This window comes from Falsochrobactrum shanghaiense, from assembly GCF_003149535.1.
GTDB classification, from domain to species: Bacteria; Pseudomonadota; Alphaproteobacteria; order Rhizobiales; family Rhizobiaceae; genus Brucella; species Brucella shanghaiense.
On record NZ_QGDB01000005.1, the window covers coordinates 285487 to 342128 of the forward strand.

Genomic DNA, 56642 nt, shown 5'->3' on the forward strand with positions numbered 1-56642 from the left:
CCGTCAGCGGACGTCTTGGGCGCAGTTTTGGGAGCTTTCGCGGGTGCTTTCGCCGCTGGCTTGCGTGCGGTCTTTGGCTTTGCAGCCGGTTTTTCAGCCTTGGCCTCCGCTCCGCCAGCAGCGTCCAGCGCAACCTTTTCAAAAGCCGGATGGACAATCTTGCCCTGATGGGTGAGCAGCGTCGCCTTTACCAGTTCCTCTTCCGGGTCGAAGCCAAAGCTCTTCGTTTCCTTGTCGACCAGTGTTTCGAGGAAGGCGAACAGATTGCGCGCATAAAGCTGCGATGCCGTTGCGGCGATTCGGCCCGGCACATTGAGATGGCCGACGATCTTCACTCCGCCAATATCGGCGACCTCACCGGCGACAGCCCCTTCGACATTGCCGCCGCGCTCGACCGCAAGATCGACCAGAACCGAACCCGGACGCATGGCCGCAACCATTTCCCTGGTCACGAGGCGCGGCGCAGGACGCCCCGGAATAAGGGCTGTGGTGATGACAATATCCTGCTTGGCGATATGATCGGCCACCAGCGCCGCCTGTTTGGCCTGATATTCCTTCGACATTTCCTTGGCGTAACCGCCTGATGTTTCCGCAGCCTTGAATTCCTCGTCTTCGACCGCGATGAATTTTGCGCCAAGCGAAGCAACCTGTTCCTTTGCAGCAGGCCGCACATCGGTTGCAGTCACGACCGCGCCAAGGCGGCGCGCTGTCGCGATTGCCTGAAGCCCGGCAACGCCGGCTCCCATGACAAAGACCCTTGCTGCTGGCACGGTGCCTGCCGCCGTCATCATCATCGGCAGCGCGCGATCATATTCTTCCGCAGCATCGATAACGGCCTGATAACCGGCGAGATTGGCCTGCGACGATAAAACATCCATCACCTGCGCGCGCGTGATTCGCGGCATGAATTCCATGGTGAAGGCCGATATTCCCGCCTTGGCGAGAGCCGCTACGGCACCGTCATGCCCGTGGGGATCAAGCATGGCGAATAGTGCCGAACCGGATTTGTAGTTTTTGAGTTCCGCATCGGTGGGGCGGCGAACTTTCAGCACGATGTCGGCCGATTTGGCATCGGCTGCCGTGCCTATACGCGCTCCGGCTGCTGAAAACTCGGCATCGATGATGCGCGATTTTTCACCAGCGCTTTTTTCCACCACGACATCAAAACCCAGAGCGATGAATTTCTTCACCGTCTCTGCTGATGCCGCAACGCGGGTCTCGCTGGGATCACTCTCTTTAGGAATGAATATAGTCTGGGCCAACTGGTTTCCCTTTCGTGGCTTGCTCCACCCATGCGGGCGGGTACAATTCAGGATCTCCCCCAAGAGACCCGATTAAAATTTCATATAAATGTCACGCACAAAGCCCCGGCATGATGCGGCAACACCCGCACCCATACCAAGGCATTCCATCAAATCTTACGGAGTATTTCTGACCAGGCCCTTAAAGAACGAACCAGGCAGCAACGCAGACAAGAATGAAGACAATAGTGGCGGAGAAAAACCCGCCTACAAAAAAGCCGAACGCCATGGCAATCATAAGCGCAGCAAGCGCTATCGTGGACCATTTGATCACTATGCTGAAACCGGCATAGGTTTTTTCGTGCTCGGCATAATCCATGGAAGCGCCAAGTTCAGCCGGAGCCGTAGTGTGATGTTCTGCCATTTTAGTTCCACCCATTCAGATCTTTTCCATATTCTTAGACAAAAGATCTTCAACCTTCAATGCGCAAGCGCTCCAGTCCGGCCATTACTGTCCGGCTCTTTGTCGCAGCCCCCCAATCCCGATCAGGCTCCCGCTTTCGTGCTCTAAACGCCAAGTCCTGTATATTTTGCCGTGGGCAGGATCGTCAGCGGGGCCGCACCCTTGTCGATACCACCAAACATTGCTCGCCGCTCATGAGGCTGCGATTTGAAGAAGGGGAAGCGAATCGCCACCGCATCGCGAATATTGCGAATTGGTGCCGCCCCCAGGCCGACCCGGATGCCGTAACCTTCATGCTCACGCGCTTCCGCAATGACATTCGTGCCGAAAATACGCTTATAGAACGCCATATGTTCGGGTTTGACTGAAGCAAGACATTGATCCGCCTCGAAATATTCCGACGCCATGGCCGCAATGCGCAACGTTATATATGGCGTGGCCGGATATTCGCGCAGAAGTTCAGGATCGGCGGCAAAGCGCGTTGGATCAATGAAGCTCATGCCGCTATTGAGCAATGGATCAAGAATATCGGGAAACAGCGCATGGCTCGTTCCCCGCCGATGATCGGGCGTGATGTAATGGATGCGCAGCGTGCTCACCAATTGCCCGTCTATATAGATGCCATAGACGAATGCATGACTGTCACGGTCAATATCATCAATAATGAGCGGCACTTCCGCTTCATGCATGACATTGCGGGTCCGATAGGAACGATAGCGCAACTGGCCGATCGCTTCGAGATCCTCCATATGCACGACGCGGCGATATTCCACCCGATCCAGAAACTGCAACAGCTGTCGCGCAAAATTGGATAATGGCGGCCTCTCATCCGAGACAACTTCATCATTCATTCAATCAATATCCGCACCGGTCAAATCAGCGCGCAGAATAAGGGCCTTTATGGGTGTGTAAAGATATAAGTTTGCAATTTACCGGCTTACCGGCCCTGCGGCCTGCCCCCACATGCCGCAAACGCAGGAAGCTTTATTTAACTTTATGTTTTAGCTGTATAATTCTGCCAAAAAACGCGCCGGAAACTGTTGGCACTTTGCACAGATAAATTGTCGCCTGCTAAAATGAGGTGAAGATCATCCTCAGGCACAGGTAATCCAGCACCGAAAATTCAGCGCGCCGAAAGCTGACACTGATTCCTTTCCTCCCGGAAAGCGGCATTTGTTGAATATTGGCCCGATATTATATGGCTATGGATGGGCATGAGCACGGGCGGCGGGAGAGCCAATCTGCTCCACCGGCATGGGTTTGCCCAACAGGAACCCCTGCACCAGATCGGCCCCTGCCGCGACCCGGATAAGAGCCAGCTGTTCTTCTGTCTCCACCCCTTCCACAGTAACGCCCAGCCCCAGTTCATGCGAGAGCTGCGTAACGCCGCGCAGCAGCATGAGTGATCGACGATCTCTGGTAATGTCCTGCACGAAGGAACGGTCTATCTTGATTTTGGTCAAAGGCAGGCTGTTGAGATAGCTCAGGCTGGAATAACCCGTACCGAAATCATCCAGCGCAATGTTGATTCCCGCGCTCTTGAGCCGTTCCAGCACGAGCGACGTCTGGTAATGGTCGGAGATGATGGCGCTTTCGGTCACTTCCACTTCGAGCCGCCGTGGCTGCAATCCCGATTTCTGAAGCGCATTGGCGATGTCGTGCACAATATCGCTGTTTTTCAGATCGATTGCGGAAAGATTGACGGAAACGCCGATCCGGTCACCCCATGAGTTACAATCCTTGCATGCCCGTTCCAGTACGAAGCGGGTGATCTGGGAGATGACTCCCATTTCTTCGGCCAGCGGAATGAACTCAGCCGGTGAAATCCAGCCAAGCTCGGAATGCTCCCATCGCGCCAGCGCTTCATATGCGATGACCCGAAGCGATTGCGCGCTCACGATCGGCTGGTAAACGACCTTGATTTCCCCATCATCGATAGCCTTTCGCAAATCGGATTTCAGTCTTTGGCGGCTGCGATATTTCGTTTCCATCGCGCTTGCAAAGATCGCCCACTGGGTTCCTTCAACGCTCTTGGCTTCATAAAGCGCCAGATCCGCATTCATATGCATGGCGCCAATATCGCATTTATCAATGGTCTCGACTGCGACACCGGCGCTGATGTCGATATGAACCTGGTCGCCATTGACCTCATAAGCCCCGGTGGCGACAGAAATGATCTGTTCAAGCATCGGCTCTACTTCATCGATGCTATGCAGGTTGAAGGCAAAAGCGACAAACTCGTCGCCTCCGAAACGAGAAACAATATAGCGTCGCGGATCGAGCGAATTCAAACGCTTGGCGAAAGTCTGCAACAGGGCATCGCCGACATTATGGCCCAGCGTATCATTGACGTGCTTGAAATGATTGATGTCGATGACGATCAGGGCCGCCAGCGTCTCCGATTGCTGATGGATTCGGATCGAGCGAACCATGGTTTCGAAATAATTTCGATTTGGCAGCCCCGTCAAACCGTCGAAGCGCGCCATATGCTGGATACGGGCCTCTGCCTCGACCCGCTGAGTCACGTCTTCGAACATCACAACCGCGCCCGACTCGGCAGTCCGGTTGCCGATACATTCGATATAGCGGTCATCACCGAGCTGAAAAATATCGCGCGCCTTGTCTCCGTTCAGCAGATCCTGCATTCGCGCACGGATATTATTGAGATCATTATGCGGAAACACGCCGTTCCTGACACAATAGCGCAGCAGGACTTCCAGCCTGCGACCTCTTAGTCGCGTATTCTCATCTGCATTCAGCAGCGTCCTTACCTTGTTGTTGACGACAGCGATGCGCTGTTCGGCGTCGAACATCAGCAGGCCCTGCGGCATATTGTTGAGCGCCGCATCGAACCGGCCCGCGACCACCGAGAGCCGCCGCTCACCCATCACCGCCGCAAACAGAAAATCCCGCAGGCCATTGGCCATCTGGATATTCGACAGGAAATAGGGAACGATCAGCAGGCCGATAACGATGTGAAACGGCGTTCCAGCCAGAAGAAGCCCTGCCAGCACGGGGATAAATGTGCAGCATGACATCAGCACAACCGCTTTGGCCGACGCATAATTGCGACCGACAATCGAAACGACCGATGCGAGCAGAATGGTCAGGCTTACAAGTTCGGCGAAGGAATCGCGCAGCACATAGATTGAGAAAAAACACAGCAGTCCGAGCGCGGCGCAGACGCCGGAGGCACCGATAAGATAGCGTATTTCCCATCTGTCCAGTTGCGCATGCGACAGCGACCCGTATTTTACCTGGTCGAAGCGGTACATGTCATAAAAACGGCCCAGCGCAAGAGCGATGAAGCCTGCGGCGAAGACCAGAAAACGCGCATCGGCTGTCTTTGCATAGATGACGACGCAAGCGACGACATGTGCCAGCAAGCCAAACCATAATGTGGTGCGATTGCCGTAAAGCGCACGCAAGAATGATAGCCGCACATCTGCGGGCATCTCTGGTTTAAGGCCTCGCCACATATCGGTACTTGTACCCCTCTCTATGGGGGATAATGCCACTAATGATTTAAAAATACCTTTCGCAAGATTAAACCACAAGCTGTTATATTGATCATCGCAAGATATATCGAACTCAATTTCAAGAGTTTATAATTACCGGATCGCCCAAAGGAAATTATCGACATAAAGCCGCAAGACCGTCAGTGATGGATACTATGCTGATTTGCCGTTATAAAATATTGCAACATAGGGTTGTGCATTTGGCGGCAAAAAACGCAGCCACAAGACAGTCGAAAGATCATCCGCTTCCGTAGAACCGGCAGAGTATCCATTCACAGGCGGTGGCCGCCATCGATCGTGATGACCGTTCCCGTCATATAGCGGCTCGCATCGGAAGCGAGCATGAGTATGGCGCCGTCCAGATCCTGCATTTCGCCGAGCCGCCGCATCGGATTGGATCCCTTGATATATCCGCCAGCCGGCCCGCCAAGCTGGATTTCATTGATTCGGGTCGGAAACCAGCCCGGTGCGATCGCATTCACACGAATATTATGCCCCGCCCATTCAAGGGCCAGCGCCTTCGTCATCTGCGCGATGCACGCCTTGGACATGGCATAGGCTGCAGTTCCCTTTTGCGGGCGATCGGCAAGAATGCTGGTGGTGTTTACGATCGTTCCCGCCTGCCCCCGCTTGATCATGCGCCGCGCGACTTCCTGCGCGGTGAAGAAAGCGCCCGCGACATTCACGCTGAAAATATGCGCGAACATATCCGGCGTCGTTTCCAAAGCCCGCGCCATATGAGCGACGCCGGCATTATTGAATAGCGCAGTGATCGGCCCCATACGCTGTTCTGCCTCGTCGAAGGCCTGCACTATTTCTTCGGCTTTGGTGACATCGGCAATGATCTCCATCACCTCCCCGCCCGATGGACAAAGGCTGTCACTTTCATTGCTGCGCGAAATGGAGACGACATGCGCGCCCTGGCTTGCCAGCACGCGCACCATATGTAACCCCAATCCCGAAGATCCCCCCGTCACCGCAATGACCTTGCCAGCGACAGAGAAGAGCTGATCATCCGTCATGAAACCTCCCGGCTGCGACCCTCATACAGCTTTACCGGACAGAATCACAATCTGGCGTCCGCAAACAATTCAAGATTGCGACAATACACAGATACTGTCGATAAGGGATAGGGCGGCTTTGAAAGCAAAGCGCGCTCGCAACCCCGCTATTATTTTTTCAGATTTGCCATACTACCGGGATGATACGTAAAATCGATTCCGATTTTCGAGCCGATGCGATAAAACAGCCATCATCCAACGGATCGAAGGCGTCAATGTCGAACAAATCTCGCCCCCTTATCGCTGTTTCCACCGATGTGAAACCGTTTGAAAACTACATCTGGCATGCAGCACCCGAACAATATCTGGCCGCTGCCCTCGACGTGGCGCAAGTCATACCGCTGCTGGTGCCCGGCATGGGGGGCAAAATGGACCCGGAAACGATTCTGGGCGGCGTTGACGGCCTTCTCGTCACAGGATCGAAATCAAACGTCAATCCGGCGCTTTACGGTGTGACGCCTGATGCAGCCTTTGAACCTTACGACGATGCGCGTGATGCAACGTCGATACCTCTGATCCGCGCGGCTGTTGATAGGGGCGTGCCGGTTCTGGCCATCTGCCGCGGCATTCAGGAACTCAACGTCGCTTTGGGGGGCACGCTCGCTACCGAAATTCAGGAACTGGAAGGACGGCAGGATCATCGTGCGCCGCAATCCGAAAGCCAGGACGAGCGCTTCGGCCTCCAGCACAAGATCACGATTGCACCCGGCTCCTGTCTGGCTGAAATACTCCAGTCCGCCACCATTGATGTGAACTCCGTCCATCGTCAGGCCATTGACCGTCTGGCCCCCGGCCTTGCGGTCGAGGCCACCGCCGAAGACGGCACGATTGAGGCCGTTTCCGTCAGGAATGCCAAAGGCTTCGTCGTCGGCGTGCAATGGCATCCGGAATATTGGGTCCGCACGGATGCGCCCTCACGGATGATTTTCAAGGCCTTTGGCGAGGCGGTACGCGCGCACAAGGCCACGCGCACGGCCTGACTGGCGCCCCCTACTTCGATGTGACGTGAGCCGTTTCCGGCACCGGCGTCAGCGCCTTGCCCGTGTCGAACCAGGAAATCAGGTTGTCGATGACGAGATCGGCCATGGCCTGACGCGTTTTATGCGAGGCCGATGCGATATGTGGCAGCAGGACCGTATTGGGCGCGTCCAGCAATGCCTGCGAGACATGCGGCTCATCGGCAAAAACGTCGAGGCCCGCAGCCGCTATGGTGCCGTTCTCAAGGGCTTCGGCCAGCGCCGTCTCATCCACCAGCGTGCCACGGCCGACATTGATGAGAACACCATCCGGGCCGAGCGCCTTGAGCACTTGCGCATTGACCGCATTTGCTGTTTCTGCACCGCCCGGCGCCACCAGAATAAGTGTGTCGACTGCTGCCGCGAGCTCAGGCAGGCTCGGATAATATTCATAGCTGACATCTGCAACCTTGCGGCGATTGTGATAGGCAATCGGCAGGCCGAAGGCTTCAATGCGGCGTGCGACTGCCTTGCCGATGCGGCCAAGACCGAAAATGCCGACTTTGCGGTCACGCAGCGACAGTTTTGAAAGCGGATAAGCCCCTTCTTTTGCCCATCGCCCTTCACGCAGATAAAGCTGAGACTGCGATAATTCGCGCACCGTATCGATCAGCAATCCGATCGCGGTATCGGCGACCTCCTCGGTCAGCACGTCCGGCGTATTGGTGATCATGATATTATTTGCGCTTGCATGTTTCACATCGACCGCATCATAGCCCACACCGAAATTGCCCACGATTTCCAGATTGGGGAGTGCATCGATCAGACCGGCATTGACTTCCCACATGCTGGCGATGCCCTTTACATCCGCCGCCCAGCCCGCTTCGACCAGAGCAGCATCGCCGCGCTCTATGGTCCTGACCCTGAATTCGCGCGAAAGCCGCTGCAGGGCATAATCATTGAAACGACCAAGCACCAGAATGGTAGCATCGCGTTGTGTCATGGCAGTTGTCCTCATTGCACCAGGTTTCGAAGAACGGGCCGAAACCTGGCTTCATCGGTGGGTAATCAGAATTTGGGTTTTGACGTCGATTGCCGGATATGCAGTTCGGGCCTGATCAGCTCCTGTGCCGGAGAAACTTCGACACCGTTCAACTGGTCGAGAAGGGCGCGAGCCGCACGCCGTCCGACTTCCCGCTGCCCGTTCCAGACCGTGGTCAATGCTGGCGTCGCAATCGCCGCCTCTTCAAGATCGTCATAGCCGGTAACAGAAATATCCTCGCCCGGCACCAGACCGGCGCGCGCGATACCGTTCATCAGGCCGATTGCCGTCAGGTCGTTCCAGCAAACGGCAGCCGTCGGCTTGTCCTTGAGGGCCAGAAACTGTGGAGCCACTTCAAATCCGCCCTGCTTGGTGCGCGGGCCGGGAATACGCCATTCCGGCTTGACCTCAAGCCCGGCCTTGTCCATCGCCTGAACATAACCGCGATAACGGTCGCGCCCGGTGGAGGTCTGATCGGTGCCGCCGATCATGGCGATCCGCGTATGGCCAAGCGAGATCAGATGATTGGTGGCAAGCCCTATTCCATAGGCGTCATCCCCGCGGAAGACCGGCGCATTCACGCCCTTGACGCGGCGCGCGATCAGCACCATCGGCAGGCCATTATCCTGTGCAAGCTGAATATCTTCGAGCGGAGTGCCGATGGCTGGCGACATGATGACGCCATCAGCCCCAAGCTGCAAAAGCGTATCCATGAAGGTGCGCTGCTTTTCAAGCTGGTCATAATGGTTGGAAAGAATGAAAGTCTGGCGCGAGCGGTCCAGCTCCGTCTCGATCGATTTGAGAATTTCAGCAAAAAACGGGTTCATGATGTCGTGCACGACGACGCCGACAATGCCGGAGCGCGATGTGCGCAGGCTCGCCGCCCTGCGATTATAGATATAACCGATCGTGCGGGCGTGTTCCTTGATCTTTTCGCGGGTCTGGTCGGCAACGAGAGGACTGTCGCGCAGTGCCAGCGAAACGGTGGCTGTCGAAACACCAAGCGCATCCGCGATCGTCGAAAGCTTGATTTTCTGAGCCAATTCGCCTCCCTCGATATTCATGCACGGCAGGTTCGGAATGGCAGCGAACTGACGCGCCTCGATACCCTCCAGCCTCGCAGATGGTTATGCCATTGCAATCAATGAATTGAAAGTTTTTTCAGCGCGTTCATGCGATCAGGCGTTATTCCGCTTCGTCATCCTCTGCAGCGTCCCTGTCGAACTCCTCGACAATGCGTGAAGCAGCCCCGCGCGCTATCAGGTTGCCTTCCATGCGTTCGAGCATTTTCAGGAAAGCCTTGCGCTCTTTTTTATCAAGCCCCTTCAGCATGTCCTTTTCCGTCCGGCGGATGGATTTCTCGATGATCCTGATCGCTTCGATCCCCATTTGCGTCAGATGGACATGCGACTGACGCTGATCCGTTTCCGAGGCCCGCTTGACGACAAAGCCCTGACTTTGCAGCCGCGCTATGGTCTTGGTTATGGTGGGCGGACGCACGCCAAGGCGCTGCGCCAGAACACCGGGCGGAAGGCCGTCCTCCGCCGCAAGCTGCAGCATTACCGCATCCTGTCCGGCATAAAGGCCCAGTTCCAGCAACCGTGTCGCTAATACAGTTCGTGTTAGTCGCGAAACGGATTGCAGCCGATAGAGTACAACTGTCTTATTATCCTTGCTCATTACCACCTCGCCATTCCCGTTCGAGCAATATAGCAGATGATAGGTTAAAATACTGACGGACTTATGAAACCGCAGGGACTGGTTGCTGTCGCAGCTAATGATGTTAGGGTCAGGGCCTGCAAATTTGATTGAATTGGCGTGAGGACTGGTCTCAGGCTTACCCAAAATTGCCCGCTTGGAGGAAAACATGCCCCATCCGCACGATCAGAACCACGACATGATTGTGGTCCTTCCCCTTGGTGCCCACGAGCAGCATGGTCCGCACCTGCCCTTCGAAACCGACACGATCATTGCCGAAGGCATCGTGGCGCGCGTCAGTGACGCTTTGCCCGACAATCTCAACGTCAACTTTCTTCCCACCCAGCCGGTCGGCTATTCCATCGAGCATATGGATAGCGAAGGTACGCGCAGCCTCGCATTCTCCGAAGCCGTCAACCAGTGGATCGGGATCGGTGAAAACCTGCATGCAGGCGGTATCCGCAAGCTCGTCATGCTCAATGCCCATGGCGGCAATGCCCCGCTTATGACCATCGTCGCAACCGAATTGCGCACGCGCCTCAACATGCTGGCGGTCGCGACAAGCTGGACGCGCTTCGGGGTGCCGGATGGATTGATCGCTCCGGAAGAAAAAGCGCTCGACATTCATGGCGGCTTTATCGAAACCTCCGTGATGCTGGCTTTGCGGCCCGATCTGGTCGACATGTCGAAGGCGGCTGACTTCTCCAATGCGCAAGCAGACTTTGCAAGGCAATTCAAATATCTGCGCGCTTACGGTCCGCATGCCTTCGGCTGGAAGATGCATGATCTCAACAATCAGGGCGTCGCTGGCAATGCCGCTGCCGCCACCGCGCAGGCCGGTGAAAAATTGCTGGCCCATGCGGTCGCAGGCTTCATGGACCTTCTTGATGACGTCGACCGCTTCGATCCCGCGCGCTTCTCGTCAGAAACCCTCGCAAGACCGTGAACGCATCGATGTAATATTATAGCATTGCATATAGCATTCCCCCCTGCCTTCCCTTATATGCAATGCTTGATCAAGGGCATTTCCAGCAAAATGGTCAAACGGTTTTGCGATAGGATAATGCATGGAATAAACAGATAGGGCAGCTTCGCTGATTCCGTCAGCAATGAAACTGCTTACAAGTCCGAATGCCATGCTTGCGCCCTGGCATTTCCGGGATAGAAACTTCAAGAGGCATTGCACCATGAGCCAGGCTGAAGCCCAAACCGAAGCGACAGCGACCACAGAAACTGGCCGCATTCCCGTAACCGTTCTGACCGGCTATCTCGGTGCCGGGAAAACGACCCTTCTCAACCGTATCCTGACCGAAAACCACGGCAAGCGTTATGCCGTCATCGTCAACGAGTTCGGTGAGATCGGCATCGACAACGACCTGATTGTCGAATCGGACGAAGAAATCTACGAAATGAACAATGGCTGCATCTGTTGCACCGTTCGCGGAGATCTTATTCGCGTCGTTGAAGGGCTGATGCGCCGCCCGGGCCGCTTCGACGCCATCGTCGTGGAAACCACCGGCCTTGCCGATCCCGTACCCGTGGCGCAGACCTTTTTCATGGATGACGATGTGCGCGCCAAGACCGGCCTCGACGCGGTTGTGGCTCTCGTCGATGCCAAGCATCTGCCGCTCCGCCTCAAGGACAGCCGCGAGGCCGAAGACCAGATCGCCTTCGCCGATGTCGTGCTGATCAACAAGGTCGACCTCGTCACCCCGGAAGAACTCGCGGCCATCGAGGCAACCGTTCGCGCCATCAATCCTCACGCCATCATCCATCGCACCGAACGTGCTGCAATCCCGCTTGATCGCGTTCTGGATCGCGGTGCTTTCGATCTTTCGCGCGCACTGGAAAATGATCCGCATTTCCTCGATCATGACCACCCTGATCATGTTTGCGGCCCCGATTGCGATCATGATCACGATCACCACCACGATCATCATGCGCATGATCATCATCACGACCATGACCATGTCTGCGGGCCCGATTGCGACCACGACCATGGACATCACCATTACCACGATCATGCCTCGCCGATTCACGACGTGACGGTGACATCCATCTCCTTGCGCGCGGGCGAAATCGACCCGGCCAGGTTCTTCCCATGGATTCAGAATATCACGCAGACCGAGGGTCCGAATATTCTGCGCCTGAAGGGCATCATCGCCTTCAAGGACGATCCCGACCGCTACGTGGTGCAGGGCGTGCATATGATTATCGAAGGCGACCATCAGCGTGCGTGGAAACCGGAAGAAAAGCGCGAAAGCCGCCTTGTCTTCATCGGGCGTGAACTCGACGCCGCAGCCCTCCGGGCCGGTTTTGAAAACTGCCAAGCAAAATAAACTGGATAACAATGCCGACCATTGCCCCGCTCGACCTCGACGGTCATTGTATTTATGCGCGTTTTATCAATGGCCTGCCATTTTTTGCGCAGGCCGATGGCTCCATTCATCGGCTTGACAACGGCCACCAGTCCTCGACGGCCCATGACGGGCTTTTGAGCGCGACGCTGACAGTCGATGGCACAGCGCTTGTGACCGGCGGCGAAGACGGCCGGATTTGCCGCACCGCTGCTGATGGCACGGTAACGGAACTGGCGAATATTCCGCGCAAATGGATGACTGCGGTTGCAAGCGGTCCGGGGGGAAGCGTTGGTTTTGCCGCCGGGCGCAGCGCATGGGTTCGTTCATCCGACGGCACGGTGCGGGAATTCGCACAGGAACGCAGCGTGGAAGGCATTGCTTTTGCACCGAAAGGCCAGCGCCTTGCCATCGCACGCTATAACGGCGCGACGCTGATCTGGACCGGCACCCAGGCCAAACCCGTCGAGCTTGAATGGAAAGGTGCCCATATCGGCGTCATTTTCTCACCCGATGGCCGCTTTCTCATCACTTCGATGCAGGAAAATGCCCTGCATGGCTGGCGTCTGGAAGACAACCGCCATATGCGCATGACCGGCTATCCGGCCAAGGTGAAAGACTGGTCATGGAGCGCCAAGGCCAAATGGCTTGCAACTTCCGGCGCGCCAGCGGCAATCGTCTGGCCATTTTCGGGCAAGGATGGCCCGATGGGCAAGGCTCCGCTGGAACTGGGCCTGCGCGGCGACAGCATGGTCACTGCGGTGGCCTGCCATCCTTCCGATGATATTGCCGCCATTGGTTATAATGACGGCATGATCCTTCTGGTGCGCTTTGCCGATCAGAAGGAAGTGCTGCTGCGCCGTCCGGGCAAGGGTGCCATTTCCAGCATGGGCTGGGACGATCAGGGCAGCCGGCTTGTTTTCGGCTCGGAGGCGGGCGATTGCGGCGTCGTGGATATTACGAGTTAAGGGAGAGCAAGGCTGCTCCCTTGACCCGCTCCGCTGCTGGTTTTCATTCTGCTTTCATCGAAACGGCGGGCGCACCGTCCGGGCCAAGGGACGCGACCCATTCGCCGATGGCTGCAACATCGTTGTCGCCCACCATATGGTCAGCCTGAATCGTGCGTGCATCGACTTTCGCGCCGCTGGAGCGCAGCACTGCCGACAAGGCCGGAGCGAAGGGCGAATAGAGCTTGTCTTCCTCCCCGGTAAGCGTCAGCACACGGGTCTTGCCCAGATTGGCGGTCGGCGTGTTGTCCAGCACCGGCATGGAACGCATCAGCACGGCCCGCTTCACCAGATCAGGATGCAGAAGCATCGCCGCTGCCAGAAGATTGGCACCGTTGGAATAGCCCACGAAAATCGCATGCGAAAGGTCGAGATCTTTTTCTTCGGCCAGCCTCGTCAGGGAGGTTACAAAAGCATTGGCTTCGAGCCTGACATCCTTCTGATCGAATTTAACCGGCGTAATGCGCTTGTACCAACGCGTGCCGCCATCCTGCATGACGCGCCCGCGAATACCCAGCAGCGTGGCGCGCGGCCAGACTTTGGAAGCAAGCGGCACCAGACTGGTTTCATTGCCGCCAGAACCGTGCAGCAGAATTACCAACTCGTTGGACGCATTTTCCGGCGTATAGAAGCGATAGATAAATCGCTTGCTGCGTGAAAAATTCTGCGCCGCCGTCGGCTCTGTTTCCATTGTCTTGTCGCGCATCGTTACGCCCTCTCCCAGTTTGGGAGCACCGGTTTCATTTTTCAGGCCCGCGCCTGCGGACCTGCCCGCCCCGGCATTAGCCATGAGTTGCCCTTCCGCAAGAACCGGGCTTGTGGTTGCTGCAAGCGCCATCGCGATGGCCGCTATAAAGGTCTTCTTTACCATAAGTTCAACACTGCCAGTGAGATGTTAACGAAGGGTTTGAAGGCAGCTCCACCCGGGCATTTTTCAGCCCCTGCCAGCTTTACGATTGCCGCTATTAATCGGCGAGGTTTAGCCAAATTATGACGAAAACACGAAAAATTAAATCATGTTACAAATGTGTGATAATTGACACATCATCAACAAGCCGTGAACAGGACGCAAAACACGGATATTCCATGCTTTCGACGTCTTCCCATGGAATATGCTAAAATCCGGCAGATGATCTTAACAAGCGAGAATGGCCATGATGCGTTTCAAACCAGATCGGCTCTCATCGTCGAATCTTGCCTATAGCGCCGTGACACCGAAGAATATTTATCTCAGGCGGCGTGAATTCATGCTTGGGCTTGGCGCACTCATCGGCACAGGCATTTCGTCCCGTGCGTTTGCAGAACCGCTCAAAGCGGCTCCTTCACCTTACAAGACCGATGAAGAGCTAACCCCGCAAAAAGCGGTGACGACTTATAATAATTTCTATGAATTCGGCACCGACAAGGGCGACCCTTCCGCCAATTCCGGCGATTTCAAACCCCTGCCATGGCGGCTGACGATCGACGGGCTGGTGAAAGAACCCAGGGAATTCGACATTGCCGACCTCATTGCCCGTATGCCTTTGGAGGAGCGCATCTATCGCATGCGCTGCGTGGAGGCATGGTCCATGGTGATACCATGGATCGGCTTTCCCCTGGCCAGCCTGCTTGCGCAGGTCGAGCCGCTCGGCTCGGCAAAATATGTTGCATTTACCGGCATTGTCTGCCCGGAAGAGATGCCGGGGCAAAGGGGGCTTTTTCAGGTGCTCGACTGGCCCTATGTCGAGGGGCTGCGCCTTGATGAAGCCATGCATCCGCTCACCATCCTCTCCGTCGGGCTTTATGGTGAAACCTTGCTCAATGCCAATGGCGCCCCCATCCGGCTGGTCGTCCCGTGGAAATATGGCTTCAAGGGCATCAAATCGATTACGAAAATAAGCTTTGTCGAAAAGCAGCCGCCCACCTCATGGCAGCGGCAGGCAGCAAATGAATATGGCTTTTACGCCAATGTGAACCCGGAAGTAGATCATCCGCGCTGGAGCCAGGCCACGGAGCGGCGCATCGGCGAGGATAGTTTCTTCAGTTCCGGCCGCCGCCCCACCCTTCCCTTCAACGGTTATGCCGATGAAGTCGCTTCGCTCTATGCCGGCATGGATTTGAGGGTCAATTATTGACATGACCGCAACAGTCGCTACGCAGCGCAAACAAGCCCGCCCATGGGCGTGGAAAGTCTGGGCACTTTATGCGCTCGGCTTCGTACCGGCCTGCTGGGCATTTTATCAGGGTGCGACCGGCGGGCTGGGCGCCGACCCGGTAAAAAGCTTCGAACATATATTGGGCCTGTGGGCTCTGCGCTTTCTGATCCTGACCTTGCTGGTCACGCCCATTCGTGATCTGACCGGCATCAGCCTGCTGCGCTATCGCCGCGCACTCGGCCTGCTGGCCTTCTACTATGCACTCATGCATTTTTCAGCCTATATGGTGCTGGATCAGGCGCTCAATATCCCCGCCATCCTTGCCGATATTACCCGCCGCCCCTTCATTACCATCGGCATGGCAAGTTTCGCTTTACTGATACCGCTCGCCCTGACCTCGAACAATTACTCCATCCGCAAGCTCGGACGCCGCTGGAACCGGTTGCACAAGCTGGTCTATATCGCGATCGCGGGTGGCGCAGTCCATTTCCTTCTGTCTGTGAAAAGCTGGCCCGCAGAGCCGGTCATCTACGCCGCTATCGTCGCAGCGCTGCTCGCCTGGCGACTTCTGCGTCTGCTTTTGAACGCCCGAAAGACTGCTCGGCAAACCTCCCGTTAATATTTCTGCGGGCAAAACTTCAAGAAACTTTAATTCAGCGCCTTTAAAGCATGTCGCCCGAAAGTGGGAACCGGTTTCGGGATAACGACATGCGTTAAAACAACAACTGAAAGCGTGAGGAGCGAATCTGAAAGATCGCGACACGCTTTAGCTCTGCATATCGCCCAGCAGGCATATTATTGCACGGCAAATCATGTCAGTATCACCGCATTTCCCGCATATGAAGCGGCCACCGGTAAATACGGAATGTCTATGTCTTCTATTTTGAAATCGAAATCTGTTCGTTTCTTGGGGAAATTCCTCTTCATATTATTCGTTATAATATTTGCCCTTTGGGCCAGTTTCGCGATGTGGTTCCAACTGCCTTTTGGCGAAGCTGTGCGCGGTTCGGTCATCGTTGTTTGGCTGGCAATAGCCGGATGGGTGATTCTTGGCGAACGAAACAAGCGCTGCGGACGAAAGAGATTCCTTTTTCTGTTGCTGGTCTGTGTGATCATCGGCTGGTGGTCGACGATCCGCCCTTCGCTCGGTCGCATCTGGGCGCCGGAAGTGGCCCGTACCGTTCAGGGCACCGTCGATGGCGATATGGTGACACTTTTCAATGTGCGCGATTTCGACTGGCAAACCGTCGATGACTACACGCCAGACTGGAAAGAAGAGACCTATGATCTGAGCAAAATCACCACGGTCGATACATTTCTTTCCTACTGGGCCGGACCTGCCATCGCCCATACGCTTTTATCCTTCGGCTTCGAGGATGGACGCCATGTTGTTTTTTCGGGAGAAATCCGCAAGGAACACCATGAGGTCTATTCCTCCATTGGCGGTTTTTTCCGCGAATTCGAACTGGCAATGATTGCTGCCGAAGAAAGCGACATCATTTATCTGCGCACCAATGTGCGCAAGGAAGATGTCTATCGCTACCCGATAAAACTGCCGCCACAGCAGGCAAAAGAACTCTTTCTTTCTTATGTCGCAATGGGCAACCAACTGGCGGCTAAACCCAAATTCTACAATACGCTGACGGCCAATTGCACGACGATCATTTTTCATATGGCCCGCCTGCTCGACCCTTCATTCCCCTTCGATTACCGCGTTCTGCTTTCCGGCTATCTGCCCGGCTATCTCTATGATCATGGCTGGCTGGAAAATGGTGGCACGCTTGAAGAGCTGCGTGAACGCGCTTCCATCGACGCCCGGGCGCAGGCAGGTGGGCGGGAAGGCTATTCCCAGCGCATCCGTCAATAAAAAACCCCGGCGCACAGGCCGGGGTTTCACGCAAAATCAGCCTGCCGCCGATCAGTCGATTGCAGCGATGACGATGACTTCGACCTTGTAGTCCGGCGTTGCGAGCTTGGCTTCGCCTGTAGCGCGCGCAGGCGTGTTGGCAGGATCGACCCATGCATCCCAGACGGCGTTCATTTCGGCAAAGTCATTCATATCGGCGAGCCAGATCGTGGCCTGCAAGATCCTGGACTTGTCGGAACCCGAAGCCACAAGCAGGCGCTCGACTTCTGCCAGTGCGGCCTTGGTCTGCTCGGCCACGCTGACGCCAGCCTTTCCGACCTGTCCGGCGAGATAGACAGTATTGCCATGGATTACCGCCTGGCTCATGCGCGGACCGACTTCTATACGGCGAATGCTCATTGTGAACTCCTCTCAAAATGCAGCGTGGATAAATCGCTGCGCAAACAATGCGCATTCTTATGAAAGGCTCCGCCTGCTTTTGCAATGGCCGCTGCCTCATATTCACCCATATCAGCGGCATTGACTCTTCCCGGACCTCCACCTATAAGCCGCACCACGTTCGTTTATTGCGGCGGCGGATGGGTATCTGTCCGCAATCTGCAAATTGCATGACGGACCAGCTCCTGTTCAATAGACAGAACCAAGAAGGACCGCACACCGCGGTATTAAATAAATGAAGCGCACATATCAGCCATCCAAAATCGTTCGCAAGCGTCGCCACGGTTTCCGTGCACGCATGGCAACCACCGGCGGTCGCAAGGTTCTTGCCGCTCGTCGTGCACGCGGCCGCAAGCGGCTTTCCGCTTGATTTTCCCGCGCGTCATGCGCGGTGAGCAAAAAGTGATGCAGAAAAAACAAATACTCCGCCTTCGCAAGAGAGCGGAGTTTTTGGCTGTAAGGAATGGTGAAAAACGACGCGGCCCGCTGTTTCTTCTGGAGGTCCGGCAACGGCCCGAAGAAGAATCGCAACTGGCCAAAATTGGCGAAAAGCCACGCGTGGGCTTCACCGTCACTAAAAAAAATGGCAATGCAGTGATACGAAATCGTATCCGCCGCAGATTGAAAGAAGCGGTTCGCTGCCACGCAGGGCGTGACATGGCGTCATCGACCGACTATGTGATCGTGGCGCGCGAACAGGCACTCACTGCGCCCTTTACGCAACTCGCCGAAGAGATTTCCCGACGCATCAGCGGGAAAGACAAGCGGCGGGGCGAAAGGAAACGCCAAACGGAAAGACCGGAATCAGGACCCGTCAATGGAAAATAATCGCAACTTCTTCATCACCATTGCCCTGTCCATCCTCATATTGACGCTGTGGCAAGTATTCTATCTGGGTCCGAAAACCGAAGCCCAGCGCGAGCAGGCACGCATCGAGGAACAGCAGAGCCAGTCGACAGCCGCACAAACCGGCACGCAAGGCGACACGCCGCAATTGCCCGCCGCATCCGGCTCCATTCCGGGGCAGAGCGATAGCGTCCCTGCCGGCGGCACGCTTACACGCGAAGCGGCAGCCGCACAGTCGCAGCGAATTCAGATCGACACGCCATCGCTGCGCGGCTCGATCAATCTGACCGGCGCGCGCTTCGATGATCTTTACCTCAAGAAATATCACGAAACCGTCGATGATAGTTCGCCGAATATTGAACTTCTCGCACCCTCGTCGCTTAGGCAGGGCTATTTCGTTGAACTCGGCTTTACCGGCAACGATACCACCGGAGAAGTTCCTGGTCCCAATACCGTCTGGACGGTCGAAGGCAATGACAGGCTCACCCCCTCGACCCCGGTTACACTGACCTTCACCAATGATCGCGGCATTACGTTCAAGCGCATTATTGCGGTCGATGACGCTTATATGTTCACGGTCGATGATACGATCACCAATAATGCAGACGTGCCGGTTTCGCTTGCTTCTTATGGCCGCGTGACGCGCTTCAACCAGCCCGAACATGCCAGCGCCACCTATGTTCTGCATGAAGGCCTGATTGGCGTCATGGGTCAGGACGGCTTGCAGGAAATCAAATATTCCAAGGTTGAGGACGACAAGGATATTTCCTTCAAGGACGTGACGGGCGGCTGGCTCGGCATCACCGATAAATATTGGGCAGCAACGCTTATTCCACCACAAAATGAGCAATTCACCGCCCGGTTCTCACATTTTACCAATGAACGTCCGCGCTATCAGTCGGATTTCCTCAGCGCCCCCATTACGGTCGCCCCCGGACAGGACCAGTCCCTGCAAAATCACGTCTTTGCGGGCGCGAAAGTCGTATCCGACATCAAGAACTACGAAGAGAAGCTTGGTATCAAGAATTTTGAACTGCTGATCGACTGGGGCTGGTTCTACTTCATCACCAAGCCGATGTTCTACCTCATCGACTGGATCTACAAATTCTCCGGCAATTTCGGCGTGGCCATTCTGGTCGTCACCGTCCTGCTCAAGGGCCTCTTCTTCCCGCTCGCCAACAAGTCCTACAAGTCCATGGCGCGTATGAAGCTTGTGCAGCCCAAGATGACGGAAATCCGCGAGAAATATGCCGATGACAAGATGAAGCAGCAGCAGGCCATGATGGAGCTGTACAAGCAGGAAAAGATCAATCCGCTTGCAGGCTGCTGGCCCGTTCTGGTGCAGATTCCGGTCTTCTTCGCGCTCTACAAGGTCCTCTATGTCACCATCGAAATGCGCCACGCGCCTTTCTTTGGCTGGATTCATGACCTTGCAGCACCCGATCCGACCTCGATCTTCAACCTGTTCGGCCTGCTTCCCTTTGCCGTTCCGGCATTCCTGATGATTGGCGTCTGGCCGCTCATCATGGGTATCACCATGTTCCTGCAAATGCGCATGAACCCGACCCCGCCGGACCCGACGCAGGCGATGATCTTCACCTGGATGCCCATCATCTTCACCTTCATGCTGGCTTCGTTCCCGGCTGGTCTGGTGATCTACTGGGCATGGAACAATACGCTCTCGATCCTCCAGCAAGGCTTCATCATGAAGCGTCAGGGGGTCAAGATCGAACTTTGGGACAATCTGAGGGATCTGTTCAGACGAAAACCCAAAGAAGCCAAAAAATAAACAAAAAGACCCTGCCCAAGTTGCTACTTCGGCAGGTTTTTTTTAGAACTTTCAGTGCACGCGGTTGACAATGCCCCGCTTAACATTGATGCGTCATTGCAGCGACAAGACCGATACCGACAGGAACAGCACATTGAGCGAGCAGGACGAAAAACAGGCAGCACATGCCGCTTTGATCGAAGAGGGACGGCTGCTTTTTGCAAAATCGTGGATTTTCATCCGCGGCGTGCCCTCGATGAAATTCCTGCCGCCCGAAGGCCCGGTGGAGATCGCCTTTGCCGGTCGCTCCAATGTGGGCAAATCCTCGCTGATCAACGCGCTCGTCGGCAAAAAGGGCCTTGCCCGCACATCCAACACGCCCGGTCGTACGCAGGAACTCAATTATTTCGTCCCCGATGGCTATTCGGGGGAGAAGGGCGATCTGCCACCGCTGGCCCTTGTCGATATGCCCGGTTATGGTTTCGCCGAAGCCCCAAAAGCCCAGGTCGATGCGTGGACGCGGCTGGTTTTTGATTATCTGCGCGGCCGCACCACACTCAAGCGCGTTTACGTGCTGATTGATTCCCGCCACGGCATCAAGAAGAACGATGCCGAGGTTCTGGACCTTCTCGACAAGGCGGCGGTTTCCTATCAGATCGTGCTCACCAAGATCGACAAGATCAAGGCTGCGGGCGTTCCGCGCTTGATGGAAGATACAAAAAAGCTGATCGCAAAACGCCCCGCAGCCTTCCCCCAGCTTATTGCAACCTCTTCGGAAAAGCTTGAGGGCCTTGACGAATTGCGGGCAGCCATTGCACTTGTCGCCAAAGAATAGTTACCCTGCAAATACAGTTTCGCAACGCGCGAGCTGCTCTGATGAACCCTGCCCTATGCCCTGTCGCCAGCCATGGAGCCTGCGATGACCAATCTTGATAACCCCGAAATGCAAGCCCGCCTTCTCTCTGCGGCCCTGCCCTACATGCAGCGCTACGAGAACAAGAATGTCGTCGTGAAATATGGCGGCCATGCCATGGGCAACCCCGAACTGGGCAAGGCTTTTGCGCGCGACATCGCGCTGCTCAAGCAATCAGGTATCAACCCGATCGTCGTTCATGGCGGCGGGCCGCAGATTCAGGCCATGCTGACCAAGCTCGGTATCGAATCACGCTTCGAAGGCGGTCTGCGCGTTACCGACGAGAAGACGGTCGAAGTGGTGGAAATGGTTCTGGCTGGCTCCATCAACAAAGAGATCGTCGCCCTCATCAACGCGGAAGGCGAATGGGCCATCGGCCTGTGCGGCAAGGACGGCAATCTGGTCTTTGCCCGCAAGGCCCACAAGACCATTATTGATCCCGATTCCAGCATCGAGAAAGTGCTGGATCTGGGCTTTGTCGGTGAACCTGCCGAAGTGGACCGCACATTGCTCGACCTGCTGGCGCGTTCAGAAATGATCCCCGTGATTGCGCCGGTCGCGCCGGGCCGCGACGGACATACCTATAATATCAATGCCGATACTTTTGCAGGCGCGATTGCAGGGGCGCTGGCCGCAACCCGCCTTCTCTTCCTCACCGACGTACCGGGTGTGCTCGACAAGGATAAAAACCTCATCAAGGAACTGTCCGTCGCCGATGCGCAGGCGCTTATCAGGGATGGCACGATTTCCGGCGGCATGATCCCGAAAGTCGAAACCTGCATCGATGCGATCCGGCGCGGCGTCGAGGGTGTTGTCATCCTCAATGGCAAGACCCCGCATTCCGTCTTGCTTGAACTTTTCACCGAACATGGTGCCGGCACACTAATTGTGCCGTAAGATATAAAATTACGCTTATCGTAACTATCGCCGCCTCCGGGCGGCTTTTTCCTGCCTCGCCTTCTTCCCTCCTTTATGGCATAAGGGCTTATGACTGAAAAACCTGATGCACCGGCCTTTACCCATGTCACCGACTGGGTGTTCGATCTCGACAATACGCTTTACCCACACGCTACCGATCTGTTTTCGCAGATCGATGTGCGTATGACCAATTATGTGGAGACCTTGCTCAAGCTGCCGCGCGAGGAAGCGCGCAAGGTGCAGAAGCAATTCTATCTTGAATATGGCACGACATTGAAGGGCCTGATGGAGTGCTATAAGATCGATCCCGACGATTTTCTGCAAAAAGTCCATGACATCGATTACACATGGCTGAAGCCTGATCCGGCACTGGGCGAAGCGATCAGGGCGTTGCCGGGCCGTAGATTCATCTTCACCAATGGCGACCGGGGCCACGCTGAACGCGCCGCGCGCCAATTGGGCATTCTCGATAATTTCGACGATATTTTCGATATTGTCGCAGCCGGCCTCACCCCCAAGCCCGAGCGTGCCACCTATGACCGCTTCCTCAACGCATTCGGCGTTGACGCAACCAGGGCCGCCATGTTCGAGGATCTGGCACGCAATCTGGTTGTCCCCAAGACGCTGGGCATGAAGACCGTATTGGTCGTGCCGAACAATTTTGAGCCAACTTTTTCCGAAATATGGGAAAGCGATCCGGAATTCACCGATCAGGTGGATTACGTGACGGATAGTCTTACCCATTTTCTGGAAAAAATTATTGCAGCAAGATAGACAATTTACCGGCCTTGAAAAACGCATCGATAAGGCGGCGCACCGCCTTATCGGCTATCTGCCTGCGGCTTTCTAAAGCGTGTCGTTATCCCGAAACCGGTTCCCACTTTCGGGCGACATGCTTTAAAGCTTATAGAAGCGCTTGATCTCCGCCCACGCCTCTTCGGCTGTCTCGACGAAGGTCAGAAGCTCAATATCGGTTGGCGAAATCGTGCCTTGTTCTGCAAGGAATTCAATATTGATAGCCTTGCTCCAGAACTCCTTACCAAACAGGATCAGCGGCATGCGTTCCATGCGATCCGTCTGGATGAGCGTCATGGCTTCAAAAAGCTCGTCCATCGTGCCAAACCCGCCCGGAAAGACGCACAGAGCCTTGGCGCGCATGAGAAAATGCATCTTGCGCAAAGCGAAATAGTGAAAATTAAAGCACAAATCCGGCGTGACATATTCATTGGGTGCCTGTTCATGCGGCAATACGATATTGAGGCCGATAGTGGGCGCGCCGACATCGGCAGCACCGCGATTGCCCGCCTCCATCACGCCCGGACCGCCGCCCGTCACGATGATGAATTCGCGATAATAGGTGGTAGCGGAATATTCCGAGCAGATGCGGGCAAACCGGCGCGCTTCTTCATAATAGCGTGCATTGGCTTCGAGATTCTTTTTCTGCACTTCATTCTTCGCAGCCCAGGCTTCGCCGCCCGGTTCGGGAATGCGCGCGCCGCCAAACATCACCACGGTCGAACGAATGCCGCGATCGGCAAGGATCAATTCCGGCTTGAGCAGCTCAAGCTGCAAACGCACCGCGCGCAAATCGCGTCGCGTCATGAAGTCGTCATCGATAAAGGCAAGACGATAGGCGGGAGCCTCCGTCTGGGGCGTCTGCGGCACAGTTTTGGCCTGTTTGACAGCTTCCTCGGAATGCGGGAAAGGCGTCCAGCCAGACTTCTCCATCGGATTCATGCTCTATTCTGCTCCTTAAAACAAAAGGTTGGAGCGCCATTCTGATTCAATCGAAACGCGCTCTGATCGTCATCCATCTTTGCTTTAGCACGAATTGGGGCGTTATAATCTTAATCTGCATCGAATTCATCCATGCATCGAGGCAGCATCCGCATTGACCCTCACAGTGCCTTCGCTTAATCACTTCCCTGACCGCTGCCCCGGCAAGGCGGCAGCTTTTACCCGCCATTTCATGGAGACTGTTATATGACCCGGCCAGACTTCGCCTCTCTTGAAAAGACCATCGACAAGGCCTTTGACGAGCGCGATGGCATCAACACAGCCACCCGCGGCGAAATCCGCGATGCTGTGGAGCAATCGCTGCTTTTGCTTGATCGCGGTGAGGCCCGTGTTGCAGAAAAACAGTCGGACGGCAACTGGCACGTCAACCAATGGCTCAAAAAAGCCGTCCTGCTCTCCTTCCGCCTGAACCCCATGGAAGTCATCAAGGGCGGCCCCGGCCAGTCCTCGTGGTGGGACAAGGTGCCGTCGAAATTCGATGGCTGGACCGCCAATGAGTTCGAAAAAGCTGGCTTCCGCGCCGTCCCCAACTGCGTCGTGCGCCATTCGGCCTATATCGCTCCCAATGCCATCCTGATGCCGTCCTTCGTCAATCTCGGCGCTTATGTCGATGAAGGCACCATGGTCGATACCTGGGCCACCGTCGGCTCATGCGCGCAAATCGGCAAGAATGTGCACCTTTCCGGCGGCGTCGGCATCGGCGGCGTTCTGGAGCCGATGCAGGCCGGTCCGACGATCATCGAAGATAATTGCTTCATCGGCGCACGTTCGGAAGTCGTCGAAGGCTGCATCGTTCGGGAAGGCGCGGTGCTCGGCATGGGCGTCTTCATCGGCAAGTCGACCAGGATCGTCGACCGTTCGACCGGTGAAATCTTTTATGGTGAAGTGCCCGCCTATTCAGTCGTGGTCGCAGGCACCATGCCCGGCAAGCCCTTGCCGAATGGCGAACCCGGCCCGAGCCTTTATTGCGCCGTGATCGTCAAGCGCGTCGACGAAAAAACCCGTTCCAAGACTTCGATCAACGAATTGCTGCGCGACTGACGCGAAATCATTATTACACGAATAAAAAAGGCGAAGCCCGAAAGCTTCGCCTTTTGTTTTTAGCCGTTCTACAGAAATTATTTCTGGTAGCTCGATGGCGAAGCATCGCCGAAACGATGAGCGGAGCCATCGCTGTAGCTTTCCTGGCTGATCGAAGCAGGCGCGGTATAATCGACGCCCTGCGACGCAACCGGAGTGCGGTCGTTTGCATAAAGATTGTCAGGTTCGCCAACATATGGATTTTCAGCAAAAGCGGCACCGGCACTCAGGGCAACGGCTGCGGCAGCAAGAACAAACTTCTTCATTGTATATTCCTTTCTACATCCCCTTTGGATGGCAGCTGGGCTGATCTCCGGGGTCCCGGGACAGCAAGCCGCCATCCTCCGGGGAGATTACGTTCAAAAGCCTTGGGGCTTTTCAGAGGTGAGGAAAACTTCGGGAGAACGTCCCGACGATTTTACCTGAATGCCGGCTCTTCCAATCTGGGATGTGAGCGGAAGAGCCGATCGTTCAGGCCATTCTTAGTTTTGGTAGCTGGAAGGCGAAGCATCACCAAAACGATTGGCCGATCCATCGGTATAACCAGTATCGATCGAAGCAGGCGCAGTATAATCAACGCCCTGCGAGATCACCGCAGTACGGTCGTTTGCATAAAGATTGTCAGGTTCGCCAACATAAGGATTTTCGGCGAAAGCGGCACCGGCACTCAGGGCAACGGCAGCGGCGGCAAGAACAAACTTTTTCATTTTCTATCTCCTTGAAGTGTGGAGCGACGTTCGATGCGTCGTTCCCATGCACTTCAAATGGGTGACAATGAGCGAAATTTCCAGTCACGAAAAAGTTTCGTCGATCACATGTTTGTGCACCCGATTTTATCAGGACTTATCATTATATAAAAAATAAATAAATAAAAACAATATATTAGTCTATGAACTTTAATTCACAAAACTGATGTATGTCTGTCATGTTCACTATTAGCAAACAGTCTGTGCAGATTTATTGTATCAATATAGCGAACAATAAAGCCCCGTCGACACCATTAATGCACCATTTCCATCTCGCTGCCGGCATGGCTGCGGGTTCACAGCGCAAGCACAATCGTCGTCTTGCTGTCGGAATCTATAGAAAAAACAGGAAAAAAGTGCCGCTCACGCTCCGGTCCAGAGACGAGAGCTGAAAAGACATGGCCGAAATCGATCTGCCCGGTCTCAGTTTCTGGCGACGATCATTGAGCGTCCGGTGATGGCGACCCATTGGCCGGCATGGCTTGGCGACTGCATCTTGATATAGCGATAGGAGGTTTTTCCGACCGGCAATATTTCCTCACGCAGATTATCGAGGATGAGATCGCCCTGATCTGTACGCACGGTCAATACGACATGCGGTTCGCGCCCCTGCACCATCGTAATCAGAAGCTGCGAAGCGCTCATGCCGCGCGCAATCAGTTGCGCGCGCTTCATCAGCACATAATCCTCGCAATCGCCTTTTCCGCCAGCCGGAATAGCCCAGTGATCGCGCTTGCCGTAATTGTCCACATCTGAAACCGGGCGGACACGCCGGTTGACGGAAGCATTGACGCTTTGCAGCACCTGCATGCGCGCCTGCGTCAGCTTCATCGGCGGCTGGGCGCGGTGCGCGCGGCAATCACGCGGATTGCGCTTGCAATAATCCAGATGCCCGTATGGAATGCTCGTCAGCGCGCCCGCCTCGCTCCATTGCGCAGCTTTAGCCGGAACGAGCATGGCTCCGAACAACGCCGTCATGCCTGCTGCGGCACAGACCAGTAAACGCATCGCCTATTCCCATTTCAAGCGTCCCGATGGGACGATTTCCCGTCAATGGACCCGTTTTCCCGGATCTCTTATCAACTGTTTTTTAACTAACGATGACATGGCTCCTCAGGTCAAGGAAATTCGCTCATTCAGAGCAAATCCTTGCCCCTCGCCGCTTGCAGCCACATTTGCATTGCGAAGGAATATTGTTTCATCCTGACGCTTCCCGATCTAGTCTCATGCAACCCGATTCTCAGGATGAAGTCTCGACATCATGCGCCTGCCTGCCGATCCCGTTGAAAACCTTGCCGCCCTCATTCGTTGCCCCTCCGTCACGCCCGCCGAAGGCGAGGCCTTGTCGGTGCTGGAAACCATGTTGCAGCCCATGGGCTTTACCGTCGAGCGACCGCTTTTCAGCGACACCGACACCCCGGACATCGAAAATCTCTATGCCCGCCGATCAGGAAACGGCCCGCATCTGATGTTTGCCGGCCATACCGACGTCGTGCCGCCCGGCGATGAAAAAGACTGGAAACATCCGCCCTTTGCCGCCGCAATCGAAGAGGGCGTCATCTATGGGCGCGGCGCGGTCGACATGAAGGGCGGCATCGCCTGTTTCGTTGCGGCGATGGCGCGCTATCTTGAGAAGCACGAAACACTCAATGGCAGTGTTTCTTTTCTTATTACCGGCGATGAAGAAGGCCCGGCCGTCAACGGCACGATAAAGCTGCTCGAATGGGCCAGCGCCCGCGGGGAAAGCTGGGATGCCTCACTGGTCGGCGAGCCGACCAACCCGGATATGCTTGGCGATATGATGAAAATCGGGCGGCGCGGCTCTCTTTCCGGCACCATCACGGTACATGGTATACAGGGCCACGCAGCCTATCCGCATCTGGCCGAAAACCCCGTGCGCGGCATGGTGGCTCTGGTCGACAGCCTTCTTTATCCGGCTTTCGACGAAGGCACCGAGGATTTTCAGGCGAGCAATCTGGAAGTCACCTCGATCGATGTCGGCAACAAGGCGACCAATGTCATTCCCGCCAAGGCGACCGCCACCTTCAACATTCGCTTCAACGACACATGGACGGTGGAGAGCCTGCAGGCCGAGATCAATTCACGCCTGCAAAAAGCCGCGCGCGACAGCCGCCTGCGACCGGGCCGTGAAACCCCGATCCATTATGATCTGGAATGGCGCGAACAGCCCAGCCATGTCTTCCTCACCCGCGATGAAAAACTCATCAGAACACTGAGCGCATCGATCGAGGCCGTTACCGGCAAGCGCCCGAAGCTTTCCACCTCGGGCGGCACGTCCGATGCGCGCTTCATCAAGGATTACTGCCCGGTCGTTGAATTTGGCCTTGTGGGCCAGACCATGCATATGGTGGACGAGCGCGTCGCAATTGCAGACCTTGAGGGTCTTACGCAAATTTACGAACGTTTTATAACTGATTTCTTCGGGGTCGCTTCATCCGGCACCCTCACGGACAGGTAGAGAGGACCATGCCCAGTCTGGATGATATTTTCAGATATTTCACGGGCGTCTGGAAAATGATGCTTGGCCGTAAGGAAGGGCTGAACTATCTCGATATTTCCGCTGAAGACTTCTGGACATCCTTCACCGCCATCATTGTCGCCCTGCCGCCGCTATTGGGAACGTGGGTCGCCTATGCCGCCGATCTGACCGCCGGGCGCGAAGATGCCGCCTTGCGGCTGGCAATTGTCGTGCGTGCCGGTTTTGTCGATATTGCCGCCTGGCTTCTGCCGCTCGTCATCATCGGCGCCGTCGCCCGCCATATCGGAATTGCCAAGCGCTATGCCGTCTATGTCATTGCGACCAATTGGGGCAGCGCGCTGCTGGCGTGGATTTTCGCACCGATCACCCTGCTGCAACTGTTTTTTCCGGGGCAGTTCGATGTGGCAACGCTCCTCGCCTTTCTCATGTTCGGTGTTTCGGTCGTCCTCAGCTACCGGCTGACATGGGTCGTCCTCCAGCGCCCGCATGCCTATGTCGCGCCGTTTTTTGCCTCCGTCTTCTTCGGATCGCTATTCATCACCGTGCTGTTGCAGCAACTGCTCGGCATCGGCCTTGAAGCCTATCAATAAGGAAAGGCGTAATCGACACCGGTTAGGTAAAGACCGTAAGGCGGCGCGACCTGTCCGCATGCCTTGCGGTCCCGGGCTTCCAGCGCGGCCTGCAAGTCGTCTGCCGTCCAGCGCCCCACACCCACCTCCATCAGACTGCCCGCAAAGGAGCGCACCTGATTGTGCAGGAAGGAACGCGCCGAAACCCGCATCTCGATCATTTCCCCGTCCCGGGTCACATCGAGCCGGTCCAGCGACTTTATCGGGCTTTTCGCCTGACATTGGGTTGCGCGAAACGTCGTGAAATCATGCTCGCCCAAAAGCCGTTGCGCCGCTTCATGCATCGCTTCGTGGTCAAGTCGCTTCTGCACCCACCACGCCCGCTGATAATCGATGGCCAGCGGCGCGCGGCGGTTATGAATACGGTAAAGATAATGCCGGGCACGCGCCGAAAAGCGGGCATCGAATGCGTCCGTGGTCTTTTCGACATTGAGTATGCTGATGCGCTCATTCGCCATGACGAGATGCGCATTCACCGCATCGCGTATCTTGCCCGCGCCCCAGTCCTTTTCCAGATCGACATGGGCTGTCTGCGCCAGAGCATGAACACCCGCATCGGTGCGCCCGGCAGCGCCCAATGTCAGCTCTTCACCGCAAAATTTCTTGAAAGCCTGCTCGATCGCCCCTTGCACACTATGGCTGTTGGCTTGCCGCTGCCAGCCCGCATAAGGTGTGCCATCATACTCGATCGTGAGCTTATAGCGCGGCACCGCCTATAAAACCCTTGTAACCTGCGCGCCACGCAGGAAATCCGATGCAGCCATCGGCTTGCCGCCTGAACGTTGCAGCGTTACCAGCCGCACGGAACCTTCGCCGCAGGCGATGGTCAACCTGTCATCCAGAACCGCACCCGGCTGGCCCGACCCTTCTCCAAGGGTGGAACGCAGCAATTTCACCCGCTCGACGCTGCCATTGATTTCCATCTCGCACCATGCCCCCGGAAAAGGCGACAGGCCGCGAATGGCGTTGTGCACGTCCTTGGCCGGTTTCGACCAGTCTATGCGAGCCTCCGCCTTGTCGATCTTGGCGGCATAGGCCACGCCTTCTTCCGCCTGCGGCTGGAGCGTGAGGCTTTCGCGCTCCAGAGCGCCCAGCGCACGCACCATGAGATCCGCGCCCGTCATGCTCAGCCGGTCATGCAATTCGCCCGCCGTCATATCCGGCGTAATTGCGATTTTCTCTGCCATGGCGACCGGGCCGGTATCCAGCCCTTCGTCCATCTTCATGATCATCATGCCGGTCTCGGCATCGCCCGCCATGATCGCGCGCTGAATGGGAGCGGCCCCGCGCCAGCGCGGCAGAAGCGAGGCATGGCCATTATAACAGCCAAGCCGCGGTGCATCGAGAACGGCTTTGGGCAGCAGCAAGCCGTAAGCCACAACGATCGCCACATCAGCTTCGAGACTGGCGAAAACGTCTTGTTCTTCCGCACCCTTGAGGCTTTTTGGCGTAAAAACCGGAATACCGAATTCCTCCGCCTTCTCATGCACGGGTGATTTTGTCAGTTCCAGTCCGCGTCGGCCCGCCGGACGCGGCGGCTGCGTATAAACCGCCGCCACCTCGTAGCCGTGTCCGATGATTGCCGTGAGGATCGGCACGGAAAACTCTGGCGTTCCCATAAAGACGATGCGCATCACAAAACCTTCTTCGATGCCCGCTGGCTGGCAAGCTTCTTGAATTTCTTGATGACCATATCGCGCTTGAGCCTGGAAATATGATCGATGAAAAGCACGCCGTTGAGATGATCGATCTCATGCTGCAGGCAGGTCGCCATCAGCCCGTCCGCCTCCATCGATTGCGGCTTGCCGTCCAGATCGAAATAATTGATCTTCACACTCGCAGGCCGTTCGACTTCCGCATAATAATCGGGGATCGACAGACAGCCTTCCTCATAGATACGACCTTCATCCGACGAGGCGACAATCTCGGGATTGATGAAGGTATGCGGCGCCTTTTCCTCATCCTCCTTGGCAAGATCAATCACCAGCATGCGGATCGGCTCGCCCACCTGAATGGCGGCAAGGCCGATGCCCGGCGCATCATACATTGTGTCGAACATATCGCCGGCAAATTTGCGCAATTGATCGTCAAAGCGTTCAACAGGTTTGGATAGCTGACGCAGAACGGGATCAGGAAGAATGACAAGCGGTTTTACTGACATGCGCTTCACGTAATCGCTTGCGCATAAATCGTCAATTGTCCTTTATAAAATGTTCCCGTTTTGATCTCATCATTATGTCACGAATCAGTTAAGCTTGCGAAATGGAAAAACAGATACTCATGAACGAACCGCTTTTGCAGCTTGGCGCCACGACATTCTCGCTGGGGGATGTTCTGCTGGGCGCAATCATCGTGGTGGTCGCCTGCCTTGCCCTGTTCCTGATTACAGCGTCCCGCTCCGCACGGCTGCACGCGGTGGCGGAAGCACAGGCCGAAGATCGCGCCCGCGATGCGGAATACCGCATGGCGGAAATCCTGAAAGCGCAAGCCGAGATGCAAGGCCGTATGCATACAATGGCCGAGGTGTTCGGCTCAAGGCAGGCAGAACTCAACCAGTCGATTCGCGAAAGGCTCGACGGGATGACGCACCGCATCGGCCAGACCATGACCGAGCAGACCAAATCCACCCACGAAAATCTCGCCAAATTGCAGGAGCGTCTCGCGGTCATCGACACGGCGCAAAACAATATCCAGTCACTGGCGGGACAGGTGGTGCAGTTGCAGGCGATTCTCGCCAACAAGCAGACGCGCGGCGCTTTCGGCCAATCGCGCATGGAGGCGATCATCGCCGACGGCTTGCCGCAGGGTGCCTACGAATTTCAGGCAACGCTGACCAATGGCACCCGCCCCGACTGCCTCGTGCGCATGCCCAATGATGCCCCCTCGCTGGTGATCGATGCGAAATTCCCGCTCGAAGCATGGAATTCCATGCGTGAAACGGAAGCACCGGAAACCAAGAAGACCGCCATTGCGCAGTTTCGCCGCGACATGGAAGTGCATATCAAGGACGTTTCCGACAAATATCTGATAGCGGGAGAAACGCAGGACACCGCCTTTCTCTTCGTCCCGTCAGAATCGATCTTTGCCGATATTCACGAACATTTCGAAGCGCTGATACAGCGCGCGCATCGCGCCCGCATCGTCATCGTCTCGCCCTCTCTGCTGATGCTGTCCATTCAGGTCATTCAGGCGATCCTGAAAGATGCGCGCATGCGCGAACAGGCGCATGTCATTCAGGGCGAGGTCATACGGCTGATGGAAGATGTCGGGCGTCTTGATGAGCGCGTGCGCAAGCTCCAGACCCATTTTGCGCAGGCCAACAAGGATATTGACGACATTCTGGTGTCTTCAAACAAGGTAACGCGGCGCGGCGCAAAAATCGAAGCGCTGGAATTTGGCCCCACCCCTACTGACGAAGCAACCAATCCACAGGCCAGACAAGCGGGCTCTTCCGCAAGCCAGCTACGTCTGCGCGTGGTGGATGAGGAGTAATAAGATAGAAAGGGACGCCGAAGCGTCCCTTGATCGTTTATGCGGATGATCAATCATCCCCCATCTTGAGCGCCTGAATGAAGGCTTCCTGCGGGATTTCCACCCGGCCGAACTGGCGCATGCGCTTCTTGCCTTCCTTCTGCTTTTCCAGAAGCTTGCGCTTGCGCGACACGTCGCCGCCATAACACTTGGCCGTCACGTCCTTGCGCAAGGCCGAAATCGTCTCACGCGCCACGATACGCCCACCGATTGCCGCCTGAATCGGGATTTTGAACATATGCTGGGGAATAAGCTCCTTCAGCTTTTCGCAAAGCACGCGACCGCGCTTTTCGGCAGCCGAGCGGTGCACCAGCATCGAAAGCGCATCCACCGGCTCTTCATTGACGAGGATCGACATCTTGACCAGATCGCCCTCGCGATATTCCGAAAGATTGTAGTCGAACGAGGCGTAACCCTTGGAAATCGACTTCAGGCGATCATAGAAGTCGAACACCACTTCATTGAGCGGAAGATCATATGTAATCATCGCGCGCGGGCCGACATAGGAGAGGTCCACCTGAACCCCGCGCCGCTCCTGACAAAGCTTCATGATCGCGCCCAGATAATCGTCCGGCGTCATGATGGTCGCCTTGATCCACGGCTCTTCGATGGCCGCGATCTTCACCACGTCCGGCATATCGGCAGGGTTATGCAGTTCTTTTTCAGTGCCGTCCGTCATCTTGAGACGATAGACCACCGAAGGCGCGGTCGTAATGAGATCGAGATTGAACTCGCGCTCCAGACGTTCCTGAATGATTTCAAGATGGAGCAGGCCGAGAAAGCCGCAACGAAAACCAAAGCCCAGTGCTGCCGAAGTTTCCATTTCATAAGAGAACGAAGCGTCATTGAGGCGCAGCTTGCCCATTGCCGCGCGCAGATCTTCAAAATCTGCTGCATCGACCGGGAACAGGCCGCAGAACACCACCGGCTGCGCTGGCTTGAAGCCCGGCAGCATGTTTGTGGTGGGGCGGCGTTCTTCGGTGATCGTATCGCCGACGCGCGTATCCGCCACTTCCTTGATCGAAGCAGTGATGAAACCCAGCTCACCCGGGCCGAGGTCGTCCACCTGCACCATTTTGGGCGTGAAGACGCCGGTGCGTTCGACCGGATATTTCGCGCCCGTCCCCATCATGCGGATGGTCTGGCCTTTTTTGAGCACGCCGTCGATGACGCGCACCAGCACGATGACGCCAAGATAGGAATCGTACCAGCTATCCACCAGCATGGCCTTGAGCGGTGCGGAACGATCGCCTTCCTTCGGCGCAGGCAGCTTATGAACGATTGCTTCCAGAACATCGTCAATGCCCAGTCCCGTCTTGGCGGAAATTTCCACCGCGTCGGACGCATCGATGCCGATCACTTCCTCGACCTGGCTCTTGACGCGTTCGGGCTCTGCGGCGGGCAGATCGATCTTGTTCAGCACGACCACGATTTCGTGGTTGTTGTCGATGGCCTGATAGACATTGGCCAGCGTCTGCGCTTCCACGCCCTGCGAGGCGTCGACAACCAGCAGCGAACCCTCGCAAGCCGCCAGCGAACGTGAGACTTCATAGGCGAAGTCGACGTGGCCGGGCGTGTCGATGAGGTTGAGGATGTAGGTCTCGCCATTCTTCGCCTTGTAATTGAGACGAACGGTCTGCGCCTTGATGGTGATGCCGCGCTCACGCTCAATATCCATCGAGTCGAGGATCTGATCCTTCATCTCGCGCGACTCCAGCCCGCCCGTCATCTGAATGAGGCGGTCGGCCAGCGTCGATTTGCCGTGGTCGATATGGGCAACGATCGAAAAGTTACGAATATGGTCAAGTGGTGTGCTCATACGCGCGATTTACCAGTAAGCAGCCAAAACTCAAATAGCTATTGCACGTTTATCGCTGGAAAAGCAGCAGCTATCATCATCGTGACAACAAGTCCCCTTTGCCTTGCGGTAAAAAGGCAGTAAATCAGCCTCATAAATCGCGTCGCCGCATGGTCGTCAGGACCGCCGGGCGCGCAATCGGGCTTTGACGCAGGAGTTAAGAATGCAGACCGAACCGAACGAAGTTCACAACAGACCGAAACTGGTCACTGTTTTCGGCGGCTCTGGCTTTGTCGGGCGCGCGGCCGTAGCCAGCCTCACCAAACGCGGCTATCGTGTGCGCGTCGCCGTGCGCAAACCGGAAATCGCCTATTACATGCAACCTCTGGGCGATGTGGGCCAGATTCAGCTCGTGCAGGCCAATGTCCGCCATCGCGGCTCCGTCGATCGCGCCGTCATGGGAGCAGATCACGTCATCAATCTGGTGGGCATCCTTGCTGAAAGCGGCAAGCAGCGCTTCAACAGCGTGCAGGTGCTGGGCGCAAGGAATATCGCCGAAGCCGCGAAGGCCGCCGGTGTTCCCATGACCCACCTTTCCTCGCTCGCAGCGGACGCAAATTCCCCCTCCGCCTATGCACGCACAAAGGCCGAAGGCGAAAAGGCCGTACGCTCCGTGCTGCCGGATGCCGTCATCCTGCGCCCTTCGATTATCTTTGGCGCTGAAGACCGCTTCTTCAATCGTTTTGCAAATATGGCGCGTTTCTCGCCGTTCCTGCCCCTCATCGGCGGCGGCAAGACCCGGTTGCAGCCGGTCTATGTGGGCGATGTCGCCGAAGCCGCAGCCAAATCCGTGGATGGCGAACTGAAAGCCGGGACCACCTATGAGCTGGGCGGGCCCGATGTGGAGGACTTCCGCCAATTGATGCGCGATATGCTGCGCGTCATCGACCGCAAGCGCAGCTTTGTTTCCTTGCCATGGTGGGTTGCGCGCATTCAGGCATCCATCCTCGGCCTTCTGCCAAAGCCGATGCTCACCAATGATCAGGTGACGCTGCTTAAATTCGACAATGTAGTCTCGGAGGAAGCCACTGCGCAGCAGCGCACATTGCAGGGCATGGGAATTACGCCCAAAACCACCGATGCCATCCTTCCCACCTATCTCTGGCGCTATCGCGTCGCCGGGCAATATACGAAGCCCAAACTGGCATGATAAAAAACTGGCATGATAAAAGGGGCGCAAAGCCCCTTTTATTTTATCTTATCTATCCTTTGCTTTCAGCCCCAGACGAGCAATGCTGCCAGCCCCAGCGCCCCGACAATCAGCCGCCACCAGGCAAAAAGCCTGAAACCATGGCGCGAGACGTAATCGAGCAGGTAGCGCACGACGAACACGCCTGAAACAAATGCCATGATGAAGCCAACTGCGATGAGCGCGCCATCATTGTAGGAAAGCACGCCATGATTTTTATACAGATCATAGGCGAATGCGCCCGCCATGGTCGGCATGGCAAGAAAGAATGAGAACTCGGCGGCGGAACGCTTGTCAGCCCCCATCAGCAAAGCGCCCACGATCGTGGCGCCGGAACGCGAGACCCCCGGAATCATGGCCAGACATTGCACGAAACCAATGGCAAGGCAGATCGGCAGCGGGTAATCCATCACGTCGCGATAGCGCGGCTTGAGATCGAGCTGGTCCACCCACAGGAGAATGAAGCCCCCGAGAATGAGCATGATGCACACCAGTATCGGGGTCTCGAAAAGCACGCTTTTGATGAAACCGTGCGCCATGGCGCCAATGACGGCTGCTGGCAAAAACGCAATCAGGACGCCGGCAACGAACCGGCGTGTGCGCGCATCACGCGGAAAATCGACAAGAAGCGTAATCAGCTTCGTCGAATAGACGGTCAGAATCGCGAGAATGGCCCCAAGCTGGATCAGCACCTCGAAAGTCTTGCCCGTCGATTCAAAGCCCAGAAAATGTCCGATAAGCAGCAAATGGCCTGTAGATGAAACCGGAATGAATTCGGTGAGACCTTCGACAAGGCCAAGAAAAGCAGCTTCCAGAAGATTAAAAATATCCATGTAGTCTATACCTTGGAGAGATGGATATGATGAGAACGAATTGACCTGACCGCCGCGTGGTGTTGAAATGCGAAAACAGCGCGCCCAGCGATTGCTTGTCTCTCGCAGGTATAGCCCTTATAGACTAAACATTGCGTTGAGATGTCGCGAATCGCCCGACAGCAGAAATAGCCTGCTGTCGGCGTTAACGCCAGAAGCCGTCCTCCGCGCATATCAATTAAAGCCTGTCAGTCGAAAGTACCGCGTCGATCATGCTTACGCTTTTTCATCATCCCATGTCCTCGGGTTCGCGCTATGTGCGGCTTATTCTCGGCGAATATGACGTGGAAGCGGAGCTGATCGAGGAACGCCCATGGTCGCGCCGCAAGGAGTTTCTCGCGCTCAATCCCGCAGCCACCCTGCCCGTATTGCTCGCAGAGCGCGACCTGCCGGTTGTCGGGGCGACGGTCATCGCGGAATATCTCGATGAGACCCGCGGCGCGCTCAAGCGCAACCGCCGCCTGTTGCCTGAAAGCCCGATGGAGCGCGCAGAGGTGCGCCGTCTGGTCGACTGGTTTCTGGTCAAGTTTGAAAATGAAGTGACGCGGCATATCGCCCGCGAGCGGGTTTTCAAATTGCAGATGTCGGCAGAATTCGGCGGCAGCGCGCCGGATTCGACCGCCATTCGCGCCGCCCGCACCAATATCCGCCAGCATATGAAATATATCGACTGGCTCGCCGCAACCCGCGACTGGCTGGGCGGCAACCTGCCCAGCTATGCCGATATGGCGGCAGCGGCTTCCCTTTCCGTCCTCGATTATCTCGGTGAGATCGAATGGAGCGAAACCAGGGCCGCGCGCGACTGGTATACGCGCATGAAGTCGCGCCCTGCCTTCCGCCCCCTGCTTTCCGACCGTGTGCGCGGACTAGCCCCGGTAGCCCATTATGGCGATCTCGACTTCTGAAACCAGGCAGGCCCGGCTCAAGCGCTTCCTGACTGAAGAAGCGAAAGCCGTCGGATTTGATGCGGTCGCCTTCACCACGCCCGACAAGATTCCGCAGGCTCCGCAGCGCCTCCGGCAATATATCGCCGAAGGCTGCCACGCCGATATGGCGTGGATGGAAGAGACTGAAGAACGGCGCGCCAATCCAAGCGTGCTTTGGCCGGAAGTCCGCTCCATCATGATGCTCGCCATGAATTATGGCCCCGAAACCGACCCGCTTGCCCTTCTGGAGCGCAAGGACCGCGGTGCCATTTCCGTTTATGCGCGCAATCGCGACTATCACGACATCGTAAAAGGCAAGCTCAAGCATGTGGCGAGCCGCTTCGCCGCCCGCGCCGGACAGGACGTGAAGGTCTTCGTCGATACCGCACCCGTCATGGAAAAACCGCTCGCGCAGGCCGCAGGTCTTGGCTGGCAGGGCAAGCACACCAATCTGGTCAGCCGCGAACATGGTTCCTGGCTGTTTCTCGGGTCAATTTTCACCACGGCGGAAATCCCCCCCGACGAGGCGGATCGCGATCATTGCGGATCGTGCCGCGCATGTCTGGACGCCTGCCCGACGAAAGCCTTTCCCGCCCCCTATCGCATCGATGCGCGCCGCTGCATTTCTTACCTGACCATTGAAAACAAAGGGCCGATCCCGCTTGAATTTCGCAAACCCATCGGCAATCGCATCTATGGTTGCGACGACTGTCTTGCTGTGTGTCCATGGAATAAATTCGCGCAGGCCACCCATGAGATGAAGCTCAAGGCGCGCGATGACCTCAATGCCCCGCGCCTTGCCGATTTCCTGCAACTTGATGATTCTGCCTTTCGCACATTTTTCTCCGGCTCCCCGGTCAAGCGCATCGGGCGTGATCGTTTCCTGCGCAATGTGCTGATTGCCGCTGGAAACTCGCAGGACCTGTCCCTGCTCCCGCAAGTCGAGGCGCTGCTGCGCGACGAGGCGCCTCAAGTGCGCGGCGCGGCAATCTGGGCGTTTCGCCAGCTTGCCGCCCCCGACCATATCGCCGCATTGCAGAAAGAACTGGCTCCCTCGGAGCAGGATGCTACGGTGCAGGCGGAGTGGACCATGGAGGAAATCTGATATGCGCATTTTTCTGCTGGGAGCCGGCTATTCCGCCGCAGCTTTCGCGCGGCTTATGGCTGGCGATGCAGAGCGCATCGATGGCACCACCCGCCATGAAGAGCGTTTCGCCCCATTGCAGCAATCAGGCATCCATCCCTGGCGCTTTGACCGGGAAACCAGCGATCCCGAGCTTGTCGATCAGCTTGCCCGCTCCACCCATGTCGTCATTTCCATTGCACCCGGTGAAAGCGGCGATCCGTCTTTGCCCCTTGTGGAAGAAGCGATGCGCCGTCCCGACAATATAATTCGCTGGCTCGGCTATCTTTCAACCGTTGGCGTCTATGGCGATCATCAGGGCGGATGGGTCGATGAAACCGCGCCTTGCAAGCCAGTTTCGCGCCGCTCTCTGGAGCGCGTCCACGCCGAAGCAGCATGGACTGTCCTCAGTCAGCGTCATGGCGTCCCGCTCTCCATATTGCGCCTGTCGGGCATATATGGCCCCGGCCGCAATGCATTCCTCAAGCTGGAACAGGGCACGGCGCGCCGCATCATCAAGCAAGGGCAGGTTTTCAACCGCATCCACGCAGACGACATCGCCGGGGCGCTGCGCCTTCTTGCAGGCACGACCGCCGATGGCATTTTCAATATTACCGACAATGAGCCTGCGCCGCCCCAGGACGTGATTGCCTGTGCCGCTGAAATAATGGGAATTACCCCGCCCGAAGAAGTCGCCTTTGAAAGCGCGGACATGACTCCGATGGCGCGTTCCTTTTATGGCGAAAACAAGCGCGTTTCCAACCGGCGGATCAAAGATCTGGGCTATGAATTCATCTATCCCGATTATCGCGCGGCCCTGTCCGCCATGTGGCGCGATAAAAACTGGCGCTGATCGCCTGCGAATTGCCGTTTGCGATGCTTTAAACCATAATCGGGACATTGCATGCGAATGATTCGCAAAATTATTATTCCGGAACATTGCCCATGGTTACGATATATCGGTTCAGCCTCCGGCATGGTTTCGCGCTCGCGGCAGCGGTCGCAATAAGCGCGCTATGCGGCAGCATTATATCGACCAGCGCGCAAGACATGCCTGCAAAACAGGCCTTTGGCGCACAAGAGCTTCCCGCTCTGGCCCAAAAACCGCATTCGATAGGCTTTTACTCAAAGGGCTGCATCGCCGGGGCTGTCGCCATCGCCGAAGATGGGCCGAACTGGCAGGTCATGCGCCTTTCGCGCAATCGCCGCTGGGGCCACCCGCACACGATCGCGCTGCTGGAGCGCCTCTCACGCGATGCGGCAAAGGATGGCTGGCCCGGCCTGCTGATCGGCGACATATCGCAGCCGCGCGGCGGACCGATGCTGACAGGCCATGCCTCCCACCAGGTGGGGCTTGATGCCGACATATGGCTGACACCCATGCCCAAAAAGCGCTTGAGCAGTGAAGAGCGTGAAAATGTATCGGCCATATCGATGCTGGCGAAGGATTCACTTTATGTCGATCCCAAAAAATGGACGCCAAGCCGCACCGCCCTGCTAAAACACGCAGCCAGCTACCCGGAAGTCGAGCGTATTTTCGTGCATCCCGGCATTAAAAAACAGCTCTGTGAGACCGTAAAGGGCAATAGGAACTGGCTGGGCAAGGTTAGACCCTATTGGGGACACCACTACCATTTTCATATCCGCCTTTCCTGCCAGCCGGGTTCTGCTAATTGCAAGCCGCAAGCGGCGGTGCCGCCCGGCGACGGTTGCGATCAATCACTGGCATGGTGGTTTACGGACGAACCATGGAAACCGGCAAAGCCATCCAAGAAGCCGTCGGAAAAGCCAAAGACCGTCATGGTTTCCGATCTGCCGAAATCCTGTGCCGCCGTGCTGCATGATCCCTCTCCCGATTCCGTCGCGGAAGTGACATACAGCGCGCGATAAACTATCCTGTATTATCCGAACCCATTTATGAACAATCCGGGCGCCGGAACAAATTGACAAGGTTATCAACCCATGGAAAAACGACTTCGCGTCGCCCTGATCGCTCATGATTTGAAAAAAGATGACATGGTCGCTTTTGCGCAACTGCACGAAGAGGCCTTGTCGCGTTTTGACATCGTGGCAACGGGAACGACAGGCGGGCTTATCCAGCAGGCATGCAAATCGTTGAATGTCCATCGGGTTAAGAGCGGCCCGCTTGGCGGCGATCAGCAGATCGGCGCAATGATTGCGGAAGGAATGATACAGGCATTGATTTTCTTCATCGATCCGCTTTCGCCGCTTCCCCATGACGTGGACGTCAAGGCCCTGACCCGGCTGGGCAGCGTCTACGACATTCCCATGGCGCTCAATCGCGCAACAGCGGAAAGATTGATCAAGGCGCTGGATCGGTAGGCAACAACAAGACTGCCCATGCAGTCTCGGCAACACAGACGAAGCAATAGGAAACAGAATGCAAGCCACGATAGACGCTGAACAAAGTTTCAAATTTCCCGTTCTCGTCGGCGATATTGGCGGAACCAACGCGCGCTTCGCCCTTCTTGTCGATTCCTATGCCGAACCCAAGGAATTCCCCGTCGTCCAGACTTCAGACTACGCCACGATCGATGAAGCGATCCAGAGCGTCGTTCTCGACCATACTTCCATCATGCCGCGCTCTGCGATCCTTGCGGTCGCAGGCCCCGTGGACAGCGATGAAATCGACCTCACCAATTGCAACTGGATCGTTCGTCCGCGTGATATGATCGCAAAGCTTGGCTTCAAGGACGTCACGGTTCTGAACGATTTTGAAGCGCAGGCGCTTGCGGTCGTCTCGATCGACAACGAATATCTGGAGCAGATTGGCGGCAAAAGCGAAGAAATCATCGCAACCCGCGTCGTGCTTGGCCCCGGCACAGGACTTGGCGTAGCTGGTCTGCTGCGCACCCACAAGGCATGGGTTCCCGTTCCCGGTGAAGGCGGTCATATCGACATCGGCCCGCGCAGCGCGCGCGATTATCAGGTCTTCCCCCATATCGAACACATCGAAGGACGTGTATCGGCCGAACAGATTCTTTGCGGACGCGGCTTGCGCAATCTCTATCTCGCCATCTGCACTGCCGATAAGGTGGTCCCCACTCTCGATACGCCTGCCGCCATCACCGATGCAGGCCTTGAAGGCAGCAATGCGCAAGCGGTTGAAACGCTCGACCTCTTCGTCACCTATCTGGGTCGGGTCGCTGGCGATCTGGCGCTGGTTTTCATGGCCCTTGGCGGCGTCTATCTCTCCGGCGGCATTCCCCAGCGCATATTGTCCGCCCTCAAATCGGGTTCTTTCCGCGCAGCATTCGAAGACAAAGCCCCCCATGGCCTTATCATGCGCGACATCCCCATCCATGTGATCACCCATCAACTGGCTGCATTGAGCGGCCTTTCCGCTTTCGCACGCACGCCCTCACGCTTTGAGGTTTCAACGGATGGCCGTCGCTGGCGTATCGGATGAGATAGGGTTATAGAAGCGCTGTAATGAAATCCTTCACAGCCCCAGCTGCCAGATAAAAAGCGCATTTGCCCGTGAGTCTATTCAGGAAGAAAAACAAAAAAATCGATCCGGGCGAAGCCACGCGCGTCATTCGCCGCATGATGTCGGAGAACGTCCGCGATTATAAGAAGAGCTATTTCGTGGCCATCGCGGCCTCGCTCATCGTGGGGGCTTCCAACGGTGCGCTGGCCTATCTGATGAAACCCATGATCGACAAGATCTTCTACGAGCAGAAGATCGGTCTCATCTGGGTCATTTGCGGCGCAATTCTCGGCATCTTCATCCTGCGTGGGCTTTCCAGCTATGTTCAGGCGGTCGAACTGGCCAAGATCGGCAATAATCTGGTCGCGCGCTACCAGAAGCGCATCTTCGACCACCTCATGAAGCTGGGCCTCGATTTTTATAACGATACCCGCTCCGGCCATCTGGCCGCGCAGATCAACCAGAATGTCAACGGCATTCGCGATCTTCTCAATATGACGATTTCTTCGATCGCCCGCGATCTGGTTGCGCTGGTCGGGCTGGTCGGCATGATGTTCTATACCGATCCGGTCATGTCCGCAGTCATCTTCCTGATCGGCCCGCCGCTCATTCTGGCCGTTGCCTATATTTCGCGTCGCATCCGCTCCGTCACCCGCGATCTGGTGCATCTCAATTCCCATCTGCTCGGCGCCATGCAGGAATCGGTGCAGGGCATCGCCATCGTCAAGGCATTCACGATGGAAGATCAATTGCGTTCCAGGATCGATACGCTGATCGTGCAGGCCGAGGGGCGTAGCAACAAGATCGCCCGCGTTTCGGAGCGCACCACCCCCATCGCAGAAATTCTTGCAGGCTTCGCCATAGCCGGTGTGCTGGCTTATAGCGGTTATCGCGCGATCCTCAATCAGGAGCCGCCCGGCGCGATGTTCGCCTTCATCACCGCGCTGCTTCTGGCCTATGATCCGGCGCGCCGTCTTGCGCGCCTGCAGGTCGGCCTTGAACGCGCGCTGGTCAATGCGCGCATGATCTATGAAGTGCTCGACATCGAACCTCAGCAGGAGGATGTTCCCGATGCGGTGAATCTCAAGCCCGGCCCCGGCGAGATTCAATTCAATGACGTCCACTTCTCCTATAGTGAAGGTGCCCCGGTGCTGCACGGCGTCAGCTTTATTGCGAAAGCCGGAAAAACGACAGCCGTGGTCGGCGCATCGGGGGCGGGAAAATCAACGCTCATCAGCCTTATGCAGCGCTTCTACGATACCGAAAAGGGTGACATCCTTTTTGACGGACAGGATATTTCAAAGGTCACGAAACAATCGCTGCGCCATTCCATCGCTTATGTTTCGCAACAACCCTATCTGTTTGAAGGCACCATCGCCGACAATATCCGCTATGGGCGTCCGGACGCCACCGATGCCGAAATCATCGAAGCGGCAAAACTGGCCCATGCGCATGAGTTCATCGTGCAACAGGCTGGCGGCTATGACACGCCGGTGGGCGAAAACGGCGTCACGCTTTCTGGCGGGCAGCGCCAGCGCCTTTCCATCGCCCGCGCCATCGTGCGCAATGCGCCCGTTCTGCTGCTCGACGAGGCGACCTCCGCCCTCGATAATGAATCGGAAAAGCGTGTTCAGCTTGCGCTGGACGAGATCATGCAGGACCGCACGACCATCGTGATTGCCCACCGGCTTTCCACGGTCGTCAATGCCGATCACATCGTCGTCATGGAAGCGGGCCATGTGGTCGAAGAAGGCCGTCACGACGATCTCATCGGCATTCCCAATGGCGTCTATGCCCGCTTTTATCAGTTGCAAAGTGGCAATGGCGAAATCCTTCTTGAAAAGACAGGCACAAAGGAAAACACCAATGGCCAATGAAACCGAAATGGGACTGGTGGTTGTCGGTGCCAGCGGCCGCATGGGACAGGCCCTCATCCGCACCATTCATGGGATGGCGGGTGTTGCGCTTGCAGGCGCCATAGAACGCCCGGATTCTCCTTATCTGGGCAAGGATGCGGGCGAAATTGCCGGTCTTGGCAATCTCGGCATTTCCATCACCGACGATCCCCTGCCCGTTTTCGCAAAGGCGCAAGGCGTGCTTGATTTCACCAGCCCCGCAGCCTCGGTCGGCTACGCCGCATTGGCGGCGCAGGCGCGCATCGTGCATGTGATCGGCACCACGGGCTGCTCCCCTCAAGACGACGAGAAAATCCGCGCCGCCGCCCGCCATGCTACAATCGTCAAATCGGGCAATATGAGCCTTGGCGTCAATCTTTTGTCCGTTCTGGTGCAAAAGGCAGCGCAAGCACTCGATCCGGAAGATTTCGACATCGAGATTCTTGAGATGCATCACAGGCACAAGGTCGATGCACCTTCAGGCACTGCACTCCTGCTGGGCGAAGCGGCAGCAAAAGGCCGCGCAATCAGCCTGGCTGACAAAAGCGTGCGCGTGCGCGACGGCTATACCGGCCCGCGCGAAGAAGCGACGATCGGCTTTGCAACATTGCGCGGTGGCTCGGTCGTCGGCGATCATTCCGTCATTCTCGCCGGCCCCGGCGAGCGCATCACCCTTTCACACAATGCCGAAGACCGCACCATCTTCGCGCGCGGCGCGGTAAAAGCGGCCCTTTGGGCCCATGGAAGGAAACCCGGTCTTTATTCCATGCTCGATGTTCTCGGGCTTAACGACTGATTCTCACCACTATGGAGCATTGAGCATGTCCCGTACCCTCGTCCTGGTCCGTCACGGCCAAAGCGAATGGAACCTGAAGAACCTCTTTACCGGCTGGCGTGATCCGGGCCTCACCGAACAGGGCCATGCGGAAGCGAAAGCTGCCGGGCAGCGCCTCAAGGCCGCTGGCCTCACATTCGACATCGCCTTTACCTCCGTGCTTTCGCGGGCTCAGGTGACATGCGAGCATATTCTTGAGCAACTGGGCCAGTCCGGCCTTGAAACCATCCGCGATCAGGCGCTCAATGAGCGCGATTATGGTGATCTTTCGGGTCTCAACAAGGATGATGCCCGCGCGAAATGGGGCGAGGAACAAGTCCATATCTGGCGCCGCTCCTACGATGTGCCTCCACCGGGCGGCGAAAGCCTCAAAGACACCGGCGCGCGCGTGTGGCCCTATTATCTCCATACGATACAGCCGCATGTGCTGCGTGGCGAGACGGTGCTTGTCGCAGCCCATGGCAACTCGCTTCGCGCTCTCATCATGGCGCTTGACGGCCTGACGCCTGAAGAGATTCTCAAGCAGGAACTCAATACCGGCGTTCCGGTCATCTACAAGCTCAACGCTGATTCGACCATCGCCTCCAAGGAAGTCCTTTCAGCCTGATTTTTTCGGGTGCGGACACCGTTTGGCGTCGCCGCACCCGGCTTTGCTGCGCCTCGTTTTTCTTTCGGTCTGTGAACTGATAAAAAAGCTGGCGAAACACGAAATGACGATTGACAGAGACCGGCGGACCCCTTAGATGGGTCCTCGTCGCCCAGATGGCGGAATTGGTAGACGCACCAGCTTCAGGTGCTGGCGCTCGCAAGGGCGTGGAGGTTCGAGTCCTCTTCTGGGCACCATTTCCCTTCTAAGTCACTACCAAGACTTAGGTTTCCATAAAATACGATAAGATAGGAACGATCAGCCGATGCGGCTTGAATCGATCTTATATGCGTGGCCCGCCAGGCCACGCCGGGGCATTCCAGCAATTCTATTCAGACAGGGACCGCTCTGGTAGAAACCTCCGCTTGTGTCTTCATGCTGTTGACCGGCAAGCGTTGTCCCGTATCGGCGCAGAAGAAATGCAGCTTGTCGGGATTGATTGCCAGATACATGCGCTCACTGATTGGAACATGCGGCGCAAAGGCAACGGTAAGTCGCAGCTCTCCCACCATTCCGTGCACGAGCCGTTGTGCGCCCAGTTCCTCGACGTGATCGAGATGAAAATCCATTGCATCGGCCTCATCCCCGGCCAGTTCTATATCTTCTGCGCGCATGCCCACCGTAACCGGCCCTGCTGGCGGCAGCGCTCCGGGCAGCTTGAGCATCATCTCGCCAAGATGCAGCCGGTTGCCGTCCACGTGGCCTGAAAGCAGGTTCATTGCCGGCGACCCTATGAAGGCTGCGACAAAAGCGGATGCTGGCGCATGATAGACCTCCAGCGGCGTCCCGATCTGCTCAATGCTCCCCTTGTTGAGAACGACCAGTCGCGTCGCCAATGTCATGGCTTCAAGCTGGTCATGCGTCACATAAAGGGAAGTCGTGCCCAGCCGCCTTTGCAGCCGCTTGATTTCCCCGCGCATGGTCACGCGCAATTTGGCGTCGAGATTGGAGAGAGGCTCATCGAAAAGAAAGACCGACGGCTTGCGCACAATCGCGCGCCCCATGGCCACGCGCTGACGCTGGCCGCCGGAAAGCGCCTTCGGTTTGCGGTCAAGGAAGGGTTCGATTTCAAGCATCCGCGCTGCCTCGGCAACACGCTGTTCGATTTCGGCTTTTGGCGTTTTACGGTTTCTCAGCCCATACGCCATATTGTTGTAAACGCTCATATGCGGATAGAGCGCATAATTCTGGAAAACCATGGCTATATCCCGGTCCGCCGGTTCGACCTCGTTGACCAACCGCTCCCCGATACGCACCTCGCCCGACGAAATATCCTCCAGCCCGGCAATCATGCGCAGAAGCGTGGATTTACCGCAGCCGGACGGGCCGACAAGCACGATGAACTCGCCAGCGCGAATATCGAGGGAAACGCCTTTCACCGCCTCGACCCCGCCCGCATAGATCTTTCTGATGTCCTTCAGAACGATACCGGCCATGTTTTCTCCATTCCTGCCCGCGGCTGCTGCGCGGGCATATTTTCTGATCGTTTCAAAAGCGAAATCACGGGGTTTCCAAAGCTTCTTCGACCGGCTTTCTGTCGCGCTCATCAAGCCATCGGGCGGTGGCGTCACTTGCAGTTCCTGCCGCCTCGCTCATCGTCAGTCCGCGCAGAATTGCCGAAATCAGATTGGCCGAAAAATGATCCCCCGCCCCAATCGTGCTTCTGACTGCGACGCGTTTTGCAGGCTGCACCGGATGAATCTGCTGCCCGTCGAAAACAGTAATCGGATTGGGACCATCCGTTATGACAAGATGCCTCAATCTTGGCCCGCACAGCGTGCGGCTTCTGTTCCACAATGTTTGCATATCCAGCCCTGCCAAATCTCCTCTGGACCCGATCATGAGATCGGCTGGCCGAAATACTGCTGAGTCGGATAGAGGAAATTGTGAAGCGACCAACGGAATGGCGTCGAACGCCGCATGAATTGCCGCATCGGGATTGAAGCAATTGATATAGGCCGCTTGCGCGTGAACCTCCCCGCGCAGCGTGAACGGCCTCGCAGGCGCATTACGCGGCGTCAGAATCGTGCGTTCACCCGTAGGCTCAAGCAGTATCTCGGTTAGCTGGGTTTTGCTGTCACGCCACATGACATGCGTCAGGTCGAAGCCGCGTTCAGCCAGTTGTTTCCATGCGGATTGGCCCAATTCATCGTCGCCCAGCGAACCGACCAGCGCAACGTCATGTCCCAGCGCCAGCAATTGCGATCCCGTAAAAAAGCCGCCGCCACCCAGACGGATGGCCCGCTCTCCCCATGGAATGCGCGCCCCTGCCACAAGCGGGCGGTCGATCTGCCAGATACGATCATGATTGAGATGAGCGACGACAAGAATGCGCGACATTTACTTCTCCACTGTACCGGCAGAAAACGCTTCCACGATATATCGCTGCGCCAGCAGGAACATCGCCAGAACCGGCAATATGGAAAGAAGGCTCGTCGCCATAAGCGGTCCCCACGGCGTTTGGGCGCCATCTATATCGGCGAACATGGCAATGCCCGTCGTCAATGTCTTGCGTCCGGTGTCTTCAAGAACAAGTTGCCCCCACAGATAGATATTCCACGCTCCCATGAAGGAGATTACCGAAAGGGCCGCTATGGCAGGCAGCACATTTGGAATGGCAATATCCGTGAACTGTTTCCACATGCCGCAACCGTCGATGCGTGCTGCTTCAAACATTTCGCCCGGCAGGGAAAGAAACGATTGCCTGAAATAGAAGACATAGAAGCCGATATAGGGAATAGATGGGATGATCATGGCCGAATAAGTATCGAACGCCTGAATCTTCACGACCCCGATATAGGTAGGAATGATTGCCAGAACGGTCGGAAATGACATTGTCGCGATCACGACCCAAAAGAAGAACTGCTTGCCGCGAAACTCCATCCGCGCGAATGCGTAACCGGCGGGCAGGCTGATAACGAGCTTGCCCAATGTGATTGCAGTCGAGGTAAGCACCGAATTGAACAGCCACCACCAGATCGGATAACGCTCCGCCGCGCTCTGGAAGTTTGAAAACGTGAATTCTTCCGGCCACAGCCGCAGGGCCTTCTGCACGATCAAATCATTAGGCGTAAATGCCGATGTCAGCATCCACAGCAGTGGAAACAGCGTGATCAGCGACAGCGCGATAAGCAGAAAATGAAGAGTACCGCGCTGCAGGGCGATGCTGAAGGATTGCTTGCTCATTGGTAATGAACCCGCTTTTCGCCAAACCGGAACTGAGCCCATGTTATCGCCAGCACGACGACGATAATGACCATGGCCACCGCGCTGGCCCGCCCAAACTGGAAGAATTGCAGTCCCTGCTGCCACAGGAAATAAAGCAGGTTGGAACTTCGGCCCGCAGGACCGCCATGTGTGAGCACATCGACGACGCCGACAATATCATCGAGCACGGAGAAAATCGTGGTGACGGAAATAAAGAAGGCTGTCGGGGTAATCAGTGGCAGCTCGATGGTGAAGAAGCGCCGCCATGCCCCGGCGCCGTCGAGCCGCGAGGCCTCGCGCAGCGATGATGGCACATTGGCCAGCGCCGCAATCCATAGCAGCATGTTCAGGCCAAAGCTTTTCCAGAAAGTGACCAGACAAACGCACAGCAGCGCCAGGTCCGGGTCCATATGCCAGAGCGAGGTGGGCATGCCGAACCAGGCAAGCACCTCGTTAAACAGTCCATTGACGGGATTGAGCAGCCATGACCAGGCCACCCCGGCCACCGAATAGGCAAGAATGGTTGGAAGGAACAATGCGCCGCGATAAAACCGTTCGAGCCGGGAACCGCGCACGGCATGGATCATAACCGCCAGAACCAGCGGCAATATGATCTGGGCCGGAACGAGAATGATGCAGTAAAGCAGCGTGTTCCATGCCGATAGCCGGAAATCGGCATCGGAAAGAATATCTCTGTAATTATCCAGACCGACGAAACGCACATCTGTCGACAGGAGATTCCAGTCCACTACCGAAAGCGCGAATGACGCGACGATCGGGCCGTAGAGGAATATGACGACGGAAAGAACGGCTGGCCCCACAAACAACCATGGGGCCAGTTTCGCAAATAATGATCGGCGCATTTGTCCTCAGGCGTCCGCGAGGACCGATGCAAGTTCGTCATGCGCGGATTTCAGGCCCGACTTGATGTCGGTTTCCTTGGTCAGCATGCGCGAGACCCACTTGCGCCAGATATTCTGCCCTTCAAGGCCGCGCTTGCCCGGCCAGATGGTTTCGGCGGTCAGGCCGTCCTGCAACTGGCCTGCTGCCGGTTTCATGAAATCATTGATAAGCGGAATATCATGAACGGAAGTGTTGAGGTAGCCGACTTCCGACCAGATCTTCTGGCCTTCCGGCGAAGCGCAGAACTCGAGAAATGCCAGCGAAGCCTTGGCCTGCTCATCGTTGCGCGCATAGACCGCGAGGAAATTGCCGCCGCTGTTCATATTGCGATCCTGTCCGGGAATACCGGGGAAACGGGCGGTGATCGCCTTGGCGCTGCCATAGGGGAAGCTGACGGCGCGCGTGGAGCTGGTCGTGCAGATAGCCAGGGCGCCTGCTTCGAATGCCGCATCCTGCTCCTTGCCACCGACCGGCGTCCACAATCCGTCATGAGCCGGCTGGCAATAAAGCTCCATGCCCTTCGCGGCTTCCTCGCTGTTCAGTGCGAGATTGCCTTCAGGATCGATTATGTAGCCGCCCGCATTCTGGATGAAGGACTGGCTCGTCCATTCATTGTTGGAAAGCGCCAGCGCCGAGCGGTAGGTGGGATGCTTGCCCTTGAGCTTTTCATCGAGCGTGCGGGCGGCGTTGTAAAGCCAGTCCGTATCGGGATAATCTGGCAGGTTCGGATCAAGCCCGGCCTCTTCCCACAAAGCGCTGTTGATGAAGGTGATCGGCGTGGACATGGCCCATGGCAGACCGATGACGGCATTGTCGATCGTGACCAGCGGCATGAGCGAAGGCACGAAATTTGCCATGATGGCCTGTGCCTTTGCCGCATCGATTTCATTGAGATCGCGCGCACCCAGCGTACGGCGGGCGAAATAGCCGAATTTCCAGCCCGTAACCATAATTGCGGGCGGCTTGCCGGCAGCGGTTGCAGCCAGCGCCTTGGTGGTAGCGGTTTCGTAATCGCCATCAAAGCGATTGGTGACGGTCACGCCGGTCTTGAGGGCATTGAATGCATCGACAACTTTCTGAAACGGCTTGTCCGGCCCCCAGATGCTCGAAATTTCAATCTTTGCATCAGCGGAAAAAGCTGACGAAACACCGAAGGCACTCGATGCGGCGACAGCAGCCGAGGCGGTCAGAAAACTGCGCCTGGAAATCTCAACCATGTCCATTTCTCCTATGTCCGAAATGAGCACAAACTAGCGGCGCTCAATGACACGAGAATTGTCCGCTTTGACGGCTTCATGCTGAAATTGCCCGTTTGATGACCGTTTCGTGCGCGCTTTGTCGTAATATTGTGAGATAGCCCTGCTAGATCGCGACCGAACCCAATCATGACAGGCCAGACAATGGTAACCAGACCCATGCGCCCAGCCGAACGGCAGGACCGCATCCGCGATCATCTCATCAGATTTGGCGGTGCATCATGCGTGCAGCTGGCGGAAGTTTTTTCCGTCTCGGAAGAAACCATCCGCCGTGACCTTGCTGCTCTCGAAGAGAGAGGCCAGGCAATGCGCGTTCATGGCGGTGCGCGGGCTCTCACTGCAAAGGGCATGCCGCATATCGATCTGCGTGTCGGGGCCGAGCGCGAAGCGAAAGAGCACATCGCCCGGCTGGCCCACGGCTTGCTGCGACCCGGAATGTCGGTGTTTTTCTCCGGCGGTTCAACCGCCCTCGCCACCGCCTGGGAAGCCCGACACCACCCTCCCATCGTGGCGACCTCGGTGATGGTCGACATCATGATCGTGCTGGCGATGGGCGGGCAGACGGATCTTACGCTTTGCGGCGGGCAGTTCGACCAGCAGGCGCGCGCCTCCTATGGTTTCGAAGCTATGGAGATTGTTTCCCGCCGCGTCTTCGATATAGCTTTCATGGGAGCCAGCGGGTTCGACATCACGCGCGGACTGCTGGGGCCTACCGATCATCACTTGCAAATGGCGCAGGTGGTGCGCCGCCAGTCACGGAAATTCGTCGTCCTCGCAAGTCATACCGCATTGCAACGCAGCGACCAGTTTTCCATTATGCCGATCTCAGGCATTGATCTTATTGTCACGGACCAGCCACCGCCCAGCGCAATCTATGCCATGCTTGAAACAAACGGCGTGGAAATCCTTTATTGATGATCTTCCACATGCCACTATTCAAAAGATAGCGCGCATTGATTATATTCAGCAGATCATTCGACGATCATATGAGGCAGGCAACGGTTGCAGAAGAAAAAAGACATAAGTCCAATTTCCAGGAGAATCCTGACGGCTATCCGCAACCGGCCGGGCTTCCGGCCACCCCATGCCAATGTGATGGAAGGCGACATCGTTATCGCTTCCTATAACGTCCACAAATGCGTCGGCGTCGATAAGCGCTTCGACCCGCAGCGCACCGCCGACGTCATCAGTGAAATCGACGCGGACGTTATTGCCTTGCAGGAAGCGGACAAACGCTTCGGTCAAAGGTCCGGCTTGCTCGACCTCGGCCTGCTGGAACGCCGTCATGGTCTGGTGCCGGTCCCCATCACCGCAACGACACCCTATGGACATGGCTGGCATGGCAATGTGCTGCTGTTTCGCGAGGGCGTCGTGCGCAATGTCCGCCAGCTTGCCCTGCCCGGCATCGAGCCACGCGGCGCGCTGGTGGCCGATCTTCAGTTTCCATCCGGCCCTTTGCGCATCATTGCCGCACATCTGGGGCTGCTCAAGCGCTCGCGGGAGCAACAGGCCGAAAGCATTCTTTCCGTATTGCAGCAGTCCGACACCCTGCCGACGCTGCTGGTTGGCGATCTCAATGAATGGCGCGTGGGCAGATATTCATCACTGGCATCCCTCCTGCCGGTTTTCAATCATACCGCAACGGCGGTGCCCAGCTTCCCTTCGCGCTTCCCCGTGCTGGCGCTTGATCGTGTTCTGGGCATGCCGCACAATCTGGTCACGGGGATAGAGGTTCACAACACGCCGCTGGCGCGTCTGGCGTCCGACCATCTTCCGATCAAGGCCCATCTCGATCTGAAAACGGCAGCCCGCCTTCTCGAAGAATTCAATCCTTCCCTGCTCAACAGCAATTCCACCGGCGTCGATCTTTAAAGCATGTCGCCCGAAAGTGGGAACCGGTTTCGGGATAACGACATGCGTTAAAACAAAAACTTAAAGCGTGAGGAGCGAATCTGAAAGATCGCGACACGCTTTAGGCCAGTTTTATGCTGACGATCAGAGATAAGGCGACCCAAGCCAGATGATCCGGTCGATCAGCCGCTCCAAAAATGGCCGGTTCTTGAGCCGCCCCAGATGGATTTCACGGCTGATTTCAATTGCACGGCCGATGCGCTCCTCGACATCGCGGGCAATCTCATGATCGAGAATTTCAAGATCGACCTCAAAATTGAGCCGCAGGGAGCGCGGGTCCAGATTGGACGAGCCGACATAGCACCAGGCCCCGTCGATCGTTATAAGTTTGGAATGGTTGAATGCCCCCTCCGCGCGCCAGATGCGGCAGCCATCCTTTAAAAGCTGGTCGAACTGCGCCCGCATGGCGCGGTCAACCAGCTTGAGATTGTTGACGCCGGGCACGACAATATCCACCGACACACCGCGCCGCGCTGCCGTCACCAGCGCGCTTATGAGTTCCCGGTCCGGCAAAAAATAGGGAGACATGATGAGGATGTGCTGCTGCGCCACCGAAAAGGCGCCCGTCAGCATGCGGTGATTGGTTTCGACATTCTTGTCCGGCCCCGAGCCGACGACGCGCACCAGCGTTCCGGTTCCCGGAGGAGCCGTCGGCGCTGCGATGGACCACGCCTCCCCTGTCAGCAGCTCACCCGTGGTAAAACGCCAGTCTTCGGAAGCGAGATGGAAGAGATCGGCAACCGCTGGTCCTTCCAGCATGAAATGTGTGTCGATTGCCTCCCCATGGCCGGCAAACTGCCGCGTAAAACCCGCACGAATATTCATGCCGCCGGTAAAAGCCGTTTTGCCATCGACAATCAGAATCTTGCGGTGCGTGCGCAGGTTCGCATAGGGCAAACGCAATCCCATAATGATATTGCCATTGAAGACATCCACCGGGATCTGTTTCTGCCTGAGCAATTTCACGATGCTTGGGATGGAGTAGCGCGCACCCACGGCATCCACCAGCACCCGGACTTCCACGCCGCGCGCAACAGCGGCGCTCAGGGCCTCGACAAATTGCTCACCCACACCATCATGATCAAAAATATAGGTTTCCAGCACGATGCTGCGCTCAGCCTGACTGATTGCGGCAATCATGGCGGCATAGGCATCGTCGCCGCTCGTGAGCATCTTCACGCTGTTTCCACTCGTGAAGTCGTAGCGACTGACTGAATCCCCCAATATTTTCATCGCGCCAAACTGCTGGCCGAACGCGGCGCGCACCAGATCGTTGGTCGTATCGAAATGCGACAGATGATAAAGCGCGATAATGCCGGTATTGGCGCGCTGCTGGCTCAATGTGCTGCGCCTTATGCGATTGACGCCTGCGATCGCATAGACAATGGCGCCGACGATAGGCGAAAGCACGATCACCCCGACCCAGCCAAGAGCGGTGCGCACCTCATCCTTGGTCATCGTCGCATGGATAGCGGCGAGCGCGCCCAGCACGATCGACAGGACAGCCAGGATATGCGGCCAGTAATAAAGAAACTGCTCAATCATAACACTGACTTTAGTTGAAAATCTCTCATTATAGCAAAGAGATATAATAGGCCGGCCCGTTCTCCAACAGGGATTATTGTCCCCATGCCGGCTCTCTTTTGCAAGGCTGGCCAAATAAGCAATCTACTTTATATTGGACAAACCTAAACTAGCTTTGAGGGACTTCCATGGCATCCGCGCACAACCAATCTGACCGTCCTGCCCTGCCCTTCGATCTTTCAAAAAAATGGGGCTGGTTTGTTGCCCTTGGGGTGATGCTTCTCATTCTTGGCGGCATCGCATTGGGCAATCTCGTTCTCGCAACCGTCGTCTCGGTCTACTATGTCGGCCTGCTGATGCTGATTGCGGGCGTCTTCGAGATTATTCATGCCTTCAGCGTCAAGACATGGAGCAGCTTTTTCTTCTGGCTGCTGAGCGGCTTGCTTTATGCCGTTGCTGCTATTGTAACAATCGCAAATCCGCTGCTGGCGGCAGGCGTGCTGACACTGTTACTGGCTGCGGCCCTTCTTGGCTCCGGCCTGTTTCGCATCTGGATGGGCTTCAAGTCCAGACCCGCTGCCGGTTGGGGCTGGATCGTTGCAACGGGCGTCATCACCGCGCTGGCCGGTCTGGTGATCGCCATGAGATGGCCGGTCGACAGCCTGTTCATTCTGGGCCTGTTCCTCGCGGTTGACCTGATTTTTCAGGGCTGGTCCGCGATTGCCTTTGGCCTCGGCGTCAAGCGCCTTTAATGGCAACAGGCTTGCAAGAGCCTATTGATTGAGGCGGTGCCGACCGCGCCGCCTTATCATTTAAACTCGACCTTTTGGCCAAGGGCTGCTAGATGCAGCGCAACATCTTCGCGACGCGCTTTTGCGCAGCGCGTCCCTTTGCCATCACGAGTTTCTTTCATGCCCGCTCAAGACCATCCCGTTTCCAGGCGCCGCACTTTCGCGATCATCGCTCACCCGGACGCCGGCAAGACCACATTGACCGAAAAGCTGCTGCTTTTTGGCGGCGCCATCCAGCTTGCCGGTGAGGTCAAGGCCAAGAAGGATCGTATTCAGACCCGCTCCGACTGGATGAATATTGAGCGCGACCGTGGCATTTCCGTCGTCACATCGGTGATGACGTTCGAATATAAGGACTGCATCTTCAACCTGCTCGACACACCGGGCCATGAAGACTTTGCCGATGACACCTACCGCACCCTGACTGCGGTTGACAGCGCCGTCATGGTCATCGATGCCGCCAAGGGTATCGAACCCCGCACGCTGAAGCTTTTCGAAGTCTGCCGCATGCGCGACATACCCATCGTCACTTTCATCAACAAGATGGACCGTGAAGCGCGCGATCCGCTCGAAATCCTCGATGAGATCGAGGAAAAGCTCGCTCTCGATACCGCGCCTGTCACCTGGCCCATCGGATCGGGAAAAAGCTTTGCCGGAACCTATGATCTTCATAACGCAACGATCCGCCAGAAAGATGCGCAGGAACAGCCCGTTCCTGTGAGCGGGCCGGAAGAGGCCGCAAAGCTTCTTCCCGAAAACGAACGTCAGGCATGGATCGAAAGCGTTGAACTGGCGCGGGGCGTCTGCCGCCCCTTCGATCTGGAATCTTTCCGTGAGGGACATCTGACGCCCGTTTACTTCGGCTCGGCGCTGAAGAATTACGGTGTCCGTGACCTGATCGAAGCCTTTTGCGATTTCGGCCCCTCCCCGCGTGACCAGCAGGCCGATACGCGAATGGTCGGCGCCACGGAAGACAAGATGACCGGCTTCGTCTTCAAGATTCAAGCCAATATGGACCCCAACCATCGCGACCGCATCGCCTTCCTGCGGGTTTGTTCCGGCAAATTGTCACGCGGCATGAAGGCGAAGTTGGTGCGCACCGGCAAGCCGATCAGCCTGTCTGCGCCGCAATTCTTCTTTGCCCGCTCGCGCCAGATCGCCGATGAGGCTTTCGCAGGCGATGTGGTCGGCATACCCAACCACGGAACATTGCGCATTGGCGATACATTGACGGAAGGCGAGGATATTCTGTTCCGCGGTGTGCCCAACTTTGCGCCGGAAATCCTGCGCCGCGTGCGCCTTGACGATGCAATGAAGGCCAAGAAGCTGCGTGAAGCGCTCCAGCAAATGGCCGAAGAAGGTGTCGTTCAGCTCTTCCTGCCCGACGATGGCTCCCCGGCAATCGTCGGCGTTGTCGGCGCGCTTCAGATTGACGTGCTGACCGAGCGCCTGAAGATCGAATATTCGCTGCCGGTCGGCTTTGAAATGTCGCGTTTCTCCATCTGCCGCTGGATTTCTGCGGACGATCCGGCGGAGGTGGAGCGCTTTATCGCAGCACACCGTGCCGATATTGCCCATGATCTCGATAAGGACCCGGTCTTCCTGGCGCAGAATGGCTTCTCGCTCAATTACGAAGCCGAGCGCTGGAAGGCGATCCACTTTGCCGCTGTCAAGGATTATCAGGTCCGCGGCAACCTGTAATTTCACGGTATTGAAACCGGCTGCGGCGCGGACATGTTTCTAC

Annotated in this window: 57 protein-coding genes and 1 tRNA gene (2 of these 58 only partly in view); 32 read left to right on the forward strand and 26 right to left on the reverse strand. The window is 56.6% G+C overall.

Features of this window, described 5'->3' with window-relative positions:
- The 5 genes from DKP76_RS14325 to DKP76_RS14345 all read right to left on the reverse strand — a co-directional run.
- On the reverse strand, positions 1 to 1262 hold the 5' portion of the coding sequence (locus DKP76_RS14325; protein WP_109707472.1) for a Re/Si-specific NAD(P)(+) transhydrogenase subunit alpha. 13 nt of this gene lie to the left of the window's left edge; only the first 1262 of its 1275 coding nucleotides appear in the window; the start codon lies at positions 1260 to 1262; its stop codon lies off the left edge, out of view.
- A 181-nt stretch (positions 1263 to 1443) separates the two neighbouring features.
- Entirely contained in the window at positions 1444 to 1665 is a 222-nt protein-coding gene (locus DKP76_RS14330; RefSeq protein WP_109707473.1) for an aa3-type cytochrome c oxidase subunit IV, read from the reverse strand.
- 143 nt (positions 1666 to 1808) lie between these two features.
- The gene (locus tag DKP76_RS14335; protein WP_109707474.1) at positions 1809 to 2555 is read right to left on the reverse strand and encodes an N-acyl amino acid synthase FeeM domain-containing protein; all 747 of its coding nucleotides are present in this window, start codon (positions 2553 to 2555) and stop codon (positions 1809 to 1811) included.
- A gap of 351 nt (positions 2556 to 2906) precedes the next feature.
- Entirely contained in the window at positions 2907 to 5183 is a 2277-nt protein-coding gene (locus DKP76_RS14340) for a putative bifunctional diguanylate cyclase/phosphodiesterase (RefSeq protein WP_109707475.1), read from the reverse strand.
- A 311-nt stretch (positions 5184 to 5494) separates the two neighbouring features.
- Complete coding sequence (locus DKP76_RS14345; RefSeq protein ID WP_109707476.1) at positions 5495 to 6244, reverse strand: SDR family NAD(P)-dependent oxidoreductase; 750 nt, start codon at positions 6242 to 6244, stop codon at positions 5495 to 5497.
- A 254-nt stretch (positions 6245 to 6498) separates the two neighbouring features.
- On the opposite strand from DKP76_RS14345, the gene DKP76_RS14350 reads away from it, so the two are divergent.
- Positions 6499 to 7263 carry a gamma-glutamyl-gamma-aminobutyrate hydrolase family protein gene (locus tag DKP76_RS14350; protein ID WP_109707477.1) on the forward strand — a complete coding sequence of 255 codons (765 nt, stop codon included), beginning with the start codon at positions 6499 to 6501 and terminating at the stop codon, positions 7261 to 7263.
- A 10-nt stretch (positions 7264 to 7273) separates the two neighbouring features.
- Here DKP76_RS14350 and DKP76_RS14355 read toward each other — a convergent pair whose 3' ends face one another.
- The 3 genes from DKP76_RS14355 to DKP76_RS14365 form a co-directional block, all read right to left on the reverse strand.
- A complete protein-coding gene (locus DKP76_RS14355; RefSeq protein WP_109707478.1) occupies positions 7274 to 8242 on the reverse strand; it encodes a 2-hydroxyacid dehydrogenase in 969 nt (322 codons plus the stop codon).
- 65 nt (positions 8243 to 8307) lie between these two features.
- Positions 8308 to 9324, reverse strand: a complete 1017-nt coding sequence (locus tag DKP76_RS14360) for a LacI family DNA-binding transcriptional regulator (protein WP_109707560.1) — start codon at positions 9322 to 9324, stop codon at positions 8308 to 8310.
- A 142-nt stretch (positions 9325 to 9466) separates the two neighbouring features.
- Positions 9467 to 9961: a MarR family winged helix-turn-helix transcriptional regulator gene (locus DKP76_RS14365; protein ID WP_109707479.1), complete on the reverse strand. Its 495-nt coding sequence runs from the start codon at positions 9959 to 9961 to the stop codon at positions 9467 to 9469.
- 187 nt (positions 9962 to 10148) lie between these two features.
- Between DKP76_RS14365 and DKP76_RS14370 the strand changes: the two genes are divergently transcribed.
- The 3 genes from DKP76_RS14370 (at position 10149) to DKP76_RS14380 (ending at position 13304) form a co-directional block, all read left to right on the forward strand.
- Positions 10149 to 10925, forward strand: a complete 777-nt coding sequence (locus tag DKP76_RS14370; RefSeq protein WP_109707480.1) for a creatininase family protein — start codon at positions 10149 to 10151, stop codon at positions 10923 to 10925.
- A gap of 241 nt (positions 10926 to 11166) precedes the next feature.
- A complete protein-coding gene (locus DKP76_RS14375; protein WP_109707561.1) occupies positions 11167 to 12318 on the forward strand; it encodes a CobW family GTP-binding protein in 1152 nt (383 codons plus the stop codon).
- 11 nt (positions 12319 to 12329) lie between these two features.
- Positions 12330 to 13304, forward strand: a complete 975-nt coding sequence (locus DKP76_RS14380; RefSeq protein ID WP_109707481.1) for a WD40 repeat domain-containing protein — start codon at positions 12330 to 12332, stop codon at positions 13302 to 13304.
- Between the two features lie 43 nt (positions 13305 to 13347).
- Here the strand turns inward: DKP76_RS14380 and DKP76_RS14385 are convergent, their stop codons facing one another.
- Positions 13348 to 14214, reverse strand: a complete 867-nt coding sequence (locus DKP76_RS14385) for an alpha/beta hydrolase (RefSeq protein WP_109707482.1) — start codon at positions 14212 to 14214, stop codon at positions 13348 to 13350.
- Between the two features lie 283 nt (positions 14215 to 14497).
- Here DKP76_RS14385 and msrP point away from each other — a divergent pair, with 283 nt between their 5' ends.
- The 3 genes from msrP (at position 14498) to DKP76_RS14400 (ending at position 17345) form a co-directional block, all read left to right on the forward strand.
- A complete protein-coding gene (gene msrP, locus DKP76_RS14390; protein ID WP_109707562.1) occupies positions 14498 to 15457 on the forward strand; it encodes a protein-methionine-sulfoxide reductase catalytic subunit MsrP in 960 nt (319 codons plus the stop codon).
- A gap of 1 nt (position 15458) precedes the next feature.
- On the forward strand, positions 15459 to 16097 hold the full coding sequence (gene msrQ / locus DKP76_RS14395) for a protein-methionine-sulfoxide reductase heme-binding subunit MsrQ (RefSeq protein ID WP_109707483.1): 639 nt from the start codon (positions 15459 to 15461) through the stop codon (positions 16095 to 16097).
- A gap of 252 nt (positions 16098 to 16349) precedes the next feature.
- Positions 16350 to 17345 carry an Lnb N-terminal periplasmic domain-containing protein gene (locus tag DKP76_RS14400; RefSeq protein WP_199224816.1) on the forward strand — a complete coding sequence of 332 codons (996 nt, stop codon included), beginning with the start codon at positions 16350 to 16352 and terminating at the stop codon, positions 17343 to 17345.
- 51 nt (positions 17346 to 17396) lie between these two features.
- Here DKP76_RS14400 and DKP76_RS14405 read toward each other — a convergent pair whose 3' ends face one another.
- The gene (locus tag DKP76_RS14405; RefSeq protein WP_109707485.1) at positions 17397 to 17744 is read right to left on the reverse strand and encodes a RidA family protein; all 348 of its coding nucleotides are present in this window, start codon (positions 17742 to 17744) and stop codon (positions 17397 to 17399) included.
- A gap of 274 nt (positions 17745 to 18018) precedes the next feature.
- Between DKP76_RS14405 and rpmH the strand changes: the two genes are divergently transcribed.
- The 6 genes from rpmH (at position 18019) to DKP76_RS14435 (ending at position 23002) form a co-directional block, all read left to right on the forward strand.
- The gene (gene rpmH, locus DKP76_RS14410) at positions 18019 to 18153 is read left to right on the forward strand and encodes a 50S ribosomal protein L34 (RefSeq protein WP_109707486.1); all 135 of its coding nucleotides are present in this window, start codon (positions 18019 to 18021) and stop codon (positions 18151 to 18153) included.
- A 35-nt stretch (positions 18154 to 18188) separates the two neighbouring features.
- A complete protein-coding gene (gene rnpA, locus DKP76_RS14415) occupies positions 18189 to 18611 on the forward strand; it encodes a ribonuclease P protein component (protein ID WP_245410246.1) in 423 nt (140 codons plus the stop codon).
- Positions 18601 to 20418: a membrane protein insertase YidC gene (yidC, locus tag DKP76_RS14420; RefSeq protein ID WP_109707487.1), complete on the forward strand. Its 1818-nt coding sequence runs from the start codon at positions 18601 to 18603 to the stop codon at positions 20416 to 20418. Before rnpA ends, yidC begins: the two co-directional genes overlap by 11 nt.
- Before the next feature lie 88 nt (positions 20419 to 20506).
- Positions 20507 to 21232 (forward strand): ribosome biogenesis GTP-binding protein YihA/YsxC, encoded by a 726-nt coding sequence (gene yihA / locus DKP76_RS14425; protein ID WP_425349408.1) that lies wholly within the window; start codon positions 20507 to 20509, stop codon positions 21230 to 21232.
- An 84-nt stretch (positions 21233 to 21316) separates the two neighbouring features.
- On the forward strand, positions 21317 to 22207 hold the full coding sequence (gene argB / locus DKP76_RS14430; protein WP_109707564.1) for an acetylglutamate kinase: 891 nt from the start codon (positions 21317 to 21319) through the stop codon (positions 22205 to 22207).
- Between the two features lie 90 nt (positions 22208 to 22297).
- On the forward strand, positions 22298 to 23002 hold the full coding sequence (locus DKP76_RS14435) for a pyrimidine 5'-nucleotidase (protein WP_109707489.1): 705 nt from the start codon (positions 22298 to 22300) through the stop codon (positions 23000 to 23002).
- Between the two features lie 123 nt (positions 23003 to 23125).
- Here DKP76_RS14435 and DKP76_RS14440 read toward each other — a convergent pair whose 3' ends face one another.
- Positions 23126 to 23965, reverse strand: a complete 840-nt coding sequence (locus DKP76_RS14440) for an LOG family protein (protein WP_109707490.1) — start codon at positions 23963 to 23965, stop codon at positions 23126 to 23128.
- A 246-nt stretch (positions 23966 to 24211) separates the two neighbouring features.
- Here DKP76_RS14440 and dapD point away from each other — a divergent pair, with 246 nt between their 5' ends.
- Positions 24212 to 25066: a 2,3,4,5-tetrahydropyridine-2,6-dicarboxylate N-succinyltransferase gene (gene dapD / locus DKP76_RS14445; protein WP_109707491.1), complete on the forward strand. Its 855-nt coding sequence runs from the start codon at positions 24212 to 24214 to the stop codon at positions 25064 to 25066.
- Positions 25067 to 25143: 77 nt separating this feature from the next.
- Here the strand turns inward: dapD and DKP76_RS14450 are convergent, their stop codons facing one another.
- The 3 genes from DKP76_RS14450 to DKP76_RS14460 form a co-directional block, all read right to left on the reverse strand.
- A complete protein-coding gene (locus tag DKP76_RS14450; protein ID WP_109707492.1) occupies positions 25144 to 25371 on the reverse strand; it encodes a hypothetical protein in 228 nt (75 codons plus the stop codon).
- Positions 25372 to 25587: 216 nt separating this feature from the next.
- Positions 25588 to 25812 (reverse strand): hypothetical protein, encoded by a 225-nt coding sequence (locus DKP76_RS14455; protein WP_109707493.1) that lies wholly within the window; start codon positions 25810 to 25812, stop codon positions 25588 to 25590.
- Positions 25813 to 26274: 462 nt separating this feature from the next.
- A complete protein-coding gene (locus DKP76_RS14460) occupies positions 26275 to 26859 on the reverse strand; it encodes a transglutaminase-like cysteine peptidase (RefSeq protein WP_109707494.1) in 585 nt (194 codons plus the stop codon).
- A gap of 253 nt (positions 26860 to 27112) precedes the next feature.
- On the opposite strand from DKP76_RS14460, the gene dapE reads away from it, so the two are divergent.
- Together dapE and DKP76_RS14470 are read left to right on the forward strand one after the other, a co-directional pair.
- Positions 27113 to 28330, forward strand: coding sequence for a succinyl-diaminopimelate desuccinylase (gene dapE, locus DKP76_RS14465; RefSeq protein WP_109707495.1), 1218 nt, complete (start codon positions 27113 to 27115; stop codon positions 28328 to 28330).
- An 8-nt stretch (positions 28331 to 28338) separates the two neighbouring features.
- Positions 28339 to 28941 carry a hypothetical protein gene (locus DKP76_RS14470; protein ID WP_109707496.1) on the forward strand — a complete coding sequence of 201 codons (603 nt, stop codon included), beginning with the start codon at positions 28339 to 28341 and terminating at the stop codon, positions 28939 to 28941.
- Here DKP76_RS14470 and truA read toward each other — a convergent pair.
- From truA to def, 3 genes are read right to left on the reverse strand one after another with little or no spacing between them, the layout of a single operon-like run.
- Complete coding sequence (truA, locus tag DKP76_RS14475; protein WP_109707497.1) at positions 28935 to 29690, reverse strand: tRNA pseudouridine(38-40) synthase TruA; 756 nt, start codon at positions 29688 to 29690, stop codon at positions 28935 to 28937. The two genes, DKP76_RS14470 and truA, sit on opposite strands and share 7 nt — an antisense overlap.
- Positions 29691 to 29693: 3 nt before the next feature.
- On the reverse strand, positions 29694 to 30614 hold the full coding sequence (gene fmt, locus DKP76_RS14480; protein ID WP_109707498.1) for a methionyl-tRNA formyltransferase: 921 nt from the start codon (positions 30612 to 30614) through the stop codon (positions 29694 to 29696).
- Positions 30614 to 31141 (reverse strand): peptide deformylase, encoded by a 528-nt coding sequence (def, locus tag DKP76_RS14485; protein WP_109707499.1) that lies wholly within the window; start codon positions 31139 to 31141, stop codon positions 30614 to 30616. The genes fmt and def overlap by 1 nt, the downstream gene beginning before the upstream one ends.
- Before the next feature lie 101 nt (positions 31142 to 31242).
- Here def and DKP76_RS14490 point away from each other — a divergent pair, with 101 nt between their 5' ends.
- Positions 31243 to 32472 carry a DNA recombination protein RmuC gene (locus tag DKP76_RS14490; protein WP_109707500.1) on the forward strand — a complete coding sequence of 410 codons (1230 nt, stop codon included), beginning with the start codon at positions 31243 to 31245 and terminating at the stop codon, positions 32470 to 32472.
- 49 nt (positions 32473 to 32521) lie between these two features.
- Here the strand turns inward: DKP76_RS14490 and lepA are convergent, their stop codons facing one another.
- Entirely contained in the window at positions 32522 to 34330 is a 1809-nt protein-coding gene (lepA, locus tag DKP76_RS14495) for a translation elongation factor 4 (protein ID WP_109707501.1), read from the reverse strand.
- A gap of 202 nt (positions 34331 to 34532) precedes the next feature.
- Here lepA and DKP76_RS14500 point away from each other — a divergent pair, with 202 nt between their 5' ends.
- Positions 34533 to 35519 carry a complex I NDUFA9 subunit family protein gene (locus tag DKP76_RS14500; protein WP_109707502.1) on the forward strand — a complete coding sequence of 329 codons (987 nt, stop codon included), beginning with the start codon at positions 34533 to 34535 and terminating at the stop codon, positions 35517 to 35519.
- A 65-nt stretch (positions 35520 to 35584) separates the two neighbouring features.
- Here DKP76_RS14500 and DKP76_RS14505 read toward each other — a convergent pair whose 3' ends face one another.
- The gene (locus DKP76_RS14505) at positions 35585 to 36391 is read right to left on the reverse strand and encodes an undecaprenyl-diphosphate phosphatase (RefSeq protein WP_109707503.1); all 807 of its coding nucleotides are present in this window, start codon (positions 36389 to 36391) and stop codon (positions 35585 to 35587) included.
- Between the two features lie 251 nt (positions 36392 to 36642).
- On the opposite strand from DKP76_RS14505, the gene DKP76_RS14510 reads away from it, so the two are divergent.
- From DKP76_RS14510 to DKP76_RS14555, 10 genes are all read left to right on the forward strand, one after another.
- Entirely contained in the window at positions 36643 to 37335 is a 693-nt protein-coding gene (locus tag DKP76_RS14510; protein WP_109707504.1) for a glutathione S-transferase family protein, read from the forward strand.
- Complete coding sequence (gene queG, locus DKP76_RS14515) at positions 37316 to 38461, forward strand: tRNA epoxyqueuosine(34) reductase QueG (RefSeq protein WP_109707505.1); 1146 nt, start codon at positions 37316 to 37318, stop codon at positions 38459 to 38461. Before DKP76_RS14510 ends, queG begins: the two co-directional genes overlap by 20 nt.
- Before the next feature lies 1 nt (position 38462).
- Positions 38463 to 39332, forward strand: coding sequence for an SDR family oxidoreductase (locus DKP76_RS14520; RefSeq protein ID WP_109707506.1), 870 nt, complete (start codon positions 38463 to 38465; stop codon positions 39330 to 39332).
- Positions 39333 to 39529: 197 nt separating this feature from the next.
- Positions 39530 to 40369: a penicillin-insensitive murein endopeptidase gene (mepA, locus tag DKP76_RS14525; protein WP_245410247.1), complete on the forward strand. Its 840-nt coding sequence runs from the start codon at positions 39530 to 39532 to the stop codon at positions 40367 to 40369.
- A 72-nt stretch (positions 40370 to 40441) separates the two neighbouring features.
- Positions 40442 to 40822 (forward strand): methylglyoxal synthase, encoded by a 381-nt coding sequence (locus tag DKP76_RS14530; protein WP_109707507.1) that lies wholly within the window; start codon positions 40442 to 40444, stop codon positions 40820 to 40822.
- A 58-nt stretch (positions 40823 to 40880) separates the two neighbouring features.
- Positions 40881 to 41909 carry a glucokinase gene (locus DKP76_RS14535; protein WP_109707508.1) on the forward strand — a complete coding sequence of 343 codons (1029 nt, stop codon included), beginning with the start codon at positions 40881 to 40883 and terminating at the stop codon, positions 41907 to 41909.
- 71 nt (positions 41910 to 41980) lie between these two features.
- Entirely contained in the window at positions 41981 to 43807 is a 1827-nt protein-coding gene (locus tag DKP76_RS14540; protein WP_109707566.1) for an ABC transporter ATP-binding protein, read from the forward strand.
- Positions 43797 to 44621, forward strand: a complete 825-nt coding sequence (gene dapB, locus DKP76_RS14545; RefSeq protein WP_109707509.1) for a 4-hydroxy-tetrahydrodipicolinate reductase — start codon at positions 43797 to 43799, stop codon at positions 44619 to 44621. Before DKP76_RS14540 ends, dapB begins: the two co-directional genes overlap by 11 nt.
- Before the next feature lie 25 nt (positions 44622 to 44646).
- Positions 44647 to 45267 (forward strand): 2,3-bisphosphoglycerate-dependent phosphoglycerate mutase, encoded by a 621-nt coding sequence (locus DKP76_RS14550; protein WP_109707510.1) that lies wholly within the window; start codon positions 44647 to 44649, stop codon positions 45265 to 45267.
- 149 nt (positions 45268 to 45416) lie between these two features.
- Positions 45417 to 45503: transfer RNA gene (locus tag DKP76_RS14555), tRNA-Leu, on the forward strand.
- A 135-nt stretch (positions 45504 to 45638) separates the two neighbouring features.
- On the opposite strand, the gene DKP76_RS14560 is transcribed toward DKP76_RS14555, so the two are convergent.
- The 5 genes from DKP76_RS14560 to DKP76_RS14580 form a co-directional block, all read right to left on the reverse strand.
- Positions 45639 to 46742, reverse strand: coding sequence for a sn-glycerol-3-phosphate import ATP-binding protein UgpC (locus DKP76_RS14560; RefSeq protein WP_109707567.1), 1104 nt, complete (start codon positions 46740 to 46742; stop codon positions 45639 to 45641).
- A 64-nt stretch (positions 46743 to 46806) separates the two neighbouring features.
- Positions 46807 to 47646 (reverse strand): PfkB family carbohydrate kinase, encoded by an 840-nt coding sequence (locus DKP76_RS14565; protein ID WP_109707511.1) that lies wholly within the window; start codon positions 47644 to 47646, stop codon positions 46807 to 46809.
- Positions 47647 to 48492 carry a carbohydrate ABC transporter permease gene (locus tag DKP76_RS14570; RefSeq protein ID WP_109707512.1) on the reverse strand — a complete coding sequence of 282 codons (846 nt, stop codon included), beginning with the start codon at positions 48490 to 48492 and terminating at the stop codon, positions 47647 to 47649.
- Positions 48489 to 49376 carry a carbohydrate ABC transporter permease gene (locus DKP76_RS14575; protein ID WP_109707513.1) on the reverse strand — a complete coding sequence of 296 codons (888 nt, stop codon included), beginning with the start codon at positions 49374 to 49376 and terminating at the stop codon, positions 48489 to 48491. The genes DKP76_RS14570 and DKP76_RS14575 overlap by 4 nt, the downstream gene beginning before the upstream one ends.
- Before the next feature lie 6 nt (positions 49377 to 49382).
- Positions 49383 to 50633, reverse strand: coding sequence for an extracellular solute-binding protein (locus DKP76_RS14580; RefSeq protein ID WP_158279449.1), 1251 nt, complete (start codon positions 50631 to 50633; stop codon positions 49383 to 49385).
- 168 nt (positions 50634 to 50801) lie between these two features.
- Here DKP76_RS14580 and DKP76_RS14585 point away from each other — a divergent pair, with 168 nt between their 5' ends.
- Entirely contained in the window at positions 50802 to 51587 is a 786-nt protein-coding gene (locus DKP76_RS14585; protein ID WP_109707515.1) for a DeoR/GlpR family DNA-binding transcription regulator, read from the forward strand.
- 87 nt (positions 51588 to 51674) lie between these two features.
- Entirely contained in the window at positions 51675 to 52544 is an 870-nt protein-coding gene (locus DKP76_RS14590) for an endonuclease/exonuclease/phosphatase family protein (protein ID WP_109707516.1), read from the forward strand.
- Between the two features lie 123 nt (positions 52545 to 52667).
- Here DKP76_RS14590 and cls read toward each other — a convergent pair whose 3' ends face one another.
- A complete protein-coding gene (cls, locus tag DKP76_RS14595; RefSeq protein WP_109707517.1) occupies positions 52668 to 54128 on the reverse strand; it encodes a cardiolipin synthase in 1461 nt (486 codons plus the stop codon).
- Positions 54129 to 54295: 167 nt separating this feature from the next.
- On the opposite strand from cls, the gene DKP76_RS14600 reads away from it, so the two are divergent.
- Complete coding sequence (locus tag DKP76_RS14600; RefSeq protein WP_109707518.1) at positions 54296 to 54859, forward strand: HdeD family acid-resistance protein; 564 nt, start codon at positions 54296 to 54298, stop codon at positions 54857 to 54859.
- Positions 54860 to 55018: 159 nt separating this feature from the next.
- A complete protein-coding gene (locus tag DKP76_RS14605; RefSeq protein WP_109707519.1) occupies positions 55019 to 56599 on the forward strand; it encodes a peptide chain release factor 3 in 1581 nt (526 codons plus the stop codon).
- A gap of 2 nt (positions 56600 to 56601) precedes the next feature.
- Here DKP76_RS14605 and treA read toward each other — a convergent pair whose 3' ends face one another.
- Positions 56602 to 56642: the 3' portion of an alpha,alpha-trehalase TreA gene (gene treA, locus DKP76_RS14610; RefSeq protein WP_109707520.1), read on the reverse strand. Its footprint extends 1648 nt past the window's final position; the window shows 41 of its 1689 coding nt (coding positions 1649–1689); the start codon falls outside the window, past its right edge — the gene reads right to left on this strand; its stop codon occupies positions 56602 to 56604.

Excerpts from the sequence above, each read along its gene's own strand:
- yidC (WP_109707487.1), top strand. The coding sequence starts at position 18,601 with ATGGAAAATAATCGCAACTTCTTCATCACCATTGCCCTGTCCATCCTC.
- DKP76_RS14560 (WP_109707567.1), bottom strand. The coding sequence starts at position 46,742 with ATGGCCGGTATCGTTCTGAAGGACATCAGAAAGATCTATGCGGGCGGG.
- dapD (WP_109707491.1), top strand. The coding sequence starts at position 24,212 with ATGACCCGGCCAGACTTCGCCTCTCTTGAAAAGACCATCGACAAGGCC.
- DKP76_RS14570 (WP_109707512.1), bottom strand. The coding sequence starts at position 48,492 with ATGAGCAAGCAATCCTTCAGCATCGCCCTGCAGCGCGGTACTCTTCAT.
- DKP76_RS14520 (WP_109707506.1), top strand. The coding sequence starts at position 38,463 with ATGCGCATTTTTCTGCTGGGAGCCGGCTATTCCGCCGCAGCTTTCGCG.
- DKP76_RS14505 (WP_109707503.1), bottom strand. The coding sequence starts at position 36,391 with ATGGATATTTTTAATCTTCTGGAAGCTGCTTTTCTTGGCCTTGTCGAA.
- DKP76_RS14330 (WP_109707473.1), bottom strand. The coding sequence starts at position 1,665 with ATGGCAGAACATCACACTACGGCTCCGGCTGAACTTGGCGCTTCCATG.
- lepA (WP_109707501.1), bottom strand. The coding sequence starts at position 34,330 with ATGAGCACACCACTTGACCATATTCGTAACTTTTCGATCGTTGCCCAT.
- DKP76_RS14345 (WP_109707476.1), bottom strand. The coding sequence starts at position 6,244 with ATGACGGATGATCAGCTCTTCTCTGTCGCTGGCAAGGTCATTGCGGTG.
- cls (WP_109707517.1), bottom strand. The coding sequence starts at position 54,128 with ATGATTGAGCAGTTTCTTTATTACTGGCCGCATATCCTGGCTGTCCTG.
- DKP76_RS14490 (WP_109707500.1), top strand. The coding sequence starts at position 31,243 with ATGGAAAAACAGATACTCATGAACGAACCGCTTTTGCAGCTTGGCGCC.
- dapB (WP_109707509.1), top strand. The coding sequence starts at position 43,797 with ATGGCCAATGAAACCGAAATGGGACTGGTGGTTGTCGGTGCCAGCGGC.
- DKP76_RS14440 (WP_109707490.1), bottom strand. The coding sequence starts at position 23,965 with ATGAATCCGATGGAGAAGTCTGGCTGGACGCCTTTCCCGCATTCCGAG.
- DKP76_RS14455 (WP_109707493.1), bottom strand. The coding sequence starts at position 25,812 with ATGAAAAAGTTTGTTCTTGCCGCCGCTGCCGTTGCCCTGAGTGCCGGT.
- DKP76_RS14575 (WP_109707513.1), bottom strand. The coding sequence starts at position 49,376 with ATGCGCCGATCATTATTTGCGAAACTGGCCCCATGGTTGTTTGTGGGG.
- DKP76_RS14535 (WP_109707508.1), top strand. The coding sequence starts at position 40,881 with ATGCAAGCCACGATAGACGCTGAACAAAGTTTCAAATTTCCCGTTCTC.
- DKP76_RS14385 (WP_109707482.1), bottom strand. The coding sequence starts at position 14,214 with ATGGTAAAGAAGACCTTTATAGCGGCCATCGCGATGGCGCTTGCAGCA.
- DKP76_RS14340 (WP_109707475.1), bottom strand. The coding sequence starts at position 5,183 with ATGTGGCGAGGCCTTAAACCAGAGATGCCCGCAGATGTGCGGCTATCA.
- DKP76_RS14580 (WP_158279449.1), bottom strand. The coding sequence starts at position 50,633 with ATGGTTGAGATTTCCAGGCGCAGTTTTCTGACCGCCTCGGCTGCTGTC.
- DKP76_RS14380 (WP_109707481.1), top strand. The coding sequence starts at position 12,330 with ATGCCGACCATTGCCCCGCTCGACCTCGACGGTCATTGTATTTATGCG.
- DKP76_RS14500 (WP_109707502.1), top strand. The coding sequence starts at position 34,533 with ATGCAGACCGAACCGAACGAAGTTCACAACAGACCGAAACTGGTCACT.
- DKP76_RS14435 (WP_109707489.1), top strand. The coding sequence starts at position 22,298 with ATGACTGAAAAACCTGATGCACCGGCCTTTACCCATGTCACCGACTGG.
- DKP76_RS14375 (WP_109707561.1), top strand. The coding sequence starts at position 11,167 with ATGAGCCAGGCTGAAGCCCAAACCGAAGCGACAGCGACCACAGAAACT.
- DKP76_RS14600 (WP_109707518.1), top strand. The coding sequence starts at position 54,296 with ATGGCATCCGCGCACAACCAATCTGACCGTCCTGCCCTGCCCTTCGAT.
- rnpA (WP_245410246.1), top strand. The coding sequence starts at position 18,189 with ATGCAGAAAAAACAAATACTCCGCCTTCGCAAGAGAGCGGAGTTTTTG.
- DKP76_RS14605 (WP_109707519.1), top strand. The coding sequence starts at position 55,019 with ATGCCCGCTCAAGACCATCCCGTTTCCAGGCGCCGCACTTTCGCGATC.
- DKP76_RS14450 (WP_109707492.1), bottom strand. The coding sequence starts at position 25,371 with ATGAAGAAGTTTGTTCTTGCTGCCGCAGCCGTTGCCCTGAGTGCCGGT.
- DKP76_RS14470 (WP_109707496.1), top strand. The coding sequence starts at position 28,339 with ATGCCCAGTCTGGATGATATTTTCAGATATTTCACGGGCGTCTGGAAA.
- msrP (WP_109707562.1), top strand. The coding sequence starts at position 14,498 with ATGATGCGTTTCAAACCAGATCGGCTCTCATCGTCGAATCTTGCCTAT.
- rpmH (WP_109707486.1), top strand. The coding sequence starts at position 18,019 with ATGAAGCGCACATATCAGCCATCCAAAATCGTTCGCAAGCGTCGCCAC.
- queG (WP_109707505.1), top strand. The coding sequence starts at position 37,316 with ATGGCGATCTCGACTTCTGAAACCAGGCAGGCCCGGCTCAAGCGCTTC.
- DKP76_RS14565 (WP_109707511.1), bottom strand. The coding sequence starts at position 47,646 with ATGTCGCGCATTCTTGTCGTCGCTCATCTCAATCATGATCGTATCTGG.
- DKP76_RS14585 (WP_109707515.1), top strand. The coding sequence starts at position 50,802 with ATGACAGGCCAGACAATGGTAACCAGACCCATGCGCCCAGCCGAACGG.
- DKP76_RS14355 (WP_109707478.1), bottom strand. The coding sequence starts at position 8,242 with ATGACACAACGCGATGCTACCATTCTGGTGCTTGGTCGTTTCAATGAT.
- DKP76_RS14400 (WP_199224816.1), top strand. The coding sequence starts at position 16,350 with ATGTCTTCTATTTTGAAATCGAAATCTGTTCGTTTCTTGGGGAAATTC.
- def (WP_109707499.1), bottom strand. The coding sequence starts at position 31,141 with ATGTCAGTAAAACCGCTTGTCATTCTTCCTGATCCCGTTCTGCGTCAG.
- DKP76_RS14550 (WP_109707510.1), top strand. The coding sequence starts at position 44,647 with ATGTCCCGTACCCTCGTCCTGGTCCGTCACGGCCAAAGCGAATGGAAC.
- yihA (WP_425349408.1), top strand. The coding sequence starts at position 20,507 with ATGCGTCATTGCAGCGACAAGACCGATACCGACAGGAACAGCACATTG.
- msrQ (WP_109707483.1), top strand. The coding sequence starts at position 15,459 with ATGACCGCAACAGTCGCTACGCAGCGCAAACAAGCCCGCCCATGGGCG.
- mepA (WP_245410247.1), top strand. The coding sequence starts at position 39,530 with ATGCCTGCAAAACAGGCCTTTGGCGCACAAGAGCTTCCCGCTCTGGCC.
- fmt (WP_109707498.1), bottom strand. The coding sequence starts at position 30,614 with ATGCGCATCGTCTTTATGGGAACGCCAGAGTTTTCCGTGCCGATCCTC.
- DKP76_RS14370 (WP_109707480.1), top strand. The coding sequence starts at position 10,149 with ATGCCCCATCCGCACGATCAGAACCACGACATGATTGTGGTCCTTCCC.
- DKP76_RS14510 (WP_109707504.1), top strand. The coding sequence starts at position 36,643 with ATGCTTACGCTTTTTCATCATCCCATGTCCTCGGGTTCGCGCTATGTG.
- DKP76_RS14460 (WP_109707494.1), bottom strand. The coding sequence starts at position 26,859 with ATGCGTTTACTGGTCTGTGCCGCAGCAGGCATGACGGCGTTGTTCGGA.
- dapE (WP_109707495.1), top strand. The coding sequence starts at position 27,113 with ATGCGCCTGCCTGCCGATCCCGTTGAAAACCTTGCCGCCCTCATTCGT.
- DKP76_RS14365 (WP_109707479.1), bottom strand. The coding sequence starts at position 9,961 with ATGAGCAAGGATAATAAGACAGTTGTACTCTATCGGCTGCAATCCGTT.
- DKP76_RS14335 (WP_109707474.1), bottom strand. The coding sequence starts at position 2,555 with ATGAATGATGAAGTTGTCTCGGATGAGAGGCCGCCATTATCCAATTTT.
- DKP76_RS14405 (WP_109707485.1), bottom strand. The coding sequence starts at position 17,744 with ATGAGCATTCGCCGTATAGAAGTCGGTCCGCGCATGAGCCAGGCGGTA.
- argB (WP_109707564.1), top strand. The coding sequence starts at position 21,317 with ATGACCAATCTTGATAACCCCGAAATGCAAGCCCGCCTTCTCTCTGCG.
- DKP76_RS14530 (WP_109707507.1), top strand. The coding sequence starts at position 40,442 with ATGGAAAAACGACTTCGCGTCGCCCTGATCGCTCATGATTTGAAAAAA.
- DKP76_RS14350 (WP_109707477.1), top strand. The coding sequence starts at position 6,499 with ATGTCGAACAAATCTCGCCCCCTTATCGCTGTTTCCACCGATGTGAAA.